This window comes from Pimelobacter simplex (assembly GCF_900114845.1).
Lineage (GTDB): Bacteria > Actinomycetota > Actinomycetes > Propionibacteriales > Nocardioidaceae > Nocardioides > Nocardioides simplex.
The window spans coordinates 1-55198 of record NZ_FOUK01000005.1 but is presented as its reverse complement, the minus strand read 5'-3'; the positions used below and the strand labels follow the sequence as shown (position 1 = coordinate 55198).

Annotated in this window: 60 protein-coding genes (1 of these 60 cut by a window edge); 21 read left to right on the top strand and 39 right to left on the bottom strand. The window is 72.7% G+C overall.

The features are described from left to right. From BM223_RS20425 to BM223_RS20390, 8 genes are all read right to left on the bottom strand, one after another. Positions 1 to 58 carry the 5' portion of an MFS transporter gene (locus BM223_RS20425; protein ID WP_038676344.1) on the bottom strand. Its footprint begins 1157 nt before the window's first position, so 58 of the gene's 1215 nt are visible here — the first part of the coding sequence; its start codon is at positions 56 to 58; its stop codon lies off the left edge, out of view. A 70-nt stretch (positions 59 to 128) separates the two neighbouring features. Beyond that, positions 129 to 1427, bottom strand: coding sequence for an MmgE/PrpD family protein (locus BM223_RS20420; protein ID WP_052138145.1), 1299 nt, complete (start codon positions 1425 to 1427; stop codon positions 129 to 131). Next, on the bottom strand, positions 1427 to 2446 hold the full coding sequence (locus BM223_RS20415) for an LLM class flavin-dependent oxidoreductase (protein WP_038676342.1): 1020 nt from the start codon (positions 2444 to 2446) through the stop codon (positions 1427 to 1429). Before BM223_RS20415 ends, BM223_RS20420 begins: the two co-directional genes overlap by 1 nt. Next, positions 2443 to 3300, bottom strand: a complete 858-nt coding sequence (locus BM223_RS20410) for an alpha/beta fold hydrolase (RefSeq protein WP_038676341.1) — start codon at positions 3298 to 3300, stop codon at positions 2443 to 2445. The genes BM223_RS20415 and BM223_RS20410 overlap by 4 nt, the downstream gene beginning before the upstream one ends. Continuing rightward, the gene (locus tag BM223_RS20405; protein ID WP_038676339.1) at positions 3297 to 4247 is read right to left on the bottom strand and encodes a DODA-type extradiol aromatic ring-opening family dioxygenase; all 951 of its coding nucleotides are present in this window, start codon (positions 4245 to 4247) and stop codon (positions 3297 to 3299) included. The genes BM223_RS20410 and BM223_RS20405 overlap by 4 nt, the downstream gene beginning before the upstream one ends. Before the next feature lie 75 nt (positions 4248 to 4322). After that, positions 4323 to 7700, bottom strand: a complete 3378-nt coding sequence (locus BM223_RS20400; RefSeq protein WP_038676337.1) for a molybdopterin cofactor-binding domain-containing protein — start codon at positions 7698 to 7700, stop codon at positions 4323 to 4325. Beyond that, complete coding sequence (locus BM223_RS20395) at positions 7697 to 8167, bottom strand: (2Fe-2S)-binding protein (protein ID WP_038676335.1); 471 nt, start codon at positions 8165 to 8167, stop codon at positions 7697 to 7699. Before BM223_RS20395 ends, BM223_RS20400 begins: the two co-directional genes overlap by 4 nt. Positions 8168 to 8253: 86 nt before the next feature. Beyond that, on the bottom strand, positions 8254 to 9045 hold the full coding sequence (locus BM223_RS20390) for an IclR family transcriptional regulator (RefSeq protein ID WP_200887055.1): 792 nt from the start codon (positions 9043 to 9045) through the stop codon (positions 8254 to 8256). A 221-nt stretch (positions 9046 to 9266) separates the two neighbouring features. On the opposite strand from BM223_RS20390, the gene BM223_RS20385 reads away from it, so the two are divergent. The 8 genes from BM223_RS20385 to BM223_RS20350 all read left to right on the top strand — a co-directional run bounded on the left by BM223_RS20385 (position 9267) and on the right by BM223_RS20350 (position 16281). After that, positions 9267 to 10124: an ABC transporter ATP-binding protein gene (locus BM223_RS20385; RefSeq protein WP_052138143.1), complete on the top strand. Its 858-nt coding sequence runs from the start codon at positions 9267 to 9269 to the stop codon at positions 10122 to 10124. 34 nt (positions 10125 to 10158) lie between these two features. After that, positions 10159 to 11154: an ABC transporter substrate-binding protein gene (locus BM223_RS20380; protein ID WP_038676334.1), complete on the top strand. Its 996-nt coding sequence runs from the start codon at positions 10159 to 10161 to the stop codon at positions 11152 to 11154. Between the two features lie 87 nt (positions 11155 to 11241). Then, positions 11242 to 12099 carry an ABC transporter permease gene (locus BM223_RS20375; protein WP_052138142.1) on the top strand — a complete coding sequence of 286 codons (858 nt, stop codon included), beginning with the start codon at positions 11242 to 11244 and terminating at the stop codon, positions 12097 to 12099. An 8-nt stretch (positions 12100 to 12107) separates the two neighbouring features. Beyond that, positions 12108 to 12854 (top strand): ABC transporter permease, encoded by a 747-nt coding sequence (locus BM223_RS20370; RefSeq protein WP_158510160.1) that lies wholly within the window; start codon positions 12108 to 12110, stop codon positions 12852 to 12854. Between the two features lie 106 nt (positions 12855 to 12960). Then, positions 12961 to 13677 carry a TetR/AcrR family transcriptional regulator gene (locus BM223_RS20365; RefSeq protein ID WP_052138141.1) on the top strand — a complete coding sequence of 239 codons (717 nt, stop codon included), beginning with the start codon at positions 12961 to 12963 and terminating at the stop codon, positions 13675 to 13677. A 60-nt stretch (positions 13678 to 13737) separates the two neighbouring features. Further along, positions 13738 to 14451 carry a maleate cis-trans isomerase family protein gene (locus tag BM223_RS20360; RefSeq protein WP_038683222.1) on the top strand — a complete coding sequence of 238 codons (714 nt, stop codon included), beginning with the start codon at positions 13738 to 13740 and terminating at the stop codon, positions 14449 to 14451. Positions 14452 to 14455: 4 nt separating this feature from the next. Beyond that, positions 14456 to 15295, top strand: coding sequence for an alpha/beta fold hydrolase (locus BM223_RS20355; RefSeq protein WP_052138140.1), 840 nt, complete (start codon positions 14456 to 14458; stop codon positions 15293 to 15295). Next, complete coding sequence (locus BM223_RS20350) at positions 15292 to 16281, top strand: asparaginase (RefSeq protein WP_052138139.1); 990 nt, start codon at positions 15292 to 15294, stop codon at positions 16279 to 16281. Before BM223_RS20355 ends, BM223_RS20350 begins: the two co-directional genes overlap by 4 nt. Before the next feature lie 3 nt (positions 16282 to 16284). On the opposite strand, the gene BM223_RS20345 is transcribed toward BM223_RS20350, so the two are convergent. Both BM223_RS20345 and BM223_RS20340 read right to left on the bottom strand, forming a co-directional pair. Next, on the bottom strand, positions 16285 to 17220 hold the full coding sequence (locus BM223_RS20345; RefSeq protein ID WP_038676330.1) for a hypothetical protein: 936 nt from the start codon (positions 17218 to 17220) through the stop codon (positions 16285 to 16287). 36 nt (positions 17221 to 17256) lie between these two features. Further along, complete coding sequence (locus BM223_RS20340; RefSeq protein WP_038683217.1) at positions 17257 to 18288, bottom strand: NADP-dependent oxidoreductase; 1032 nt, start codon at positions 18286 to 18288, stop codon at positions 17257 to 17259. 61 nt (positions 18289 to 18349) lie between these two features. On the opposite strand from BM223_RS20340, the gene BM223_RS20335 reads away from it, so the two are divergent. The 3 genes from BM223_RS20335 to BM223_RS20325 are packed head-to-tail and all read left to right on the top strand — an operon-like array spanning position 18350 to position 19969. Next, positions 18350 to 19339: a zinc-binding dehydrogenase gene (locus BM223_RS20335; protein WP_052138138.1), complete on the top strand. Its 990-nt coding sequence runs from the start codon at positions 18350 to 18352 to the stop codon at positions 19337 to 19339. After that, positions 19329 to 19706, top strand: coding sequence for a YidH family protein (locus BM223_RS20330; RefSeq protein ID WP_038676328.1), 378 nt, complete (start codon positions 19329 to 19331; stop codon positions 19704 to 19706). Before BM223_RS20335 ends, BM223_RS20330 begins: the two co-directional genes overlap by 11 nt. Next, positions 19703 to 19969, top strand: a complete 267-nt coding sequence (locus BM223_RS20325) for a DUF202 domain-containing protein (RefSeq protein ID WP_038676327.1) — start codon at positions 19703 to 19705, stop codon at positions 19967 to 19969. The genes BM223_RS20330 and BM223_RS20325 overlap by 4 nt, the downstream gene beginning before the upstream one ends. Here the strand turns inward: BM223_RS20325 and BM223_RS20320 are convergent. From BM223_RS20320 to BM223_RS20300, 5 genes are all read right to left on the bottom strand, one after another. Further along, on the bottom strand, positions 19959 to 21332 hold the full coding sequence (locus BM223_RS20320; protein ID WP_052138137.1) for a DUF1254 domain-containing protein: 1374 nt from the start codon (positions 21330 to 21332) through the stop codon (positions 19959 to 19961). The two genes, BM223_RS20325 and BM223_RS20320, sit on opposite strands and share 11 nt — an antisense overlap. Further along, positions 21329 to 22615 (bottom strand): DUF1254 domain-containing protein, encoded by a 1287-nt coding sequence (locus BM223_RS20315; protein WP_141267183.1) that lies wholly within the window; start codon positions 22613 to 22615, stop codon positions 21329 to 21331. The genes BM223_RS20320 and BM223_RS20315 overlap by 4 nt, the downstream gene beginning before the upstream one ends. A gap of 1 nt (position 22616) precedes the next feature. Next, complete coding sequence (locus tag BM223_RS20310) at positions 22617 to 23741, bottom strand: ABC transporter ATP-binding protein (protein ID WP_038676325.1); 1125 nt, start codon at positions 23739 to 23741, stop codon at positions 22617 to 22619. 57 nt (positions 23742 to 23798) lie between these two features. Next, a complete protein-coding gene (locus BM223_RS20305; RefSeq protein WP_170222496.1) occupies positions 23799 to 25493 on the bottom strand; it encodes an ABC transporter permease in 1695 nt (564 codons plus the stop codon). 90 nt (positions 25494 to 25583) lie between these two features. Beyond that, entirely contained in the window at positions 25584 to 26636 is a 1053-nt protein-coding gene (locus BM223_RS20300) for an ABC transporter substrate-binding protein (protein WP_038676323.1), read from the bottom strand. Positions 26637 to 26775: 139 nt separating this feature from the next. Here BM223_RS20300 and BM223_RS20295 point away from each other — a divergent pair, with 139 nt between their 5' ends. Beyond that, positions 26776 to 27240 carry a MaoC family dehydratase gene (locus BM223_RS20295; RefSeq protein WP_038676321.1) on the top strand — a complete coding sequence of 155 codons (465 nt, stop codon included), beginning with the start codon at positions 26776 to 26778 and terminating at the stop codon, positions 27238 to 27240. 58 nt (positions 27241 to 27298) lie between these two features. Then, on the top strand, positions 27299 to 28048 hold the full coding sequence (locus tag BM223_RS20290) for an SDR family NAD(P)-dependent oxidoreductase (RefSeq protein WP_038676320.1): 750 nt from the start codon (positions 27299 to 27301) through the stop codon (positions 28046 to 28048). A gap of 82 nt (positions 28049 to 28130) precedes the next feature. Here BM223_RS20290 and BM223_RS20285 read toward each other — a convergent pair whose 3' ends face one another. From BM223_RS20285 to BM223_RS20215, 15 genes are all read right to left on the bottom strand, one after another. Beyond that, complete coding sequence (locus tag BM223_RS20285) at positions 28131 to 28457, bottom strand: EthD domain-containing protein (protein WP_038676318.1); 327 nt, start codon at positions 28455 to 28457, stop codon at positions 28131 to 28133. An 81-nt stretch (positions 28458 to 28538) separates the two neighbouring features. Beyond that, positions 28539 to 29159: a TetR/AcrR family transcriptional regulator gene (locus BM223_RS20280; protein WP_038676317.1), complete on the bottom strand. Its 621-nt coding sequence runs from the start codon at positions 29157 to 29159 to the stop codon at positions 28539 to 28541. A gap of 32 nt (positions 29160 to 29191) precedes the next feature. Continuing rightward, the gene (locus BM223_RS20275) at positions 29192 to 30730 is read right to left on the bottom strand and encodes a class I adenylate-forming enzyme family protein (protein ID WP_052138135.1); all 1539 of its coding nucleotides are present in this window, start codon (positions 30728 to 30730) and stop codon (positions 29192 to 29194) included. 28 nt (positions 30731 to 30758) lie between these two features. Continuing rightward, positions 30759 to 31811: an NAD(P)-dependent alcohol dehydrogenase gene (locus BM223_RS20270; protein ID WP_235319098.1), complete on the bottom strand. Its 1053-nt coding sequence runs from the start codon at positions 31809 to 31811 to the stop codon at positions 30759 to 30761. Beyond that, positions 31808 to 32575, bottom strand: a complete 768-nt coding sequence (locus BM223_RS20265) for an SDR family NAD(P)-dependent oxidoreductase (protein WP_038676314.1) — start codon at positions 32573 to 32575, stop codon at positions 31808 to 31810. Before BM223_RS20265 ends, BM223_RS20270 begins: the two co-directional genes overlap by 4 nt. Next, complete coding sequence (locus BM223_RS20260) at positions 32575 to 33330, bottom strand: SDR family NAD(P)-dependent oxidoreductase (protein ID WP_038676312.1); 756 nt, start codon at positions 33328 to 33330, stop codon at positions 32575 to 32577. The genes BM223_RS20265 and BM223_RS20260 overlap by 1 nt, the downstream gene beginning before the upstream one ends. After that, entirely contained in the window at positions 33327 to 34550 is a 1224-nt protein-coding gene (locus BM223_RS20255; RefSeq protein ID WP_038676310.1) for an acyl-CoA dehydrogenase family protein, read from the bottom strand. The genes BM223_RS20260 and BM223_RS20255 overlap by 4 nt, the downstream gene beginning before the upstream one ends. A 38-nt stretch (positions 34551 to 34588) precedes the next feature. After that, positions 34589 to 35548: a phosphotransferase family protein gene (locus tag BM223_RS20250; RefSeq protein ID WP_038676308.1), complete on the bottom strand. Its 960-nt coding sequence runs from the start codon at positions 35546 to 35548 to the stop codon at positions 34589 to 34591. Further along, positions 35548 to 36741, bottom strand: a complete 1194-nt coding sequence (locus tag BM223_RS20245) for an acyl-CoA dehydrogenase family protein (RefSeq protein WP_038676305.1) — start codon at positions 36739 to 36741, stop codon at positions 35548 to 35550. Before BM223_RS20245 ends, BM223_RS20250 begins: the two co-directional genes overlap by 1 nt. Before the next feature lies 1 nt (position 36742). After that, a complete protein-coding gene (locus BM223_RS20240; protein WP_038676302.1) occupies positions 36743 to 37897 on the bottom strand; it encodes a thiolase family protein in 1155 nt (384 codons plus the stop codon). Then, positions 37894 to 38286 carry a Zn-ribbon domain-containing OB-fold protein gene (locus BM223_RS20235; protein WP_038676300.1) on the bottom strand — a complete coding sequence of 131 codons (393 nt, stop codon included), beginning with the start codon at positions 38284 to 38286 and terminating at the stop codon, positions 37894 to 37896. Before BM223_RS20235 ends, BM223_RS20240 begins: the two co-directional genes overlap by 4 nt. Before the next feature lie 46 nt (positions 38287 to 38332). Next, positions 38333 to 39121, bottom strand: a complete 789-nt coding sequence (locus tag BM223_RS20230; RefSeq protein WP_038676298.1) for an enoyl-CoA hydratase/isomerase family protein — start codon at positions 39119 to 39121, stop codon at positions 38333 to 38335. Between the two features lie 74 nt (positions 39122 to 39195). After that, the gene (locus tag BM223_RS20225; protein ID WP_038676296.1) at positions 39196 to 41151 is read right to left on the bottom strand and encodes an oxidoreductase; all 1956 of its coding nucleotides are present in this window, start codon (positions 41149 to 41151) and stop codon (positions 39196 to 39198) included. After that, positions 41148 to 41948, bottom strand: coding sequence for an SDR family NAD(P)-dependent oxidoreductase (locus tag BM223_RS20220; protein ID WP_038676294.1), 801 nt, complete (start codon positions 41946 to 41948; stop codon positions 41148 to 41150). The genes BM223_RS20225 and BM223_RS20220 overlap by 4 nt, the downstream gene beginning before the upstream one ends. Further along, positions 41945 to 43588: an MFS transporter gene (locus BM223_RS20215; RefSeq protein ID WP_038676292.1), complete on the bottom strand. Its 1644-nt coding sequence runs from the start codon at positions 43586 to 43588 to the stop codon at positions 41945 to 41947. The genes BM223_RS20220 and BM223_RS20215 overlap by 4 nt, the downstream gene beginning before the upstream one ends. Positions 43589 to 43670: 82 nt before the next feature. Here BM223_RS20215 and BM223_RS20210 point away from each other — a divergent pair, with 82 nt between their 5' ends. Next, positions 43671 to 45008 carry an FAD-dependent oxidoreductase gene (locus BM223_RS20210; protein WP_038676290.1) on the top strand — a complete coding sequence of 446 codons (1338 nt, stop codon included), beginning with the start codon at positions 43671 to 43673 and terminating at the stop codon, positions 45006 to 45008. On the opposite strand, the gene BM223_RS20205 is transcribed toward BM223_RS20210, so the two are convergent. Continuing rightward, positions 44998 to 46134, bottom strand: coding sequence for an acyl-CoA dehydrogenase family protein (locus BM223_RS20205; RefSeq protein WP_200887054.1), 1137 nt, complete (start codon positions 46132 to 46134; stop codon positions 44998 to 45000). The two genes, BM223_RS20210 and BM223_RS20205, sit on opposite strands and share 11 nt — an antisense overlap. Before the next feature lie 110 nt (positions 46135 to 46244). Between BM223_RS20205 and BM223_RS20200 the strand changes: the two genes are divergently transcribed. The 4 genes from BM223_RS20200 to BM223_RS20180 all read left to right on the top strand — a co-directional run bounded on the left by BM223_RS20200 (position 46245) and on the right by BM223_RS20180 (position 48541). After that, positions 46245 to 46607: a nuclear transport factor 2 family protein gene (locus BM223_RS20200; protein ID WP_038676288.1), complete on the top strand. Its 363-nt coding sequence runs from the start codon at positions 46245 to 46247 to the stop codon at positions 46605 to 46607. Positions 46608 to 46639: 32 nt separating this feature from the next. After that, positions 46640 to 47008 (top strand): hypothetical protein, encoded by a 369-nt coding sequence (locus tag BM223_RS20195; RefSeq protein WP_141267184.1) that lies wholly within the window; start codon positions 46640 to 46642, stop codon positions 47006 to 47008. A 201-nt stretch (positions 47009 to 47209) separates the two neighbouring features. After that, positions 47210 to 48013: an NAD(P)H-binding protein gene (locus BM223_RS20190; RefSeq protein WP_038676284.1), complete on the top strand. Its 804-nt coding sequence runs from the start codon at positions 47210 to 47212 to the stop codon at positions 48011 to 48013. A 258-nt stretch (positions 48014 to 48271) separates the two neighbouring features. Continuing rightward, positions 48272 to 48541, top strand: coding sequence for a DUF3263 domain-containing protein (locus tag BM223_RS20180; RefSeq protein ID WP_052138134.1), 270 nt, complete (start codon positions 48272 to 48274; stop codon positions 48539 to 48541). Here BM223_RS20180 and BM223_RS29235 read toward each other — a convergent pair. Then, the gene (locus tag BM223_RS29235; protein ID WP_158510159.1) at positions 48538 to 48693 is read right to left on the bottom strand and encodes a hypothetical protein; all 156 of its coding nucleotides are present in this window, start codon (positions 48691 to 48693) and stop codon (positions 48538 to 48540) included. The genes BM223_RS20180 and BM223_RS29235 overlap by 4 nt on opposite strands. Before the next feature lie 38 nt (positions 48694 to 48731). On the opposite strand from BM223_RS29235, the gene BM223_RS20175 reads away from it, so the two are divergent. The 3 genes from BM223_RS20175 (at position 48732) to BM223_RS20170 (ending at position 50532) form a co-directional block, all read left to right on the top strand. After that, positions 48732 to 48953, top strand: a complete 222-nt coding sequence (locus BM223_RS20175) for a hypothetical protein (protein WP_141267185.1) — start codon at positions 48732 to 48734, stop codon at positions 48951 to 48953. A gap of 133 nt (positions 48954 to 49086) precedes the next feature. After that, complete coding sequence (locus BM223_RS29230) at positions 49087 to 49239, top strand: hypothetical protein (RefSeq protein ID WP_158510158.1); 153 nt, start codon at positions 49087 to 49089, stop codon at positions 49237 to 49239. A gap of 840 nt (positions 49240 to 50079) precedes the next feature. After that, the gene (locus BM223_RS20170) at positions 50080 to 50532 is read left to right on the top strand and encodes a DUF5994 family protein (RefSeq protein WP_038676281.1); all 453 of its coding nucleotides are present in this window, start codon (positions 50080 to 50082) and stop codon (positions 50530 to 50532) included. A gap of 85 nt (positions 50533 to 50617) precedes the next feature. On the opposite strand, the gene BM223_RS20165 is transcribed toward BM223_RS20170, so the two are convergent. From BM223_RS20165 to BM223_RS29225, 7 genes are all read right to left on the bottom strand, one after another. Beyond that, positions 50618 to 51280, bottom strand: a complete 663-nt coding sequence (locus BM223_RS20165; protein WP_038676279.1) for a LuxR C-terminal-related transcriptional regulator — start codon at positions 51278 to 51280, stop codon at positions 50618 to 50620. A 278-nt stretch (positions 51281 to 51558) separates the two neighbouring features. Beyond that, positions 51559 to 51765 (bottom strand): hypothetical protein, encoded by a 207-nt coding sequence (locus BM223_RS20160; protein ID WP_038676277.1) that lies wholly within the window; start codon positions 51763 to 51765, stop codon positions 51559 to 51561. 26 nt (positions 51766 to 51791) lie between these two features. Next, entirely contained in the window at positions 51792 to 52004 is a 213-nt protein-coding gene (locus BM223_RS20155; protein ID WP_038676275.1) for a holin, read from the bottom strand. Next, entirely contained in the window at positions 52001 to 52708 is a 708-nt protein-coding gene (locus tag BM223_RS20150; RefSeq protein ID WP_038676272.1) for a hypothetical protein, read from the bottom strand. Before BM223_RS20150 ends, BM223_RS20155 begins: the two co-directional genes overlap by 4 nt. Next, positions 52705 to 53238: a M15 family metallopeptidase gene (locus tag BM223_RS20145; protein WP_052138133.1), complete on the bottom strand. Its 534-nt coding sequence runs from the start codon at positions 53236 to 53238 to the stop codon at positions 52705 to 52707. The genes BM223_RS20150 and BM223_RS20145 overlap by 4 nt, the downstream gene beginning before the upstream one ends. After that, positions 53235 to 53699 (bottom strand): hypothetical protein, encoded by a 465-nt coding sequence (locus tag BM223_RS20140; RefSeq protein ID WP_038676271.1) that lies wholly within the window; start codon positions 53697 to 53699, stop codon positions 53235 to 53237. The genes BM223_RS20145 and BM223_RS20140 overlap by 4 nt, the downstream gene beginning before the upstream one ends. Next, the coding region (locus BM223_RS29225; protein WP_177235806.1) for a hypothetical protein at positions 53699 to 55198 on the bottom strand (1500 nt) is incomplete at its 5' end. The genes BM223_RS29225 and BM223_RS20140, both read right to left, overlap by 1 nt.

Genomic DNA, 55198 nt, shown 5'->3' with positions numbered 1-55198 from the left:
TCACCCCGGCGACGGCGCGGACGCCGACCGTCGTGGACGGTGTGATCGTGCTGGTCATCGGCCGGGCTCCTTTCGCCGTACGCTGTACCGTACAGGAGACAGTGGTGCAGGGGAAGGCCTTCCCCGCTTCACGTCCGAGCGGCGAGGAGACCGGCCAGCGCCCGGGCGCCGAGGCCGGCGACGAGCTCGTCCGGCAGCGCGCTCCAGCGGGGCGCGTCGGCGAGCAGGACGCCGAGCTTGCGGGTGACCAGCTCGGCCGGGTCGGCGGCGAGCCGGAGCGGCTCGCGGTGCCGGACCAGGTCACCTGCGGCCGTGGTCACGGCGAGCTCGACCGCGTCGGACGTCGTGACCGGCACCAGGGTGAGCGCGCCGGCGAAGGCGGTCGCCGGGTCGGCGGCCCGGAAGTGGCCGACCTCCCGCTCGCGCCCCCGGGCGACCGCACCTACCGAGTAGGCGAGGCTCGCGGCGGCCTCGGGTGGGCCGTCCACCACGCGGTCGGTGGAGAGGTAGGCAACCATCGCGGCCGGCAGCGCGACCTCGACGGCGGACGCCGTGCCGATCGTCGCGCGACCGGCCCGCTCCGCCACGGCCAGCAGGCCGCGGATGACCGCCTGCAGCGGGGTCGAGCAGGGGAACTCCTTGTGCATCCCCTCGCCGATGCGCGGAGGTCCGTCCGCGAGTCCGGGACCCTCGGCCGCGAAGGCCCGGCGGGCCGGGCCGTCGAGGAGCGTCGCCGAGGCACGCAGCCCGGCCGCGGCGCGCACCGCGGCCTGCAGGCCGGCGGCGGCCGCGTCCCCGAGGAGCACGTAGTGCCCGTCGGCGAAGACGTCCTCGGTCAGCAGCCCGCCGACCGAGGTGGCGGCGAGCGCGAGCGCCTGGCGGGTGCGCTCCTCGTTCAGCCCGAGCAGGCAGGACGCCGTCATCGCGGCGCCGAGCCGGCCGGCCACCGCCCCCGGCCACCAGGACGACGCGTAGAGCCGCGGGCCGCCGAGCACGCCGGCCGCGAGCGCGGTGACCTCGTAGCCGGCCGCGACGGCGGCCAGCAGGTCCGGGCCGGCGGCGTCCACCTGGGCACCGAGGTGCACCGCCAGAGGTACGACGACCGCGCCGGGCACGGTGCCCGAGCCCGGGTGGACCGCGTCCAGCTCGTCGGCGTGCGCCGCGGTGACGTCGGCGACGAGGGCGTCCGCCCGGCTCCGGTGCGCGCCGGGCGCCGCGAGCGGCGTCCAGCCGTGCCCAGCCGGGAGCGGGTCCTGCGCGTCGAGCAGCCGGCCCACCGTCGGGTGACCGGCTCCGACGACGAGGCAGGCCAGGGTGTCGACGCTCAGCAGCGCGGCCGCACGGGCCACGCCGTCCTCGCCCGCGCGCGCCAGGGCGGCGACCGCCGTACCGCGGCGGGCGAGGGTGGCGAGCGTCGAGCCGGCCATCAGCGCGCGGGCGTCCCGAGCACCTCGGCGCCGACCTCCTCGACGAGGTCGCGGGGCAGGTCGTAGGACCCGACGTGCTGGATGAACACCGACGTCGCCCCCGCCTGCTCGACCAGGTCGAGCTTGGCCGCGATCTCGGCGGCGGTGCCGAACAGGCAGAACTCCTGCGCGAAGCGGACGGCGTCGGCATCGCTGACCCACCGGCCGCATACGTCGACCGCGAGGTCCCAGTCCTCGGCGTGCACGAGGTCCGGGTAGACCTCGGGCACGTCGGCCGGCACCTCGATCTCGATGCCGGCCGCACGGAGCGCCGCCTGCCCGCCGTGCTGGGCGATGCCCGCGCAGATGGGCTTGAGGACCCGCGCGTCGCGCTCGATGTCGTCGCTGACCCGGGCGTGCGCGGACACGATGATCCGCACGTCCTCGGGCGCCTTGCCCGCATCGCGCGCGCCGGCCTCGACGAGACCGCGCGAGCGCGCGATCGCCTCGGCGGAGACGCCGCTCAGCAGGATCGCGCCGTCGGCGATCTCACCGGCGAGCCGCAGGTTGCGCGGGCCGGACGCGGCGAGCAGGACCGGCACTCCCGGGTGCGGGTCGCGCATCCGGGAGCGGACCGGTCCGTAGTCGACGGTCTCGCCGGCCAGGCTGGAGCGGATCACGCTCACGCCGGCGCGCAGGTCGTCCTGACGGCTGGGCCGGAGCCCGACCGGCTCGACCGAGCTGTTGCCGACCCCGAGGCCGAGGTCGAAGCGGCCGGCGGCGACCTCGCCGACGGTCCGGGTCAGGCCGGCCACGACGCTGGGGTGCCGGGTGACGACATTGCTGACCGCGGTGCCGATCCGGATCGACTCCGTCGCGAGCGCCACGGCGTACGCCGTGAGGAAGGCGTCGCGCCACAGGACCTGCGAGTCCGGCAGGAACACCTGCGCGAACCCGAGCTCCTCGGCCCGGCGGGCGACCTGGGCGACCTCGTCGGCCCGGGTGCAGGGCGGCAGCCGGATGCCGATCGGCAGGCTCATCCGAGCGCGCCGATGCGGCCGAAGAACTCGCGGGCCTCCTTGTTGAAGCGGTCCGCGTGCTCGTGCTGGGGCCAGTGGCCGCACTCGCCGTAGATCTCCAGCTCGGAGCCGGGGATCGAGGCGTGCATCCGCTCGGCCTCGGGGACGTCGCCGAACGGGTTCTCCGCGCCCCACACGATGCGGGTCGGCGCGGTGATCCGGGCCATCTGCTCGGGCGAGAGCAGGTCCTCGACCCGGTTCTCCATGGTCTGCAGGCAGAGCAGCCGCTCGATCCGGGCGACGAACTCGGGCCGGTGGTAGATCGCGTGCCGCACGTCGACGAGCTCGTCGGAGACGTTGGCCGAGTCGAACATGAGGAGCTCGAGGCGCTGGCGGGTGAGCGCGACGTCGTCGTTCTCGACGGCGGCCCGGGTGCTGGCGCGGATCCGCTCCATGACGGGCGGGTTCGCGACCGTGCCGCCGGGGGCGACCAGGATCAGGCTGCCGACGCGCTCGGGGTGGTCGGCGGCGAGCCGGCCGGCGACCCAGCCGCCCAGCGACTCCCCGACGAAGTGCGCCTTGGCGATGCCCTGGGCGTCCATGTAGGCGAGCACGTGCTCGACGTACCGCGGGATCCGGTAGTCGGCGTCCGGGCCCTCGGTGTAGCCGTGGCCGACCATGTCGACGGCGTGGCAGTCGTACTCGTCGGCGAGGACGGTGAGGTTGCGGACGAAGGCCTCCAGGTGGCCGCTCGTCCCGTGCAGCATGATGACGGGGTCACCGGCGCCGGCCCGCACGTAGCGGGTGCGGAGGCCGCCCGCGTCGATGAAGCCGTGGTGGTAGTCGGTCGTGCTCAGCTGGGTCCACAGGGTCATGCTCGGTCTCCTTCGTCGGTCGGCTCGAACAGAGCCACTGCCATTCCGGTCAGCCATTCGTCCACGGGGGCGTAGGCCAGGGTGGTGCCGCGGCCGGCGCCGACGGCGGCCGTCATGGCGATCCAGGAGCGGACCTCCTGGGCGCCGTTGCCGGCCTCCTTCTCGATCTCGTCGCTCGACTTGGCGATGGTCCGCGACAGGTCGCCCGCGGTGAGCTGCTCGAGGAAGTCCCGGTCGAACGCCGGGTTGATCTGGGCCGGGGCGGCCCGGATGATCTGGCGGCGCCGGACCTCGAACTCCTTCCACTGCTCGCGGCCGTTGAGCCAGGCCTCGACGAGGAAGCGGTCGTCGTCCGAGAGGGTCTGCGACCAGTCCGGCCAGGGCAGCCGGTGCGAGAGCCCGCCGGACGCGATGACCACGACCCGCTTGTCCTGCCCGTCGGTCTCCAGCGCGGTGCGCAGCGTGCGGCCGATCGCCTCGGCCCGCGCGAGCGGGATCAGCGGCGGCGCGAACATGTTGAGCACGATCGGCACGATCGGGACGTCGAGCGCGGGCACCAGGTGCTGCAGCCCGTGGGTGATGCCGTGGTCCACGGTGAGCCGCAGCGAGAACGCGGGGTCGAACGAGCTGTCGACCAGCGTGTCCACGACGTGCTTGGCGAGGTCCCGGTCGACCGGGAGCGGCCCGGCCGGGGTGTCGGCCTCGCCGGCCCCGATCACCTCGGCGACGCCGACGGTGATCGACGGCATCAGGTCGAGGAAGAGCCCCCGGAAGTGGTTGCTGCCGATGACCACGACGGCGTCCGGTCGGGCGGCGGCGATGGCGTCCGCGGCCCGGCCCAGGCCGTCGCGGAACTCGTGGGCGGCCGGCAGGTGGTCGACCTCGGCCCAGTGCGTGTTCATCAGCGTGCTGTGGGAAGCCCCCACGCCCAGCACGATCCGGCTCATGGCACCACTCCTTCACTTGTTCCGTACATCGTACGGTACGAAGGATGCCGCCGTCGACAGCCGACCGCAGAACGTTCAGTCCGCCGCGCTCACGGCCTCCAGCACGTGCTCGGCGAGACCCGCGACGGCGTCGAGCTTCCAGCCGTTGCCGGGCAGCGGGTGCGCCGCGCGGTCGAGCTCGCGGTCGAGCACCTTCCGCAGCTGGGCGGCGGTCGGCCCGGTCCGGCCGCGCAGCCAGCGCTCGGCCTCGGTCGCGCGCCACGGCACCGGGGCGACCGCGCCGAGGACCAGCCGGGCCTCGGTCCAGGTGCCGGAGGCGTCGACGTCGCCCGAGATCACTGCCGAGGCCGTCGCGAAGTCGCCCGTGTAGAGGTTGAGCTTGCGGAAGGCGCTGCGCCGCCGGACCGCGGCGGCGGGGACGACGATCTCGACGACCACCTCGCCCGGCCGGAGCGCCGTCTCGCCAGGGCCGACGAAGAACTCCTCGATCGCCAGCGTCCGGCGGCCGTCCTCGGCGGCCAGCTCGACCTGCGCGTCGAGCGCGGTCAGCACCGTCGCCAGGTCGGACGGCGTCACCGCCTGGCAGCGGTGCCCGTCGATCACCGCGTGCTGGAACCGGTGGTCGCCCATGACCGCGTAGCAGGGGCTGGACGCGCCATTGCGCTTGTAGCAGGAGAAACCGTTGCGGAAGAACCAGCAGCGCTTCTCCTGCACGAGGTTGCCGGCCACGGTCGCGACGTTGCGGATCTGGGCCGAGGCGATCGAGCCGACCGCGTCGGCGAGAACCGGGACCGTCGTCCGGGTGGCGTCGGCGAGCTCGGCCAGGGTGACCGCGGCGCCGATGCGCAGCGCGCCGTCGTCGGCCTGGCGGACGCCGCGCAGGGCGAGCACGCTGCGGGTCGAGATCAGCACGCTGGCGGGCTCGGCCTCGCGACGTCGCTCGACCATCGCGTCGCTGCCGCCGCCGATCACCTGGGCCCCGGAGGCCGCCCCGCGCAGCACGGTCGGCAGGTCGTCCGGCGCGGTCAGCGACGTCACCGAGCCCGGGTCGGCGACCCCGGAGCCGACCCCACGGCCGAACCGGGTGCCCCAGTGGTGGAGCACGTGGTGCAGACCGAGGGGGTAGAGCGCGCGCATCAGCGCGATCCACCAGCGGCCGGGGCGCCGCCAGATCCGGTGGTGGCGCCGCCGGCCCTCCTTCTCCGCGAGGGCGGTGAGGACCTTGTCGGGGGTCAGCGGCAGCTCGCGGATGCGGACGCCGACCGCGTCGTGCACCGCATTGGCCATCGCGGCGCCCGGCGGGATGATCGACATCTCGCCCACGCTCTTGGCGCCGTAGGGGCCGGCCGGGTCGTGAGCGTTGACGATGACCGGGCGCACCGACGGCACGTCGGCCGAGCGCGGCACCGCGTAGTGCAGGTAGCTGGTGTTGACGATCCTCCCGCCCTCGCGGACCAGCTCCTCGCCGAGCGCGGCGCCGATCCCCATCACCGCGCCGCCGACGATCTGGCCCTCGACCGCGGTCGGGTTGATCGCCCGGCCGACGTCGTGCGCCGCCACGTAGTCGAGCAGCTCGACGGCGCCGGTGCGCCGGTCCACCTCGACGTAGGCGCCGTGCGCCGCGTAGGCGTACGTCGGCGAGAGGTTGGCCGTCGACCTCCCCGGCGCGAGCGGCTCGGTGCTCTCGAGCAGGTAGATCGTCTCGTGGGAGAGCACGCCGTCGACGGTCTCGTCACTGAGCCGGACCAGGTCGCCGAGCGCGACGGCGTCGTCGGCCCCGACCGCCTGCCCGTCGCGCAGGACGACGTCCTGCGTGCCGAGCTTCGCGCGGGCCAGGTCGCGCAGCCGCTCGGCCAGCTCGGAGGCGGCCTTGCCGACGGACGACCCGGTCATGTGGGTACCCCGCGACGACCAGGCACCGAGCTCGAAGGGCGTCCGCTCGCTGTCCATCGACAGCACCTCGACATCGGCGAGGTCGACGCCGAGCTCGTCGGCGGCGATCTGCGCCAGGATCGTGCTCTGGCCGGTGCCCGCGTCGGAGCCGCCGTACCGGACCCGGACCCGGCCGTCGTCGAAGACGTCGATCGCGGCGTCGCTGCGGTTGGCCAGCTCGTAGGCGTAGGCGCCGCTGCCGTGGCTGCCCGCGGCGACCCCCACCCCCCGGTCGGCGCGACGCTCGACCCGGCGCCGGTCCCAGTCGAGCTCGGTGCGCACCGCGTCGAGGCAGTCGGCGAGACGCGCGGTGGTGACGGCGTACCCGCACAGGGTGGTGGTGTGCTCGCGGTTGACGTTGCGCAGCCGCATCTCGAGCGGGTCCAGGCCGAGCCGCTCGGCGATCTCGTCCATCTGCGACTCGGCGGCGAGCGAGACCTGGGGCGTGCCGTAGCCACGGAACTGGCCGCCGGGCTGGGTGGCGGTGTCGATGAGCCGGGCCTCGAGGACCGCGCCGTCGGGGCGGTACATCGAGCCGAGCGTGATGGCGCCGACCCGCATCACCGACGGCCCCATGTGGTTGTACGAGCCGTTGTCGACGCGGATGTCGCTCTCGTACAGCCGGACCAGGCCGTCGTCGTCGGCCGACGTGCGCAGCCAGGTCTCGAAGCGGTGCCGCGGCTTGTTGGCACCGAGCTCCTCCTCGCGGGTCAGGCTGAGCAGCACCGGGCGGTTCGCCTTGCGGGCCAGGGCCGCGGCGAGCACCTCGTGCTCGGAGGCCTTGGACTTCGAGCCGAAGCCGCCGCCGGTGGCGATCTCGCGGAAGATCACCTGGTCGTGCTCGAGCCCGAGCAGCTGGGAGACCTCCTTGCCGATGAACCACGGCGCCTGGGTCGACGTCCACAGCTCGACGGTGCCGGCGTCGTCGTCCCACCGGGCCAGCGTCGTGTTCGTCTCCATGCACGCGTGCGAGACGCTCGGGTAGACGAAGCGGCCCTCGACGGCGGTGCGCGCGTGCGCCCGCCCGGCCGCCGCGTCGCCCCACTCCGTCGCGAAGAGCACCGAGACGTTGGGCTCGCCGGTGGTGCGCTCGTGCAGCCGGCGCGCCCCCGGTGCCGTCGCCTCGGCGACGGTCAGCGGCGCCTTGCGCGGGCGGTAGCGGACCCGGATCGCCGCGAGCGCGGCGACCGCCTGGACGTAGGTCTCGGCCGCGACGGCGGCGACCTCCTGGCCGACGTGGCGGACCGTCCCGCGGGCCAGGGGCGGCCGGTCGGAGAGAGGCGCGCCTCGGTGCACGTAGACCGCGTCGGGCGCGAAGTCGCGGGAGGTGATCACCGCGACCACGCCGGGCATCCGCTCGGCCCGCGTGGTGTCGAGCGCGACGATGTCGGCGTACGGATGGGGCGAGCGGAGCACCGCGGCGTGCAGGGCGGGCACGCGCAGGTCGGCGGCGAAGAGCGTGCTGCCGTCGGTCCGGGCCGCCCAGTCGTGCGGGCGCTGGGAGGTGCCGACGTAGCTCATGCGTCCGCTCCCGCCCGGCGCTCGGCGACGTCCACGACCGCGGCGACGATGGCCTGGTAGCCCGTGCAGCGGCAGATGTTGCCGGACATCTGGTGCCGGACGACGTCAGGGTCGAGCCCGGCCCGGGCCGCCTCCTCGCGCAGCAGCGCCGCCGCCCGGACCAGCTGGCCGGGCGTGCAGAAGCCGCACTGGAACGCGCCCCGGTCGGCGAACTCCTCGCGCAGGTCGCGGATCTCGTCGGCGAGCCCCTCGATCGTCTCGACCTCGCCGGCGACCAGGGCGGCCGGCTGGATGCAGGACATCGTCGGGCGGCCCTCGACGAGCACCGTGCAGGCACCGCACTCGCCCCGCTCGCAGGCGATCTTCGTGCCCGTCAGCCCGACCCGGTCGCGCAGCACCGCGGCCAGCGACTCGGCACCCCGGACCTCGACCGCGACCTGCTCGCCGTTGATCCTCAAGCGCTGCATCCGATCCTCCTCATCGCGACGGTGCATCGCGTCGGAGCGACTCTACCGCGCGTTTCCGTACGTTGTACCGGACAGCGTGGACAAACTCAGCCGAACATCTCCCCGCCCGGCGGACGGCGGTGCTCGCGACCGGTGCGCAGCTGCCGGGCCAGGCCCAGCGCCGACGTCTTCACGGCCGCGGCGAGCTGCGGCATCCGGTAGGCCGAGACCGGCACCGAGATCGACATCGCCGCGACGGCGACGCCCTGCACCAGCACCGGTGCCGCGACGCACTCGCGGCCGACGGTGGCCTCCTCGCGCTCGAAGGCCAGGCCGGTCGCGCGGATCTCGGCGAGCTCCCGCTCCAGCCGCGCCGGGTCGACGATCGAGTGCGGCGTGATCGCGCGCAGCGGCCGCTCGAGGTACTCCGTGCGCACCTCGTTGCTGCTGAAGGCGAGCAGCGCCTTGCCGATCCCGGTGCAGCCCAGCGGCAGCCGGCCGCCCACCCGCGAGGGCAGGCCGAGGTCGGAGTGCCCGTGGATCTTCTCGACGTACACGACGTCGGCGCCCTCGCGGACCCCCAGGTGGACCGTCTCGTGGGTGGCCATGAAGAGGTCCTGGAGGAACGGGCGCGCGGCGACGCGCAGCTCCTGCTCCACCGGGACCAGGCCGCTGAGCTCGAACAGCCCGATGCCCAGCTGGTACCCGCCGTCGTCCTGCGCCAGCAGCCGGTGCTCGACCAGGCCGCCGACCAGGCGGTGCACGGTCGACAGCGGCAGCGCGGTCCGCCGGGCCAGGTCCGAGAGCCGGAGCTGCTGGTCCCCGCCGTCGAAGGCCCGCAGGATGCGCAGGCACTTGTCCAGCATGTTCGGCTGGTCGCGCCCTTCCTTCCGCTCCACGGAAGTTCCCTTCTCTGCGACCACTCGGGCTGACCGTGGCGCCGCCGCGCGGGGCCGTGGGTCCTACCGGCCACCGGAAATGTTTCGTCCAGGAAAAGTTTCCCGGACGGGCTCCCATTCCGTCGCCTGGAACTGTACCGTACGGCGTACGCAAGTGCTCGCCGTCACATGCGGCGACCTCCGCGACCACGACGCGGACGCGACCCGAAGGGACAGGACAGATGACGACTTCGCTCGAGCCCACGCAGGTCGAGGACCGCGTTCCCGCGCGCACGATCCTCGACGTCAGCGAGCTCCGCAAGAGGTACGCGCCGGACCGGCCCCTGGTCTGCGACGGCCTCACCTTCCAGGTTCGCGAGGGCGAGTTCGTCGCCATCATCGGCCCGTCCGGCTGCGGCAAGTCGACGCTGCTGCGGATGATGTCCGGCATCCTCAAGCCGACCTCCGGCACGGTGAGCCTGCACGGGCGCACGATCACCAAGCCCCCGCCGGAGATGGCCCTGGTCTTCCAGGACTACACCCGCTCGCTCTACCCGTGGCTGACGGTCGAGCGCAACGTGCGCTTCCCCCTGGCCCGCGACAAGTCCCTCTCCAAGGCCGAGAAGGCGGAGCGCGTGGCGCGTGCGCTCGACAACGTCGGGCTCACCGGCTTCGAGTCCTACCACCCCGGCGCCCTCTCCGGCGGCATGCAGCAGCGCGTCTCGATCGCCCGGGCACTCGCCTTCCAGCCGCAGATCCTGCTGCTCGACGAGCCGTTCGCCTCGGTCGACGCGCTCACCAAGGAGGGCCTCGAGGACACCCTCCTCGACGTCCGCGACCGGATGCAGGACGCCGGCAACACCATGCTGATGGTCACCCACGACATCGACGAGGCCATCTACCTGGCCGACCGCATCGTCGTGCTGAGCAAGCCGCCGTGCTGGGTCGCCGAGGAGCTGGTCATCGACCTGCCGAAGCCGCGCAACCAGATCGAGACGCGCAGCCACCCGGAGTTCCTCCGGATCCGCGCGCACATCCACGACGTCATGGGACTCACCGACCAGCGCCGCGGCGCCGGTGACTCCCGGACCACCCACTGAGAAGTCCTTGAAGAACAGGAAAGCAGGTCACACCATGCGCAACCACAAGATGATGGGCGGACTGGTCGCACTCGCCATCGCGGCCTCCACCGTCCTGAGTGCCTGCGGAGGAGACTCGGGCGGCTCCGAGGTGAAGACCAATGCGGACGGCACGGCGAGCGTCACCATCGCCACCGTGGGCTCGGACTCGGGCTCACAGGCGTTCATCGCCGAGAAGGAGGGCTTCTTCGAGGACCACGGCCTCGACGTCAAGGTGAAGATCGTCGCCAACGTCCCGGAGCTCGCGGCCGCCGTCGAGTCCGGCGACGCCCAGTTCGCCCTCACCTCGCCGACGTCGATCGCGTCGGCGAAGTCGGCCGGCGTCGACTTCACGATCGTCGCCGGTGGCGCCGTCTACACCGCCGACAACCCCGGCGTGTGGATCATGGTCCCCGAGGGCAGCGGCATCAAGTCGCCTGCCGACCTCAAGGGCAAGACCATCGCGGTCAACGCCCTCAACACCATGCCGCACCTCTCCACGCTGGCCACCCTCGAGGACGCCGGCGTCGACGTGAAGTCGATCGACGTCGTCACCCTCGACTTCACCCAGGTCGGCCAGGCCTTCGAGAGCGGCCAGGTCGACGCCGCCACGGTGACCGCGCCGTTCAACTACCAGATCGAGGGCGACAACCTGGGCCACGCGATCGTGGCGCCGTACGACGCCGTCAACGACCGCAAGGACTTCTACAACACCATCTGGTTCGGCCAGAGCTCGCTCGCCGAGAAGCAGCCCGACGTGGTGAGGAAGTTCCAGGACGCGCTGCGCGACACCAACGCGTGGGCGAACGACCCGGCCAACGAGGCGGCCCGCAAGCAGATCCTCCAGGACTACACCGACCTGGCGGACAAGACCCTCGAGGGCCTGCAGCTGCTGCAGTTCGGCGACGACGTGACGCCCGAGCTGGTCCAGCCCGTCGTCGACATCATGGAGCACTTCAAGGTGCTCCCCCGGCCGATCAAGGCCGACGACATCATCGCCGACGTCAAGTGATGCGGCGGCCGGTGGCGGCCCGTGCGGGTCGCCGCCGGCACCGGTCCTGAACGACAGGAGCTGGCCGATGGCCGGAGGGGAAGAACGATGAGTGCCACCACCGCGGAGCGGGTCGACGCACCCGGCGCCGACCGACCGGCGCCGACCGACCGCCGCAGACGACCGAGCCGGCGGTGGCGCTCCGCCGTCAACCTGCGCGGCCTGGTCTTCGCGATCGGGCTGGTGCTGCTCCTCGAGCTGCTGACCGCGACGGTCGTGACCTCGGTCTACGTCCCGCGGCCCTCGGAGATCGGCAGCGCCCTGCTCTCGGAGCTGCAGCGCGGCGACCTGATGAGCGGCATCGGCATCACCCTGGGCGCCTACCTGCAGGGACTCGCCATCGCGGCCGTGGCGGGCGTCGTCCTCGGCGCCGCGCTGGGCGCCTCCGAGCTGGCATACCAGACCTTCCGGATCCTCATCGAGTTCCTCCGGCCGCTGCCGTCGGTGGCGCTGATCCCCTTCTCGATCCTGCTCCTCGGCGTCGGCACCACCACGACCGTCGCCATGATCGTGTTCGCGTCGTTCTGGCCGATCCTGTTCAACACCTACTACGGCGTGCGCGCGGTCAACCCGGTCGCGATCGAGTCGGCCCGGATCTTCGGGCTCAACCGCCGCCAGGTCTTCTTCCGCGTGCAGATCCCGAGCGCGGCGGTCAACATCGCCGCCGGCATCCGGGTCAGCTCGGCGATCGCCCTGATCCTCGTGATCACCGTCGAGATCCTCACCCGCAGCGGCGGGCTGGGCTACTACATCGTCCGCATGCAGGTGGCGATCCGCACCGAGGACATGTACGCCGGCATCTTCGTGGTCGGCGTCATCGGCTACGTGGTCGCGCTGGCGGTGGCCGGGCTGGAGCGCCGCATCATCTTCTGGAACTCCGACATCCGAGAGGGCGGTGACCGGTGATGCGATCGGTGCTCACGACTCGCCTGCTGCCCTGGGTGGCCCCGCTGCTGGTGCTCGCCGTCTGGGAGTACGCCGGCCGGCACACCACCAGCATCTACCTGCCGCCCGCCAGCGAGGTCGCCAAGGCGCTGCGCGAGGACTGGATGTGGGAGCACACCACCCAGGACCTGCTGCCCAGCCTCAAGCGGTTCGCGATCGGCTACCTGGTCGGGAGCGGGCTCGGCATCGCCGTCGGCCTGGCGATCGGCTCGTCGCGCCGCGTCGCGCAGTACACCGGCCCGACCCTGGAGTTCCTGCGGGCGCTGCCGGCGGTCGCGGTGATGCCGGTCGCGATCCTGCTCTTCGGGCTCGGCGACGGCATGCGGATCTCGATCATCGCCTTCGGCGTGCTGTTCCCCGTGCTGGTCAACACCGCCACCGGCGCGCGCAGCTGCCGCCAGGAGCGGATCGACGTCGCCGAGATGTTCGGCCTCAGCCGGCTCCAGGTGATCCGCCGGGTGATCCTGCCCTCCGCCGTCCCGATGATCTCGGCCGGGCTCCGCGTCGGCCTGCCGATCGCGCTGATCATGATGGTCGTCTCCGAGCTCGTGGGCGGCAAGAACGGCATCGGCTTCTACCTCACCCAGGCCCAGTCGCTCTTCGACATCGCCGGGATGTTCTCGGCGCTCGTCATCCTCGGCGTGCTCGGCAACCTCATCAACTGGCTCTACGTCCGGGTCGAGACCAAGCAGCTGCACTGGGGCGCGCACCTCTGACCCGGCACTCCGCCAAGGCGGGCCCGCGCCGGTGCTCCGTGTCGTACTGTGTACGACGGCACCGGCGCGGGTGCCGTGCGGCCGCCAGCAGAGGAGACATGGGAACGTGACCACGACAGCCAAGGGCGGAGCCAAGGGGCGGCGCAGCGCGAGCCGCGGCAAGATCAGCCGTGAGGCGATCGTGGCCGCGGCGCTCGAGGTCTCCGACTCCAGCGCCGGTCTCGACGCCGTGACCGTGCGCAGCCTGGCCACCAAGCTCGGCACCGGCACGATGACGCTCTACGGCTACTTCCGCAGCAAGGACGAGATCCTCGACGCGATGGCCGACCACGTGATGAGCGGGATCGAGCTGCCGCCGGTCGAGGACGAGACGCCCGAGCAGGCCCTGCGGGCCGTGGCCCAGGCCTTCGTCAAGCTGATGACCGAGCACCCCAGCGTCTCGTGGCTCCTCTCGTCCCGGGTCACCCGCTCCCACGCGTCGCTCAAGGCCGCGATGGAGGACATCCTCCAGCGCTTCGTCAACACCGGCATCCCGCCCGAGACCGCCGTGCGCTGCTACGGCCTGCTCATCCAGTTCGCGCTGGGCTTCGCCGCCTACCAGGCGCCCCGCCAGTGGGGCGCGGCCAGCGGTGAGGACGGCGCCGAGCTGCGCCGCCAGCAGCAGCACTACTGGGCCGGCCTGCCCGCCACCGAGTTCCCGCTTGTCGTGGCCCTGGCACCCCAGCTCGTCCTGCTGCCCACCGAGGACCAGTTCGACTGGGGCGTCGACCTCCTCGTCGAGGTGCTCACCCGCGCGCTCGAGCGGGAGACCCAGCGCTCCTGACCCGTTGCTCGTTTCGTACATCATCCCGTACACTGTACGAAACTAGTGAAGGGGGGCGGCGTGAGCATCGGCTTCGGCACCACCGCGCGGATCGGCCACCTGTACCCCTCCGGCGGCCTGTGCGACTACGAGGTGCAGCTGATGGCGCCCGCGGGCGTCCAGTTCCTCACCACCCGGATGCCGTTCCGGCGGACCGGCCTGGCCGACGACCTCGCTCTCGCCGAGGGCCTGGAGCTCCACGCCGGCCTGCTCGCCGACGCCGAGGTCGACCTGATCGCGTTCAACTGCACGGCGGCGAGCATGCTGCTGGGCCCCGCGACGGTCAACGCGCGGATCACCGCCGCCACCGGCATCCCCAGCGTCACCACGATCGAAGCCGTCCTCGAGGCGCTGGCGCACCTCGACGCGCGCCGCGTCGTCCTCCTCGACCCCTACCCGCGCGAGGTCGAGGACGCCGAGGTCGCCCACCTGGCCGCCGCCGGCCACGAGGTCGTCGCCCGCGGCGGCCCGGAGTGCGCGACCCCGGTGGCACAGGGCAGCCTGCCGCCCGAGGAGTGGCGCCGGATCGCCCGCGAGGTCGGCGCGGCCGGCGCGGACGCCGTCCTGGTCAGCTGCGCGGGAGCCCAGGTGGCGACCAGCATCGCGGCGATCGAGGACGCGCTGGGCATCCCCGTGGTGGCCAGCAACCAGGCGCTGCTGTGGAAGGTCCTGCACCTGCTCGACCTCCCGGCACCGGGTCCCGGCTACGGCCGGCTGCTGAACGAGGAGTTCTGAGCGCATGTCCACTGAGCCGAGGTCCACGACCGCGACCGCGACCCTGACGATCACGAAGGGCTACGCCGACTCGCGGTTCGGCCAGCTCCACTACGCCGAGAGCGGCGCGGGTGCGCCCGTGCTGCTGCTGCACCAGACGCCCCGCTCGTGGGACGAGTACCGCGACGTCCTCCCCCTCCTCGGCGCGCGCCGGCGCGCCATCGCCCTCGACACCCTCGGCTTCGGCGCCTCGGCCCGCACGCCCGAGCCCTTCCGCATCGAGCTGTTCGCGGACGCCGTCGAGGACCTCATCGACACCCTCGGGCTCACCGGCGTCAGCCTGGTCGGCCACCACACCGGCGGCGTCGTCGCGATCGAGGTCGCCGCCCGCCGCGGCCTGGCGATCGAGAACCTCGTCCTGTCCGGCGTCCCCTATGTCGACGCGGCACGCCGCGCCCGCGTCGCCGGTGCCCCGCCGATCGACCACGTCACGCCCGCGCCCGACGGCAGCCACCTCACCGAGCTCTGGAACAAGCGCCGCGCCTTCTACCCGGACGACCGGCCCGACCTGCTGGCCCGCCTCGTCGCCGACGGCCTGCGCGTCGTCGACCGCGTCGAGGAGGGCCACCGGGCGGTCAACGCCTACCGGATGGAGGAGCGGATCCGCCTCGTGCGGAGCCGGACCCTCGTCCTGTGCGGCGAGGACGACAGCTACTCGCTGCCCGACGTCCCCCAGCTCTGCGCCGCCGTCCCCGGCGCCACCGCCGCCGTGCTACCCGGCACCGGCGTCGCCTCCGTCGACCACCGCCCCGACCTCTTCGCCGCCGCCGTCGCCACCTTCCTCGACGACGGAGCCGCGGGGTGAGCAGCCCCGACGACCTGCTCCCGGTGCACTGGCTGAGCCTCGGCGGCACCCTCCAGTCCCGCGGCCACGACCCGCTCGACACCGACCGCTACTGGCAGACCGGCCAGTCCCTCACCCCTGACGAGGTGCTCGCCCCGGTTCGCTCCCTCGTCGCCCCGGTCACCGTCGAGGCCGTCGACGCCCGCCCCAGCCACGACCTCTCCCCCGACGCCCTGCTCGCCCTGGTCGCGCGCCTGCGCGAGCTCGACCCCGCCACGACCGCCGGCGCCGTCGTCTCGCTCGGCTCCAACGGGCTCGAGGAGGTCGCCTTCCTGATCTGGCTGCTCGGCGCCCGCGTCCCGGTCGCGCTGACCGCCTCGATGCGTCCGCCGACCGCGATCGGCAGCGACGCCCTCCCCAACCTCGTCGACGCCCTCACCGTCGCCCGCTCCCCCGGCCTCCGCGACCACCACGTGGTCGTCGTCTCCGACGGCGCGATCCTGCACCCGGCCGAGGCGATGAAGAGCCACAGCTCCCGCGTCGACTCCTTCCGCGCCAGCGCCACCCCCCTCGGCGAGGTCCACGCCGGCGTCCCGCGGTGGCAGCGGTACCCGCTGCCCGGCCCGCTGCGCGACCTTCCCCTGCCGGCCACCCTCGCCCCGGTCGAGATCGTCACCTCCTACGTCGGCTCCGACGGTGCCGCGATCCGCTCGGCCGCCGACCGCGGCGTCCGCGGGATCGTCTCCGCGGGCACCGGCGCCGGCTTCCCCACCACCGCCGAGCGCCGCGCCCTCGACGACGCCGCCGCAGCGGGGGTCGTCGTGTGCCAGGCCCAGCGGACGCCGTACGGGCGGGTGGCGGGGACGGCGCTGCCCGTGCTGTGCGCCCGGGGGCTGACGCCGCAGAAGGCGCGCCTTCTGCTGGCCGTCGTGCTCGGCGGGGACGAGGTCGGCGGTGAGGCCGACCTGGTGGGGCTGCAGCGGGTGCTCGACGTCGCGGGCGGCTGACGCTCAGCGAGGGTCGGCGAACCGCAGACCCGTGTAGGTGCGCAGCGCCTCCTGGAGCACGGGGAGGTTGGCGATCCCGGACTCCATCACCTTCGCGCGCTGCCGGCGGTGCCGGCCCCGCACCACCACGTGGGTCCAGTTGTTCTCGCCGTCGTGCTCGTAGCCCACCGAGTCGATCTCGTCCCACCTGATCGGCTCGCCCTCGAGCACCAGTACCGACCGCTCGAGCGTCACCGCCCCCAGGTCGACCGACTCCCCGGCCCGCAGCCGCGCGTCGAAGGTGGCGAGCCCCGCCGCGACGGCCCGCTCGCGGATGCGCGTCTCGACCTCGCCGTCGACCCCCGCCCGGTCCGGCATGCCCTCGATCCCGACCTGCCCGTTCTCGAAGGACAGCACCCGGGACCACGGCGCCACGCTGAGCCGGCCCCCGCGGAGCATCCGGAGCTCCTCGGCGTGGACGCCGACGTACTCGTTGCCGCGCCACCGCACGAACGCCACGAGGCTGACGGCCACCAGGCCCAGCCCGACCGGGGTGGCCCAGCCCCACGCGGCGCCGTCGGCGGCGGAGGGCACCACCACGACGCCGAGCACCGCGACGACCAGCCCGACCAGGACGAGCCGCCACGAGACATAGCCCTCGTAGAACATCGCCGGCCCGCCGCTCGCGCACTCGGGGCGGTCACCGGCGACCAGCGACACCGACCGCAGGTCCCGCCGCCACGCCAGGACGAGCCCGGCCAGGTACCTCAGCGCCACGAGCACCAGACCCGCACCGACCACGAGACCGACCAGCCGCACCTGCTGCCGGTCGCTCGTGCCGAGCGTGGCCGCGTAGCCGAGCCCGCTGACACCCACCAGGGCGAGCCACACCGCGGAGCCGGTCGAGAACCGCGTGAAGTCGCGCAGCGCCTCGGCGTGGGAGTCGGCCCCGGCATCCATGACGGCACCCTAGTCGCCAGCGGACGGCGGGCGCGCTCAGGCGAGCCGCACCAGCGTCTTGCCGGTCGTGCGGCCGGCGAGCATGTCGGCCATCGCCCGCGGTGCGCTCGCGAGCCCGTCGTAGACCGTCTCGCGGTAGACGAGGGCGCCGTCGCGCAGCCAGGCGCCGACGCGCTGCTGCATCTCGTCGAGCAGGTCGAGGTGCAGGCTGCCGCGGAAGCCCGCGAGGGTCAGGTGCTTGGCGGTGGTGAGGAAGATGTTGCGGGGGCCGCGGGGCTCCGACTCGTAGTCGGAGACGGTGCCGCACAGGGCGATCCGGCCGTGCATCCGCAAGGCTTCGAGGGCCGCCTCGAGGTGGTCGCCGCCGACGTTGTCGAAGTAGATGTCGATGCCGTCGGGCGCGAGGCGGCGTAGGCCGTCGCGCAGGGACTCGTGGCGGTAGCTGAAGGCGTCGACGCCCGCCTCGTCCCGCAGCCAGTCGACCTTGGCCGGGGAGCCGGCGGTCGCGATGACACGGTGGCCGACGTTGCGGGCGATCTGGGCGGCAAGGGAGCCGACCGCGCCGGCGCCGGCCGACACCCAGACGACGCCGCCGCCGTCGAGGCCGTCGACCACGGCGAGGCCGCTGTAGGCGGTGAGGCCCATCGGGCCGAGGGCGCCGAGGAACCACTGCGGCTCCCGGTCCCGGACGTCGAGCCGGCGCAGGGTGCCGACACCGTTCATGGCGACGTCCTCCGCACGGACGACGGCGTGCTCGCGCCAGCCGAGGGAGTGCCAGACGGTGTCGCCGGGCGCGAAGCCCGGGGCGCGCGAGGCGAGCACCTCGCCGACCGAGAGGACGCCGTCGAGCGGCTGGTGCAGCGGGAACGAGGTGAAGTAGCCCTCGGGTGCGGCGGCGCGCAGGCGCAGCCGCATCCCGGGGTCGACGGAGGTCCAGGTGTTGCGGACGAGCACCTCGCCATCCGCGAGCCGGTCGGGATCGGGCAGCTCGACCGGTACGACGGCGAAGTGCTCCGCGCCGACCTCGCCCTCGGGGTACGCGATCACGTGCAGGGCGTGGCTCTCCATGCCGATCTCCTCGGGTCCGGGGTGGTGGACACCGGCCACCATACTGAACTAAATTCAGTTTATGAACCCTCCGCCCCTGATGCAGGCCTGGCAGTGGACCGGGACCGGTCGGCCCCTCACGCAGCACGACGTTCCCGTGCCGACGCCGGGCGCCGACGAGGTGCTCCTGCGCGTGCGCGCCGCGGGCATGTGCCACTCCGACGTGGGCGAGCTCGACGAGCCGTCATGGGCCGCGAGCATCACCCGCAACCCGATCACCCTCGGGCACGAGATCGCCGGCGAGATCCTCGCCGTGGGAGCCGACGTCCGCGACTGGCGGCCCGGGCAGCGGGTCGGCGTCCATCCGCTGGGCCGGACCGTGCCCGGCTACAGCCGCGACGGGGGCTACGCGAGCCACCACCTCGCACCGGCGAGCGACCTGGTGGCAGTGCCCGACGGTCTCTCCGACGAGAGGGCCGCCGTCGGGACCGACGCCGGCATGACGTCGTACCACGCGGTCGCGACGGTCGCCGGCGTCGCGCCCGGGATGCGCGTCGGCGTCATCGGCCTCGGCGGGCTCGGCCAGCTCGGCGCCCAGCTCGCGGTCCACCTCGACGCCGAGGTCCACGCGGCCGACACCGACGCCGGCGCGCTCGCCCTGGCCGAGGGCTGGGGGATGGCCGGGACCTACCCCGACGCCGACGCCCTGCGCGGCCTCGGACTCGACGCGGTCGTCGACTTCGCTGGCTTCGGGACGACGACCGAGGCAGCGGTGCACGCGATCAAGGTGGGCGGCACGGTCGTCATGGTCGGCCTCGGCGCCGAGCACACCACGCTGACCACCGCCGACGTCATCCACCAGAAGGCGCGCATCCTCGGGACCACCGGCGGCACCCGCGAGGACGTCGCGGCGTGCTACGCCCTGCTGGAGAAGGGGGTGCTGGTGCCGGTCGTGGAGCGGCTGCGGTTCGCCGACGTCCCCGAGGGCATCGACAGGCTGCGCGAGGGCCGCGTCCGCGGCCGGCTGGTCGTCGTCCCGGACGAGGACGCCGAGGACGCCGATGACCGCTGAGCCGCCGCCCCGGACGCGGTGGCCGGCCCACGTCTACGGCACCGGCACGGAGCCGGACTACCGCTTCACCCTGGCCAACGAGCGGACCTTCCTCGCCTGGCTCCGCACGTCGCTGGCCCTCGTGGCGGGCGCGGTCGCGCTCGACGCCCTCGCCACCGGCCACTCGCGGGCGGTGGTCCAGGTCGTGGCCGGGACCCTCGTCTCGCTGGGCGCGGCCGGCACCGTGCTGGCCTGGCTGCGCTGGAGCGCCAACGAGCGGGCGATCCGGAGGGGCGACCCGCTCCCCGGCTTCGGCGCCGGTGCCGTGGCCTGCGTGGCACTGCTGGTCGTCGCGGGTGCGGCCGCGGCGCTCGTCCTGCTCCCGTGAGCGACCCCGGTCTGCAGGCCGAGCGGACCCGCCTCGCCGGCACCAGGACGGCGCTCAGCATGGCCGCCGCGGCACTCGCCCTCGCCCACGTGGTGCGGATCCCGGGGCTCGCTAGCGCCGTGCTGCTCGTCGCGTCCGTGCTCGGTGTCGTCGTGACGACGGCCCCGCATCTGCGGGAGGCACGCGGTCTCCGGTTGGCCGCGCTGACCCAGCTCGCGCTCGTGATCGCCGCCTGCGCCCTGACGGCGATCGCTACGAGCTGACGGGTGCGACCGGACAGACCGGGCCCGGGAGCCACGCGCCGCTCAGCGCCTCCGGCCCCGGCTGGTAGATGCGCAGGACCAGGAAGAATCGGCCGCGCGGGCAGGGCAGCCAGTTGGGGTCGCCGCGCTCGTCGTCGGCTCCGATCGCGATGGTGACCGAGCCGTCCGGGTCGACGACGAGCCCCGGCAGCGCACTGCCGACGGCGTACCGGTCGATCGGGTTGTCGACGAGCAAGCCCTCCCCGTCGTACAGGGTCACGCTCCAGAACGCGCCGGCCGGCGGCGGCGTCTCCAGCCGGACCTCGTAGCGGGTGGTCGCACCGTCCAGCGGCCGGCCGTCCCCGTCGGCGTAGGTGTTGTAGGAGGTGTTCTCCTCGACCACGTTCGCGGCGAGGCCGACGTGGTTCATCACCGCGCGGTTGAGGTGGTTGGCACCGTGGGCGCCCTTGTCGCAGACCTTCGTCCAGCCGCTCGCCACCGGCTCGCCCAGCTGCGGGCGGCACGCGTCGAGCAGCCGGATCGCGTCGGCGAACCCGGCCGCCGCTCCGGCGCGCACCTCGGGGCCGAGCCGCTCGGGCGCGAAGTCCTCGGCCCCGGTCAGCCCCAGCAGCGCGAACCGCCGGACCAGGACGACGTCCTCGGCGGGGATGCCGGCCAGCCGCAGGGCACCGTCGAGCGCCTGGAAGAAGGCGACCCAGTCGGTCGCCAGGTCGTCCGGATCGATCGGTACGACGGCCCGCTCGGGCCCCACCCTGCCTGCCACGCCGCCAGGGGCGTCCGGGCGGCGGAGGACCACGGCATCCTGGAGCCGGTGCACCTCGGCCTCGTCGCCCTGACCGCGCACCTGGACCCGCATCAGGACCCACATCAGCTCGGAGCCCACCCGCAGGCCGGCCGCGGTCGCGGGCACCTCCCACGTCCCTGTCGGCGGCACCAGCCAGACCTGCCGTGCGTCACCGACGGTCCGCCGGCTGATGTTGCTCGCGTTGCCGAAGGCGTCGAGGAGGTTGAGCGTGAAGTAGCGGTCGCCGAAGTCGGGCAGGTCCACGACCACCGGTCCGCCCCGCAGGTCGAGCCAGGCGTTCGAGTAGAGCGTGTCGACGTTCGGCACCCGGAACGCCGCGAAGCCCGACCGGGCCAGGTGGCGCTCGTGGACGAGCTGCCCCGGCTCCTGTCCGGAATCCCTGTCCTGGCGGCACATCTGCGCGTACTGGTACGCCGCCGGCAGACCGTAGACCACGGCGTCGAAGGCGACGACCCGGGCGAGCTCGCGTCGCGCGTCCGGGTCGGCGGGCACCAGGTCGGGCCGGGACGAGACCTGGCGCTGGTCGACCCCGGTGAGGTCGAGCGCGACGTAGCTCATGCCGCCACCACCCGGACCACGGGCGGCGGCGACCAGCGTGCGGCGTCCTCGGGCCAGTAGAGCCGCAGCATCAGCCGGAACCTGCCCTCGGGGGCCGGCAGCCAGTTGCCGTGACCCGCGCCGGGCTCGGTCACCGACAGGTGGATGCGCAGTGCGCCGTCGGGGTCCCGGGTCAGACCCGGGGTGCGGTCACCGATCGCGTAGCGCCGGATCGGGTTCTCCACCAGCAGCCCCTCTCCGTGGTACATCGTGAGCGACCAGAAGGCCCGGGCCGGAGGCAGCCCGCCGGGTGGGAACTCCAGCAGGTACGGGCCGGCGCTCCCCTCGAGGGGGTTCCCGTCGGCGTCGGTCTCGCACACGGGGTAGAGCGCCTCGGCCGCGGGGTTCACGTAGATCTGCGCATGGGCGACCGCGGCCCGCAGGAGGAGGTCGTCGCCGAAGTCCGCACCGCGGTCGTTGACCGACCAGCCGTGCATCGTGCGCCCGAGGTGCCGCACCCGGCTGCGGACGGCGTCGTAGCCCGCGCGCAGCCCGGCCGCGACAGCGTCGAGGGTCGGCTCGTCGGCCGCCGGGCCGAGCTCGTCGATGGTCCGCGCCACCTCGTCCGGCACCTGCCCGGGGCCGAGGTCGGCGACGACGGCGGCGAGCGAGACCAGAAACGTCGCGGGGTCCAGGATCTCGTCCTGGCGCATCAGCCGTGCGAGCCGGCGATCGATGTCGCGAGGTGCCCCGCCCACGGCGCCGGGGGTGACCAGTGTGATCGCGTCCTGCAGGGCGTGGGCGGCGGCGACGTCGGTGGCATCGTGCGGGTCGACGCCGGTGCGGCCGACCACCATGACCCACCGCTCCGGCGTGCTCAGCCGCAGCACGCCGCCGTCCTCGGACACCGACCGCGGGCCGCGCCGGAGCCGGACCTCCGGCAGCTCCCGGCCGTGCGTCCGCCCGCTCACCACGAGGGGACTGCTCGTGTCGGCGCAGCCCACCTGGAGGCTGAGGTAGCGGTCGCCCGGGTCCGGCAGCGTCAGCGCGTACGCCCCTTCGTCGAGGTCCAGCCACGCCAGCGAGTAGAGCGTGTCGACGTTCGGGGCCACGCCCACTGCGAGGCTCGGATCGGCCAGGGCTCGCTGGTGGCCGAGCACCCCCGCCGGGGCACCGGCGGACGTCGCCGGCCGCCGTCCCTGCGGGTCGAGCGGCTGCGTGAGGTTGAGCCGCATCCGCTGCGCGAAGACGAGGGGATACGCCCAGGTCTGGAGCGCCGCGACGCGGTCGGCGAGGTCGGGCACGTCAGCCGGCGGAGCCCGGGGAGGCCAGCGCGCGCTCGCCACCCTCGGAGTAGACGTGGAGCGCCTCGGCGCGGAAGCTGATCAGCACCGGGCAGCCCTCGGTCGCGGTCCGCAGCCAGGAGCCATGCGTCGCCGAGTCAGCCTGGAGCCGGAACTCCTCGCCGTTGGCGCCGACGGTCACGTGGTACTGCCGCCCGCCGAACTCGGCCGCCAGCAGCTCGGCCTTGATCGCGACCGCGCCGGTCGGCACGGATTCGCTGTCGCGGTGCAGGCTGACGTCGTCCGGCCACAGCCGCGCGACCAGGGCCGGCGCGTCCGGCACGTCGCGCGCCACCAGGACGTCGACCCCGCCCTTGGTCTGCCAGCCGGCACCGGTCCGGCGCAGCTCGAGCCGGTTCGCCATGCCGATGAAGCCCGCGACGTAGTCGGTGGCCGGGCGCTGGAAGACGTCCTGCGGTGTGCCGAGCTGCTCGATGCGCCCCTCGCGCATGATCGCGAGCTTGTCGCCGAGCGCGAAGGCCTCGGACTGGTCGTGGGTGACGAAGACCGCGCCGAAGCCGAGGCTCTCGTGGAGGCGGTGGATCTCGGTGCGGACCTGGTCGCGCAGCCGGGCGTCGAGGTTGCTGAGCGGCTCGTCGAAGAGGACGAGGTCAGGGCGCGCGGCCAGGCCGCGGGCGACCGCGATCCGCTGCTGCTGGCCGCCGCTGAGCTGGGAGGGATACCGGTCGAGCAGGTGCTCGCAGTGGACCATCGCCGCCGCCTCCTCGACCCGTCCGGCCGCCAGCGCCTCCTTCATCCTGCGCACCTTCAGCGGGTACGCGATGTTCTTGCGCACCGTCATGTTCGGCCACAGCGCGTACGACTGGAAGACCATGCCGATGCGGCGCTTGTGCGCCGGCACGTTCACCCGGGCGGACGAGTCGAAAACCGGGTCGCCCTTGAACTCGATCCGGCCACGCTCCGGCGTCTCGAGCCCGGCCAGGCAGCGGAGCGTGGTCGTCTTGCCGCAGCCGCTGGGCCCGAGCAGGACGAGGAACTCGCCCTCCTCGATCTCGAGGTCGAGATCGTCGACGATGACGTTCGACCCGTAGGACTTGGTAAGGCCGGAGATTCGGAAACTGGCCATCGGTCGTGCACCTCGTTGGTTTCGGTGGGTGCGGTCGCGGCGCGACCGCGGAGTCGGTCAGAGGTTGTCGAGGACGTTGCGGCCGCCGATGATCATCGCCACGGCGACGCCGGCCGCCGTCACGGCCGACATCAGGATGGCCATGGCCGCGACCAGCGGGTACGAGCCGTTGCTCCACTGGTCGTACAGCAGCGTGCCCATCACCTGCGTGGTCGCGGAGCGCACCATCAGCGAGGCCGCGAACTCGTGGGTGAGCAGGATGAACATGAGCGCGACCGCCGAGAGGACGGTGGGCTTGAGCATCGGGAGGGTCACCCGCAGGCTCGTGGTCAGGGGGCTCGCGCCGCTCACCGCCGAGGCCTCGTCGTACGTGTTGCCCATCGAGATCAGCGCCGTCATCTGCATCCGCGTCGCGAACGGGATCATCAGGACGATGTAGACCAGGATGATCACCCACTTCGTCCCGTAGAGGATGAACGGCGGCTGCGTGTAGGTGAGCAGGAAGCCGACGCCGAAGATGACGGCCGGGATGCCGAGCGGCAGCGCGCTGATCACGTCGGCCAGCAGACGCACCAGCTTGAGGTGGCGGTGCCGCACCACGAGGGTCGCCGTGGCCAGGCCCACGGGGACGCAGACGGCGACGGCGGCGAGCGAGGTGACGACGCTCGTCGTCACCGACTCGACGACGCCGGGGGTGTCGAAGAGCTTCTGGTAGTTGTCGAGCGTGAGGAAGTCCCAGCTCAGGTTCTCGGACCAGAACGGGCTCAGCGAGACGATGACGACGCCCGCCAGCGGCAGCACCAGGGCGAAGAGCCCGTAGAGGGCGACCACGAAGGCGGCCCAGTAGGAGCGGCCACCCGTCGGTGCGAACGACTTGCCGCCGTGGGTCACGAACCGGGCCTGGTTGCCGAGCGCGAGGCGCTGGGCCAGGATCACCACGAGGCCGAGGATCACCAGCGGCGACGCCGCCGCGGCCGCCGCGGCGTAGTTCACCGGGGACTCCGCCGTGCGCCGGTACATCTCGGTGGTCAGCACCTTCATGCCCTCGTTCTGGCCGAGGAGCAGCGGGCCGGTGAACTGGCCCAGGCCGAGCAGCAGCGCGACGCCGCCGCCGTACACGAGCGAGGGGCGCAGCAGCGGCAGGACGACCTTGAAGAAGACGCCGATCTGGGAGGACCCGCTGGCCTGGGCGGCCTCGAGGTGCTCCGAGCCGATGTTCTGCATGCCCGCGCTGACGAAGAGGTAGACGAACGAGGTCAGGCCGAACCCGGTGATGATGATGATCCAGGTCGAGCTGTAGACGTTCACCGGCCCGGTGTCGAGGTGGTCCCACCACGGGAGCTGGCGCATCAGGGCGTTGAGGTAGCCCGGCCCGGGCGAGAGCAGGAAGGCCCAGCCGACGACGGTGGCCACGGAGGGCATCACGATCGGCAGCACGGGCACGATGCGCAGGAAGCCGACGCGGCGCGGCAGCCGGCTCGTCGCGAAGGCCAGCACGGTGCCCAGCACCATGGCGATCACGAGCGACGACAGCGCGAGCACGGTCGTCGTCCGCAGCGTCTCGCCGATGTCCGAGCGGCCGAACTGCGCGGAGTAGCCGGCCGCGCCGTTGTCGAAGGCGAGGGACTGCAGCCGCCACACAGGCAGCACGATCAGGTAGCCCAGGCCGAGGACGAGGGCGGCGTAGAGAGCGCGGGTCCGCCAGAGCTTCGCGTCGCCGCCGATGCGGGGAACTGCCCGGGTCATGGCCATGGGGATCACCTTCCGTGATCGTGGAGGGGCCCGCGGCGACGGGCGACGGGTGCGCCCGTCACCGCGGTGCTGTCTCGGTGGAGCCGTGGGTCAGCCGAGGAAGAGCTTCTCCCACTCCTTCTGGTACGACGCGACGGAGTCCGACGACAGCTCGTCGGGATCACCGAGCGGCACGTCCTGCGCGAGCAGGTCCGAGCCCGCGACCCCGGTGCCATCGACGTTCGGCAGGCAGGGGATGAAGTCGTGCGAGATCGCGGCCTGGCCCTCGGGCGTCACCAGGAAGTCGGCGAGGACCTGCGCGGCGTTGGGGTGCGGCGACGAGGAGAGGACGTGGCTGTACCACGGGACGCCGAAGGGCTTCTCCGGGACGATGAACTCGACCGGCGCGCCGTTCGCCTTCTCGGTCAGGATCGTGGTCCCGATGGTGGGCGACGCCCAGATCTCACCGGACGCGATGGCCTGGCCGATGGCGACCGCGCTGTCGTAGACCCGCGGCTTGCTCGAAGCGAGACGGTCGACGAAGTTCTCGCCGAAGTCGACGTTGATCTTGCGGTACATGTCGACGTACGTCGGGATGCCCGCCGGGTTGGTGACCCCGATCTTGCCGCCCTTGAGGTTGCTCGCAAGGAGGTCCTCGGGGGTCTTCAGCCCGTCCGGCAGCTTGGCGGTGTTCCAGGCCATGCCGAACACGGTGGCACTCGTGAGGAACCACTGGTCGTCGATGACGCTGTTCTCGCGGTCGTAGTCGGCGTTGTCGAACGACGGGCCGACGATCTTGGCGGAGTAGTCCGCGTCGAGGCTGCGGTCGATCCACCCGGCGTCCGTGGTCATGTGGACGTCGGCCGTGCCCCGCCCGGTCTGGTTCTCGATCTCGACCTTGGGGAGCAGGTCCGCGTCCGTGCCGCGGACATAGGTCAGCTTGATCTCCGGGTACTTCTTCTCGAACGCCTTCTTGAGGCGCTCCAGGTTGTCGGGAGCGACCGTGCCGTAGATGACGACTTCGCCCTCCTTGTCGGCCGCCTTCAGGATCTCGTCCCAGCTGCCCGCCACTTCTCCACCGCCCGAGTCGCTGCCGCAGCCGGCCAGCGCAGCAACGGAGAAGAGACCGCCAGCCAGCAGGGCGGCAAGTCGCTTCGTCTTCATGAACGTCTCCTAAGTCAGAGAACTGCTAAATTGAAGTTGGTTCAGTTGAACTCTATGACGGGGGTCACGCCCCGGCAAGAGCTTCGACCGGAAAATTTGAACTGACTTCAGTCGTCACGACGAGACAAGGAGATGCGACGTGGTGCACACCTTCCGGAGCCCGGGCGAGTTCGCACAGGCAGCGGGCCGCGAGCTGGGCACGGGCCCCTGGTTCCCCCTCGCGCAGCAGCGCATCGACGACTTCGCCGACGTCACCGAGGACTGGCAGTGGATCCACGTGGACGCCGAGCGGGCGGCGGCCAGCGACCTCGGGAGCACCATCGCCCACGGCTACCTCACACTGAGCCTGGTCCCGCGGCTCAGCGCGGGGATCTTCACGTTCGACGGCGTCGGGCGCGCGGTCAACTACGGCCTCGAGAAGGTGCGCTTCCCGGCGCCGGTCCGGCCCGGCGACCGGATCCGGGCCCATGCCACCCTGGTCGAGACCCGGCCCGCAGGCCCCGGCGGCACGGGCGTCCTCGGCCGGGTCCGCTACACGATCGAGATCGACGGCGGCCCGCGGCCGGCCTGCGTCCTCGACGCCCTCATGCTCGTCCTGCCCTGACCGCAGCGCACCCGCGAACCTAGTTGAACTCACTTCAGTTTCCTGGGATGGTGGGCCTATGGATCGCTACTCCGACTCCCGCGTCCTCGTCACTGGCGCCACCGGCGGCCTCGGCGCCGAGATCTGCCGCCGACTCGCCGCCGAGGGCGCCCGGCTCGTGGTCGCCGACCTGCCCGGCACCGACCTGGGCGCCGTCCTCGGCGGCCTGCCCGGCACCGGGCACCTCCCCGTCGACCTCGACGTCAGCGACGAGGACGACTGGCGCACCGTCGTCGCCCGGGTCGAGGACGAGCTGGGCGGCCTCGAGGTCCTGGTCAACAACGCCGGCATCGGCAGCCTCAAGACGGTCGAGGACGAGGAGCGCGAGCACTGGGACCGGGTCCTCTCGGTCGACGCCACCGGCGTCTGGCTCGGCATGAAGCACGCCGGCCCGCTCATCGAGCGCTCCGGCGGCGGCGCCGTCGTCAACGTCGCCTCGATCCTCGGGAGCACCGGCGGACTGGGCAACAGCGTCGCCTACCACGCCGCGAAGGGCGCGGTGCGCACGATCACCAAGAACGCGGCCCTGCACTGGGCCACGCGCGGCGTGCGGGTCAACTCGCTCCACCCCGGGTTCATCGAGACCCCGCAGCTCCTCGAGCGCTACGCCGGCACGGAGCGGCACCAGGCCATGCTGGCCAACACCCCGATGGGACGTCTCGGCCGGCCCGAGGAGATCGCCGGCGTCGTGGCCTTCCTGGGCAGCGCGGACGCCGGGTACCTCACCGGCACCGAGGTCTACGCCGACGGGGGCTGGACGGCTCGCTGACGCCGTCCGGGCGCCTCGGGCGCCCGGGCGCCCGGCAGTTTCACCGCCTAGGCCGTGAAACTGCCGCCGACCGCGACCAGCCTCAGCCCTCGGCGACCATCACCCGTTCGTCCCCACCCACAATGATGCTGCGCCCGCCCATCGCGCCCACGTGCGCGACGGCGCGCTTCCACTCGTCGCTGGCGAGGGCCGCGTCAAGGGCCTCCTTGCTGTCGAAGCTGAGCACGGACATGCCGTCCCAGCCGGCGGAGCGGTGCTCGTCCATGGCCTCCAGCACCTCGGTGTGCAGCCACCGGCGCAGGCCCGGGAGGGGGTAGGTGACGTCGGCGTGCTCGCCGCGCCACCAGGTGATGAACTGCTCGTGGGTCCAGCCGGAGGGCTTGGACGCGAGGACGATGAGGTTGTACATCGTTGCTCCTGATCTGAATTCGGTTCTAGAGACGGACGCGCGACGAGCCGGCGCGAGCGGTGCCCGCGCCGGTCGCAGGTCTCAGTGGGCCAGGCGCACGCAGGCCGCGACGACCTGCTCGGAGATCTCGGCGAGGGTGTGGGCGCCCTTGGGGCGGTACCAGCGCCAGACGCTGTTGATCATGCCCAGCATCAGGCGGGCGAGGACGACCTCGTCGTGGCGGGCGAACACCTCGGCGTCCATGCCCGCCTTGAGCAGGGCGGCCCACTCGTGCTCGATCTCGCGGACCAGCTCGCGGGCCCGCTCGCGCTCGGCCTCCTCGCGCTTCGAGGAGCGCTCGCCGACGAGGAGGTCCTGGTGGCTCATCAGGATCCGCTCCTGGAGCGCCTCGCGGGGCGTGACGTCGAAGGCCGCGGCGACCGCGACCCGGATCTGCTCGTCGGGGTCGCTCACCTCGGCAGTGACGGCGCGGGTGCGCTCGAGCGAGCGCTCGAGCTCGTTGCTCATGATGGTGAGCAGGCAGTGCACCTTGGACTCGAAGTAGTGGTAGAGCGCGGTCTGCCCGATCCCGACCTCGTCGGCGATGGTGGCCCACTTGGTGTGCTCGAAGCCCACGCCGCCGAAGTTGTCGATGGCCGCGTCGAGGATCATCCGGCGCTTCGAGCGCGGGCCCTCGGTCCGGGTCTGCTCGTCAACTGTCATGGAAGCCGTCCTAGTCGCCAAGTGAATTCAGATCAGGGTACCGCCGGACCGGCCGTTGTCCCGGCTGGCGCGGCGATCCCGGCGGCGGCGAGGGACGAGGCGAGGGAGATCGCGCCGGAGCGGTCCAGCTTGCCCACCCGGTTCTGCGGGAGGTGCGCGACGTCGTAGACGAACTCCGGCCACTTGAACTTGGGGAAGTCCGCCGCGGCCAGCTCCCGCCGCACGCCGTCGAGGTCGAGCGGCTCCCCGGACCAGACGACGAGGGCCGCCGCACGCTCGCCGAGCAGGTCGTCCGGCACCGGGACGATGCACACCTGGGCCACGCCCGGGATCGCGGCCACCGCCGCCTCGACCTCGTTGATGTCGAGGTTGCGGCCACCGCGGATGATGACCTGCTTCTCCCGGCCCAGGATGTTGATCGTGCCGTCGTCGTTGATCCGGGCCCGGTCGCCGGTCGGGAAGAACCCGTCGGCGGTCACCTCGGGCGGGACCGGGACGCCGTCGCGGGCGTAACCGACGAAGAGCGAGGGACCGCGGACCTGGGCGTTGCCGACCTCGCCGTCGGGCAGCGGAGCGCCGTCCGCGCCGACGATCCTGACCAGCGTGCCGGGGAAGGGGCGGCCGTCGCGCCCGAGCCGCACGTCGGCGTCCTCGGCCGGCAGCGGCGTCGTGTGACCGAGGCACTCGGACATGCCGAACACCCGGAGGAAGCGGGTGCCCAGGTGCCGCTCGGCCCGCTCGAGGGCGGTCGCGTTCATCGGTCCACCGCCGACGGTCATCGCGCGGAGCGAGGTGAGCGCCCCGTCCGAGCCCGGCACCAGGGAGAGCTGCAGGGCCATCGTCGGCACGAGCATGGTCCAGGCGACCTTCTCGTCGCGGAGCAGCGCGACCGCGTCCTCGGGGCTCCAGCGGTCGAGGCAGACCATCGGGCTGCCGAGCATCGCCGGGAGGTGCAGGCCGAAGCAGAAGGCCGCGACGCTCGACAGCGGCACGAGCGCGCCGACCGGGTCGCCCGGCTCCAGGCCGACCGCGTCGATCGTGGCCTGCCCGGCGTAGCGCAGCGCCTCCTCGGACTGGACGACGCACTTGGGCCGGCCGGTCGAGCCCGACGTCATCGCGATCGCCACGCCTCCGCGCCACCGCTCGACGCCTCGCGTGCGGCGCGAGGCCGCCGCGCGGACCGACCAGCCGGGGAAGGCCTCCCCCACCACCGGCAGCTCGCCGTCGTCGACCTGCCAGGTGGCGATCGCCTGGGGCGAGGCGATGACGGCGTCGGGCTGGATGTCCTCGAGCGCGAGGTCGTACTCCGACTTGGCCGCATGACCGCTGATCACCGCGATCAGCCCGCCGCGCAGGCCCACCGCGATCGCCGCCGCGAGCGTGCGCCAGGTGTTGTCGGCCTGCACGAGCACGGTGGGTGCTCCGGTGAGCGAGCGGTCGAGCAGGTCGGCGATCTCCCCGGCCTGCGCGACGACCCGGCCCAGCGTGTGGACGCCGTCGGCGTCGATCACCGCCACGTCGTCCGCGTGGTGCTCGGCCCGCTCGACCAGCTCCTGTGCCAGCTGCCTCATGCGATGGTCTCCTCCAGCTCGATGGTGCTCATGCCCGCGACGAGACGACGGCCCGGCCCTGGACCAGCCCCTGCCGGAGCCGGTCGTAGGCGGTCATCGCCTCCGCGAGGGTGTAGGTCTCGGTGCGGGCGTGGACGCCGCCCGTGCGGGCCAGCGCGACGACGTCGGCGAGGTCCTGGTGGGGACCCCAGAACGGCGCCACGAACCCCCACCCGCGGGGGAGGTCGCCGCCCTTCGCCACCGTGAGGCGTCCTCCGGCCGACCCGACGACGCTGACCCGGCCGCCCGGCGCGAGGATCCGCGCGGCAGCGTCGATCGTCTCCTGCGCACCGACGAAGTCGAGGACCACGTCGGCACCGGAGCCGTGATGGCCCCCTTCGAGCCACTCCGCGGCGTCGGCGGTGGACGCGACCACCGCGTCGGCGCCGAGCCGCAGCCCAAGGGCGCGGGCCTCGGCACGCGGGTCGACGCCCACGACGCAGACCGGCTCCTGACGGGCGAGCAGCTGCAGCGCGAGGTGGCCCAGGCCGCCGATCCCGATCACCACGACGGTCGCGCCGCGCAGGTCGGTCCCGGCGGCGCGCAGCGCGTGCTGCGCCGTCAGGCCGGCGTCGGTGAGCGGTGCGAGCGCGACCGGGTCGGCGTCGTCCGCCGGCACGAGGTGGCGGGCGGCGGGGACCAGCAGGTAGTCGGCCAGCCCGCCGTCGTACCCGATGCCGTTGCCGATCGGACCGGTCAGCTCGGAGCAGTAGTTGTCGCGCCCGCGCCGGCACTGCCGGCACCGGCCGCAGGACCAGACGCCGTGCACGGCGACCCGTCGTCCGAGCCACGGCTGGCGGACGGCGTCGCCGGCCGCGACGACGGTGCCGACCACCTCGTGGCCGAGCGTGAACGGAAGCTCGTAGGGCAGCTGACCCGGTGCAGCGTCCATGATGTGCAGGTCCGAGTGGCACAGCCCGGCCGCCTCGACGCGGAGCAGCAGCTGCTCGCCCGAGGGGACCGGTACCGGCACCTCGACGAGCTCGGGCGCCTCACCCCAGGTGTGCAGGCGCCAGGCTCGCATGGTGTCAGGCAGGGTCATCGGGCCGTCCACCCTCCATCGACGGCGACGACCTGTCCGGTGACATAGCTCGCCGCGTCCGAGGCGAGGAAGAGCAGAGCACCGTCGACCTCACCGGCCCGGCCGCCGCGGCCCAGCATGGTGTTGCGCCGCACCCAGCCGGCCGACTTCTCGTTGCTGAAGAGGCCGTCGGTCATCTCGGTGTCGAACCAGCCGGGCACGAGCGCGTTGACCCGGATCCCACGCCGGCCCCACTGGCCGGCGAGCTCGCGGGTCACACCGATGACCGCGGCCTTCGACGCGGCGTACCCGGCGCCCCCGATGGGAGCTGTCGACACCAGGCCGACCACGGAGGAGATGTTGATGATCGACGCGCCGCGGTCCTCGGGCAGCGTGCGGGCCACCTCGACGGCGAGGCGCACGCCGGCCGCGAGGTTCAGGGTGAGGATCGCGTCGAACTCCTCCGGCGTCTCGGTGAGCGCGTCGGGCGGACCGGGCATGCCCGCATTGTTCACCAGCACGTCGACCCCGCCGTTGATGGCCGTGGCGGTGGCCACGAGCCGGGCCCGGTCGTCGGGGTCGGTCACGTCGCACTCCACCGGCACCAGGCCGGGGATCTCGGCAGCCAGGGCCTCGAGCCGATCGACCCGTCGCGCGGCGGCGACGACCGTCGCCCCGGCGGCACCGAGGGTCCGGGCGAAGCCGTCGCCCAGACCGGACGACGCGCCGGTCACGATCGCGACCCGGCCGGTCAGGTCGAACAGCGCGGGCCCGGATCCGGCCATCAGTAGACCGCCGTCCGGCCGCCGTCCACCGGGATGAGCGCGCCGGTCGTGTAGCCCGCGACGTCGGAGGCGAGGTGCACGACCATCCCGGCGAGCTCCTTCGGGTCGCCGAGGCGCTCGGCGGGCAGCCGGTCGGTGACGAGCTCGAGGAACTCGTCGTCCCAGTCACCGGCCATGTCGGTGGCGAAGGCGCCGGGCATCACGCAGTTGACGCGCACGTGCGGGGCGTACTCCTGGGCGAAGGCCCGGGTGAGCGCGTTCAAGCCGTTCTTGGACGCGGCGTACGTCGCCTCCGGAGGGCTCGGCCGCTCGGCGCCGATGCTCGAGATGTTGATGATCGAGCCCCCGCCGGCGGCGACCATGTGGGCACCGGCCACCGCCATCAGCCGGAAGGGCCCCTTGAGGTTGACGTCGATCGTCTTGTCGAAGAGCGACTCGGTGACGTCCTTCGCCGAGGGTGCGAGCGGCGCGATGCCGGCGTTGTTGACCAGGACGTCGATCCGCCCGTGCTCCGCGACGATCGCGTCGACCGCGGGCTCGATCGCGTCCCAGTCGCCGACGTGGAGCGGCAGGGGGTGGGCCTTCACGCCAGCGCTCGCGGTGATCTCGGCCGCGACCCGCTCACAGGCATCGGCCTTGCGGCTGGACACGACCACGGTCGCCCCCTCCGCGGCCATGGCTTCGGCGATCGCGCGGCCCAGGCCGCGGGTGGCCCCGGTGACGAGCGCGACCTTCCCGTCGAGGACGCCGGTCACGAGCGCGCCTCCTTCGGTGCCGCGTGCTTCTTGAGCTCGCGCAACGCGATGCTCCGCAGGTGGACCTCGGTGGGGCCGTCGGCGACCTGCAACGCGCGGGTCAGCGCGTAGAGGCGGGCGAGGACGGTGTCGTCGCTGACGCCGGCCGCACCCCAGGTCTGGACAGCGCGGTCGACGACGTTGTGGGCGACCTCCATCGCGGCGACCTTGATGGCGGCGACCTCCGTCCGCGCGGACGCGTTGCCGGTCGTGTCCATCAGCCAGGCTGCCTTGAACGTATAGAGGCGGATCTGGTCGATCTCCATCCGGCTCCGGCCGATCCACTCGCGGACGACACCCTGGTCGGCGAGCGGTCCGCCGAAGGCCTCGCGGCTCGCGGCCCGCTGGCACATCAGGTCGAGGGCCCGCTCGGCCATCCCGATCGCGCGCATGGCGTAGTGCATGCGGCCCGGTCCGAGCCGGCCCTGGGCGATGGCGAAGCCGTCGCCCTCCTCGCCGAGCATGTTCTCGACGGGCACCCGGACGTCGGTGAAGGTGACCTCGCCGTGGCCGAGCCGGTCGTGGTAGCCGAACATCGGGAGGTCGCGGACCACCTCGACGCCCGCGGCATCGGCCGGGACCAGGATCATGCTCTGCTGCCGGTAGGTCGAGGCCTCGGGGTCGGACTTGCCCATGAAGATGATCAGCTTGCAGTCCGGGTCGAGGACGCCGGAGGTGTACCACTTGCGGCCGTTGACGACGTAGTGGTCGCCGTCGCGGCGGATCGTCGAAGTGATGTTGCGCGCGTCGGAGCTCGCGACCGCGGGCTCGGTCATCGCGAAGGCGGAGCGGATCTCGCAGGCCAGCAGCGGGTCCAGCCACTCCTTCTGCTGCTGCTCGGTGCCGTACATGGCGAGGATCTCCATGTTGCCGGTGTCGGGCGCCGAGCAGTTGATCGCCTCGTTGCCGATGATCGAGCGGCCGACGATCTCGGCGAGCGGCGCGTACTCCAGGTTGGTGAGTCCGGCACCGCGGTCGCCGTGCGTCATGAAGAGGTTCCACAGCCCCTGCTCGCGGGCGATCCGCTGCAGGTCGCGCATCACCTGCGGCTGCTCGTGCGGGTTGTCGTTCGCGGCGACCTGCGCGTCGTAGACCGGCTCGGCGGGATACACGTGCTCGGTCATGAACGACTCGAGCCGGGCGGCCAGGTCGGCGGTACGGGCGGTGGGTGCGAAGTCCACGGATTGCCTCTCGCGTCGTTGCGGTGGGATGGGACGGCTCAGCCGAGCCGGTCGGTGCCGGTCTCGATGAGCCGCTGGATGGTGGCGGGCAGCTTCTCCTGGTCCGGGTCGTGGTGCCGGCCCTCGCGGTGACGACGCAGGTTGTGGCCCATGATCGCCGCCATCTTGAAGCGGCCCAGGGCGTCGAACCAGGTCAGGTCGCGCGGGACCGGCCCGTCCCCGGCGTACCGGGCGACGAGCTCGTCGGCGTCCGGCAGACCGGGGACCTCACGGCCCACGCCCGGGAAGTTCGCCCCGTCGGCGAAGACGAGGAACCAGCCGAGCTCGACCCGCGGGTCGCCCGGGCTCCAGATCTCCCAGTCGATGAGCGCTGCGGGCTCGGTGCCGACCGACAGGATGTTGCCCAGCCGGTAGTCGCCGTGGACCAGCACCGGCGCCACGGCCTCGGGGACCGCACCCCGCAGCAGTGCCTCGAGACGGGCCGCGCCCGGCACGAGCTCCGGCGGGACGGCGCCCATCGTGCACGACCAGCGTGCGAGCTCGTCGGCGGGTGAGAGCGGGTCGCCGTCGACCGGCAGCCGGTCGAGCGGGACGCCGTGCAGGCGCGGCAGGATCTCGGCCGCTCGCAGCATCCGGGCGGCGGCGAGCACCGGCTCCAGGGCAGGGTCGTCGAGCACGGGCTCGAGCGACTCCCCCGCGACCAGCTCCATGGCGAACCAGCCCGGCTCCACCGCGTCGGTCGCGCGGATCCGTGGCACCGGGACGTCGGTGCCCGCCAGCGCGGCCATGATCCGTGCCTGGCGCAGCATGTCGTGGCGACCGATCGCGCGCTGGCCGGGCGGGACCGCCTTGACGACGAACCACTGCTCGCCGAGGGCGATCTTGTAGGTCAGCCCGGAGTGTCCGCCGAGCATCGGCTCGAGGGTCGTCGGCTCGCCGTCGACACCGTTGGCCCGGAGCCCGGCGACGACGCGTTCCTGGAGGTCCACGGTGGTCATCAGCGCGGCTCCCGGGGCAGGCCGAGCACCCGCTCGGCGAGGATGTTGTGCTGGATCTCGTCGGTCCCGCCGGCGATCCGGTAGCCCGGTGCGCCGAGGACGTGCTCGGTCCAGGCCCAGGTGCCCCAGCGCTCGCCCTGCACGGTGAGCTCGGGACCGAGCAGCAGCCGGGCGACCTCGGAGGTGCGCGCCATCGTGTCGGTGGCGAGCAGCTTGCCCACCGACGCCTCCGGGCCGGGGTCCGCGCCCGCGACGACGGCGGCGGCGACGCGCATGCCGGTCAGCCGCTGGACGTAGCTGCGGGTGACGAGGTCGGCGACCGCGTCCCGCTCGATCTCGGTGAGCGGCCGGCCCAGGTTGCGGGCGAGCTCGACGGCCTGGTCGGCGTTCTCGAGCCCGAGGTTGCCCGAGTCCAGGCGCTCGGAGGCGAGCACCGTCAGCGCGACCTTCCAGCCCTGGCCCTCGGGGCCGAGCCGGTGGGCGTCGTCGAGGTGGACGTCGTCGAGGTAGACCTCGTTGAACGAGCTGCCGCCGGTCATCTGCCGGATGGGGCGCACCGAGACGCCCGGCGCGTCCATCGGCACGATGAAGGCGGTCAGGCCGGCGTGCTTCGCGCTCGCCGGGTCGGTGCGCGTGATGGCGACGCCGTAGTCGGCGACGCGCGCACCCGAGGTCCACACCTTGTGCCCGTCGAGCCGCCAGCCGTCGCCGTCGCGCGCGGCGCGGGTGCGCACCGCTGCGAGGTCGGAGCCGGCCTCGGTCTCGGAGAACAACTGGCACGCGATCACGTCGGTCCGCAGCATCGCCCGGACGTACGTCGACCGCTGCTCGTCGGTCCCCCACTGCGCGATCGTCGGCGCGATCAGCTGCTGGGTCACCGGGAACATCTCGGTGCGCCGCGGGACGTCGTACCCGGCCTCGGCACGCCGGAACGCCAGCAGGTACGACGCGGGGAGGTTCCGCCCGCCGTACTCGGGGGCCCAGGTGATCGCGCCGAACCCGGCGTCGTACTTGGCCTGCTCGTAGGCGCGGATGCGGTCGGTCTCGGCGCGCTCCTCGTCGGCGGTCCAGTTCTCGAAGACGGCGACGGCGTCGCTCCCCTCGCCCCAGGCGCGCTGGGTGCTGGGCGCGGCCACCGACGACAGCCAGGCGTGGGCGTCGGCGACGAAGGCGTCGAGGTCGGGGGTGCTCATCTCAGGCCTCCAGGACCGCGCACGCGCTGATGCCGGGTGCGCCGTACACGTGGGTGAAACCGAGGCGCGGGTTGCCGGGCACCTGGCGGGCGCCCGCCTCGCCCCGGAGCTGGGTCACGATCTCGTGGACCTGGCGCAGGCCCGAGGCGCCGATGGGCTCGCCGTTGGCGATGCAGCCGCCGTCGGTGTTGACCGGGAGCCGGCCGCCGATCTCGGTGGCGCCCTCGGCGATCCACTTCTCCTGCTCGCCGTGCGCGCAGAAGCCGGTCTCGGCCAGGTGCATGAGCTCGGCACCGCTCTCGGTGTCCTGCAGCTGGGCGACGTCGATGTCGGCGGGCGCGACGCCCGCCATCTCGAACGCGGCCCGGGCCGCGACCGTGCTGACGCTCGTCGGCGTGCCCTCGCCCTGGATCGCGGGGCTGAACACCTCGAAGGTGCCGAAGGCCCGGGTGCGCGGGGCGACCGCGAGCAGCTTGACCGCTCGGGCGCCAAGCCGCTTCGCCACGGCCGGCGTCGCGACGACGACGGCCGCGCCGCCCTCGCCCGGCGAGCAGAACATGTACTGGGTGAGGGGGTCGTTGACCATCGCGGCCCCGGCGACCTGCTCCTCGGTCATCGGCTCGCGGCGCCAGGCGTTGGGGTTGAGCGCGCCGTTGCGGTAGGCCTTCGCGGCGATCGTGGCGAGCAGACTCGCGGGCAGGTCGTGCTCGCGCAGGTAGCGGGCGATCTTCACCGCGAAGAACTGCGTGGTCACCATCAGGCCGGCCTCGCCGTAGCCGACAGGCAGGCCCCAGTCCTCGGGCCGCGGGTCGAAGGCGCCGCGCGGGTGCTTGTCGAATCCGACGGCGAGCGCGATCTCCGCAGCGCCGGAGCGGATCGCGTTGACGGCCGCGACCAGGGCGCTGCCGCCCGTGGCACAGCCGTTCTTGACGTTGGTGAACGGGATGCCGGTCAGGCCCAGCTCGGCGACGAGGGTGTCGGCGAGCCCGGCGCCGTCGCTGCCGCCGAAGGCGACCTGGACGTCGGGCCAGGTGAGGCCCGCATCCGCCAGCGCGGCGTGGATCGCCTGGACGGCCATCTCCCTGCCGGAGACCCCGGGCTGGCGGCCGAACCGCGACAGCCCCGCACCGATGATCGAGACGTCGCCGCCGCTCATCGGCCCGCCTCCTGGTGCTGCCGGGTGGCGAACCGCGGCACCGGCTCGGTCGCCACCAGGGTGACCACCGCGCCGGTCAGCTCGGCCGGGTCGTCGATGTCGATCGCGTCGAGGACGGCCTCGACGCGCACGCCGTCGGGGAGCTCGACGTACCCCACGGCGAAGGGCGCGAAGCCCCCCGCCGGGGGGACGTACGGAGGAGACTTGGGCGCGAACCGCTGGACCGTGTGGGCCCAGACGGTGCCGCGCCGCGCCAGGTCGAGGGGGGACAGCGCCGTCCCCCCGCACCGCTGGCAGCCCGCCGCCTCGGGGAAGGCGACGTTGCCGCAGTCCGCACAGCGGCTGCCCCTCAGCACGGGTGCCTCGGGCACGGTCGTCTCGACGGTCATGGCTCAGCTCTCCTCGTAGATTCCAGCGCGGCGGGCGGGTGTCAGGTCAGCGACCGACCCACTTGGGCTCGCGCTTCTGGAGGAAGGCCTGGACACCCTCCTTGCCGTCCTCGGACTGCAGCGCGTTGCCGACGGCGAGGTGCTCCATGATCATGAGCGACTTCACGTCGGCGTCGAGGCCCTGGTTGATGGCCATCTTCGTCAGCTTCATCATGAAGGGGGACTTGTCGGTGAGGGTGCCGATGAAGTCCTCGACGCGCTGGTCGAGCTCGTCGGCGGGCGCCGAGTCGTTGATCAGGTCGAAGTCCTTGGCCTCCTGGCCCGACAGGAGCTTGCCGGTGAGCATGAGCTCCTTGGTCTTGCGCAGGCCGATCATCCGCGGCAGGCGGTAGATCGGGCCGGCGCCCCCGAAGAGCGCGCGCCGGATGTGGAAGTCGCCGATCTTGGCGTCGTCCGAGGCGATCGCGAAGTCGCACGAGATCATCAGCTCGAAGCCACCGGCGGTGACGTAGCCCTCGAGGACCGCGATCGACGGGGTGTTCATCGAATAGAGCCGGTCGCAGACCTGGGCGCTGAGCACCGCGACGTCCATGGCGGTGGTGGTGCCGATGAAGTCGGAGAGCAGCTCGTCGAGGTCGAAGCCGGAGCAGAACTGGTTCTGCACGCCCCGCAGGACGAGCACCTTCAGGTCGGGGTCGGCGTCGACCTCCTTGATGATCTCGTCGAGCCGGTGCAGCAGCTCCACCGTGACGGCGTTCATCTTGTGGGGTCGGTTGAGCCACACCCGCGCGACGTCGCCGTCCTTCTCGAGAAGAACGTGGTCCGTGTCCACCATCGTGGTAGTCCTTTCAGAGCCGAACTGGATTCAGTTTAGTTTGAACTGAGTTCAGTGCGGTGTCAAGGGAGTCCTCAGATCTCCGCACCGAGCCGGTAGCCCTCGGCGATCGCGTGGCTGATCCGGCGCGGCGTGAGGCAGTCGCCGATCACGCTGAGCGGGGCCTGGCCGGGGCCTGCGTCCACCGCGTCGCGGACGCCGTCGAGCAGGACCGGGACCCGCGGCGCGTGCCACACGACCAGTGCGGGCGCGAGCTCGTGGCCGGCGCCGCCGAAGGCGCTGCGCAGGGTCGGCGGCGCGTCCGGCGCCAGCACCACCCGGTGCCCGACGACGAGCTCGACGCCGGCGGCGGCGAGGCGGCCGAGCAGCGGCCCGGCACTCTCGGCCGGCACCCGTGGCGCCAGCGCGGTCAGCGCCGTCACGAGCTGGACGGACCAGCCGCTCCGGGCGAGCGCCTCGGCGGCGCTGTACGCCGGCCAGAAGCCGTCGGCCTCGTCGTAGACGACGGCCTGCCGCCCGACACCCTCCGGCACCCGGCCCAGCAGCACGTCGTCGACGCCGACCATCGAGGATCCCGGCGGCGCCGCCGGCAGCGCGGGCGGCCGCGAGCCCGTCGCCACCACGACGTTGTCGGCCAGTGAGCGGATCTCGGCGAGGTCGTCGGCGTCGATCGCAGCACCCAGGTTGACCTCGACGGGGAGCCGCCGCAGCTCGCGCCCGAGGTAGTCGACGGCGTCGATGAGGGTGGCCCGGTGCGGCGACGCCGCCGCGACCCGGACGGTGCCACCCAGCTGCGGCTCGGCCTCGAAGAGAGTGACCGCGTGGCCGCGGCCCGCGGCCACCCGGGCGGTCTCCAGGCCGGCCGGACCACCGCCGATCACGTAGACCTGCTTCGGGCGCGCGACCGCGACGCCGTACCCGGGGTGCCGGCCGCGGCCGATCTCGGCGTTGACCGCGCAGTGCAGGTGGGGGTCGAAGGCGCGGCAGTCCTGGTTGATGCCGAGGCAGCCGCGGATCTCGTCGAGCCGGCCGGTCGCCGACTTCACCGGCAGCTCGGGATCGGCGATCAGGGCGCGGGCCATGCCGACCAGGTCGGCGTGACCCGACCGGACGATGTGGTCCGCCGTTCCGACGTCGCGGATCCGCTGCCCGACGAGCGTCGGCAGCCCCGTGGCCGCGCGCACCCGCGCTGCCGACGGGACGGCGACCGCGTCGGGGTTGCTCGCGTCCTTGACGTACTTGCCGCGGGTGCCGTGGGTGATGCTGAAGTAGTCGACCCCTCGCCCGGCGAGGTCCTCGGCGATCCGCACGCAGTCGTCGATCCCCATCCCGCCGGGGACCTCCTCCTCGCCGCTGAGCCGGACGCCGAGCACGAAGTCGTCGGGCGCGACCGACCGCATCGCCTCGATGACCAGGTGCGCGAAGTGCATCCGGCGGTCGAAGGATCCGCCGAAGGCGTCGGTGCGGCGGTTGGTCTGCGGCGAGAGGAACTGCGCCACCAGGTAGCCGTGGGCGGCATGGATCTCCACGCCGTCGAGGCCGGCCTTGACCAGGTTCTCGGTCGAGACCCGCCATCCCTCGACGATGTCGTCGATCTCGCGGACCGTCAGCTCGTGGGGCGGATAGGCGTCGCGCGGCGTCTTGAGGGGCGAGGGCGCCATCGGTGGCTGGTCGGACTCACCCCCGATGAACTCGCGGCCGAGGTGGACGAGCTGCCCGATGAACTTCGCGCCGTGGCGGTGGATGACCTCGACCTTGTCGCGCAGCGCGGGCACCACGTCGTCCTGGTAGGCCTCGACCAGCTTGCGCGAGCGCAGCGTCGTCGTCGGATGGACGACGATCGCGCCGCCGACGATCATCCCGACGCCGCCTGCGGCGAGTCGCTCGAAGTGCTCGACGTCCCCGTGGGTCGGGATGCCCTGCTCGACCATGCTCGTGCCCGCCGGCAGCGCGACGAGCCGGTTGCGCACCGTCATCGACCCGATCGTGAACGGCGAGAAGGCGTGCGGGAAGGCGTCGTGGCCGCTCACGAGACCGTGAACCTTCCGCCGTTGCTCAGCAGCACCGCACCGACGACATTGCCGGCGCCGGGCGAGGCGAGGTAGCAGATGTTGTCGGCGAGCTCCTCCGCGCTGGCGTAGCCGACGGCGCCCGTCGCCTCCATCGCCGCCCGCACCGAGGACGGCGTGCGCCCGGCCATGGGGGTGTCGACCGGGCCGGGCGCCACCGTGTTGACACGGACGCCGAAGGCGATCGCCTCCTTGGCCACCGACTGCGACAGCGCGTGCACCGCCGCCTTGGACGCCGCGTAGTGCGGATAGCCGACCAGGGTGTCGAACGACGCCGACGACCCGACGGTGACGATCGCGCCGCCGCCCTGCTCCCGCATCGCCCGGACCGCGGCCCGCAGCACGTGGAAGGTGCCGTCGAGGTTGATCGCCAGGACCCGGCGCCAGCCCTCGTCGGTGAGCCGCGAGATCACGTCGACCGGCTCGCCCGACTCGCGCGCCTCCTGGATCCAGCCCTTCGCGACCGGGTCGTCGACGCCGGCCGTGTGCACGACGACGTCGATGCTGCCGGACTCCGCGACGACCGCCGCCACGAGCGCGTCCACCGCGGCCGCATCGGTGACGTCGACCGCGTGCGCCCTCCCGCCGACCGACGCGGCGACCTGCTCGGCGTTGGGCGCGACCACGTCGGCGACGTGAACGTGCGCGCCCTCGGCCGCCAGGCGCCGGACGACAGCCGCACCGATGCCTGAGCCGCCTCCCGTCACGAGCGCGGTGCGCCCGGCGAACCGGCGCATCCCGTCGGTCTGGTCGTTCATGTGTGCCTCCTCCGCCGGCGTGGTGCCGGCCTGTCGTGGGACTCCTCGGGCCGCGCCAGGATCAGCGTCGGACCGGTGGACCTGGTGGTGGTGGAACGGACGGCGTCCCGTAGGCGGGACTCGGGGACGGTGAGCCGCGACGTCTCCTGCTCGAGCAGGAGGACCCGGTCGCGGACGACGTACGTCTCGACCCAGGTGCCGGGGTGCTGGGGGTGTGGCGCGAGCGTCCAGGAGCGGGCGCCGGTGCGCAGGCGCGAGAGCCGGAGGGCGTCCATCGCACGCCGGAAGGACTCTGCGGCGGTGGCGCTGACGACGTACTCGTAGCGGACGAGCAGGGCGCCCTCACCGGCGTCGCGTACGAGCGCGGCCACGGCGGGGTCGGGCGTCGTCGGCAGGGGTTCGATGCCGGCGCTGGAGCGCATCCCCACGACGAGCAGCCCGACGGAGTAGCCCGCGAGCACCCCGGCCGCGACCACGAGGGCGGGGCCGACCCCGAGGAGGTCGGCGACGGCGCCCCAGAGCAGGGCGCCGAGGGCCTGGGTCCCCTGGAAGAGCATGAGCAGCAGCGCGACGACCCGCGGCCGCACCCAGTCCGGGAGCGCCTGGTGGGCGAGCATCATCCAGGTGCTCTGCACGGCGACCCAACCCACGCCGCCGAGCACGAGGAACGGCACGAGCACCCCGATCTCGCCGACCAGGCCGAGCGCCGCGAGCGTCAGGGCATAGCCACCGGAGAGCACGGCGACGAACAGGTGCACGCTGACCCGGGCCCGGATCCGCCCGAGCGTGAGCGCGGCCGCGACCGAGCCCCCGCCGATCACGGCCATGGTCGCGCCGAAGCCGGCGGAGCCCAGGCCCAGCCGGTCGTGCACGGCCAGCGACACGAGCGCCCACAACGCGCTGGCGGGCAGGCCGAACAGGATCATCCGCACGAGGAGCCCCCGCGTCCACGGGGAGTGCCGGACGAACCAGAGGGCGCCGCACACCGCTGCCAGGACCGACTCGGTCCGCCCCGGCCGCGCGGTCGTCGGGGTGCCGGCGAGGAGGAGCAGTCCGACGCACACGATGAAGGTCACGGAGATCCCGGCGAAGAGCTGCAGCGGACCGGAGAGACCGAGCGCGATGCCCGCGACCAGGGGCCCGACAGCGCGCGCCAGGTTGAACACCGCCCCGTCGAGCAGCACGGCCGCCGGGACGAGTGGCCGCTCGACCAGCTCCGGCAGCATCGACTGCCAGGCGACGCCCACCACGACGAGCGCGGCTCCGACGACGAGCACCGTGAGCAGCAGCGGCACGGCACCATCGGCATCGGTCGCGATCAGGCCGGCCGCCGTCGCCGCGGCGAGAGCCGAGGCGAGCGCGGCGCGTACCAGGAGCCGCTCGCGCGCGGCATGGCTGACCACGACGCCGACCGGCAGGGCGAGCAGCAGGAAGGGCACCGCCATCGCGGCGGGCGCCAGCGCGACGACCGTCGCCGACTCCCCGCGCTCGGTCAGCAGCCACTGGACGCCGACCACGTGGACCCAGACCGCGACCGCGTTCATCAGCTGCACGGCCAGCAGCAGACGGAAGGCCCGCACCCGGAGGGCGGCACCGACACCGCCCGCCTGGTCCGCCTCGTCCGCCGTACCGGTCCGCATCCGGGTACCACCCTTTGAACTGAAGTGAGTTTGGTTTAGGGTAACTCACATCACATCCGGAGCGAGAGGCGGACAGAGCGAGATGGTCGAGACGGTCGAGACGGACCTGCTGGTGATCGGCGGAGGGATGGCCGGCCTGACCGCGGCCGCGCGCGCGGCGCACGACGGCCTGCGGGTGGTCGTCGTCGAGGTCGGCGCCGACGTCGGCGGCTCGGCCCGCTTCGCCGGCTACGCCTGGACCGCTCCCTCGCACGAGGTGATGGACGCCGTGAACCCCCGCGGTGACGCGGCCCTGCGGCACGCGCTCGTCGACCGCTTCAGCGACGGCATCGACTGGATCCGCTCGGTCGGCGTCGAGGCGCAGGAGCCGGTGACGCTGCTCGGGTTCGGGCGCGGCCACCAGTTCGACACCAACCAGTACGTCGACCGGTGCCGCCAGCTCGTCCTCGCCGCCGGCGGCGAGGTCCGCCTGCGCACCGAGACCTCACGGCTGCTGACCGAGGACGGCCGGGTCGTCGGCGCGGCCGTCACCGGCCCGGACGGATCAGCGGAGGTCCGGGCCCGGTCGACCCTGCTCGCCACCGGCGGCCTCCAGGGCGACCCGGAGCTGCTCCGCACCCACGTCCACCCGCTCGCCGGCGACCTGCAGCTGCGGGCCAACCCGCACAGCGCGGGCACCGGGTACCGGCTGGCGACCGAGGTGGGCGCCGCGACCGGACCGGACGACGCCGGGTTCTACGGCCACCTCGTCCCGAGCGGCGTCGCGTTCGCCGACCCGTCCGACTTCGTCGACCTGTCGCTCTACTACAGCGAGCACGCCCTCCTCTTCAACCTCGCCAACGAGCGGTTCACCGACGAGACGCTCGGCGACCACCTCACGACGATGGCGCTGCTCGAGCAGCCGGAGGCCCGCGGCCTCCTCATCGCCGATGCGCGCGTGCACCGCGACTGGATCGTCGCGTCGTACGTCGAGGGCGCCGTCGCGCTCGACAAGTTCGCCATCGCGAACCGCCGCGGCGGCCGGGTCGGGCTCGCTGAGACGCTCGACGAGCTGGCCTACCTGCCCGAGGAGTGGGGCTACGACGGCGCTGCGATCAAGGCCGCCATCGACGCCTACCACCGGACGATCGCGGCCGGCGGGACGCCCGAGCCCGGCCGTCGCAACGACCCGTCACCGATCGACGAAGGACCTTGGTATGTCGTCGAGTGCGTGCCCGCGGTGACGTTCACCTTCCACGGCATCCGCATCGACGACCAGGCGCGGGTGCTCGGCACCGACGGCCGCCCGGTCCCCGGACTGCTCTGCGCCGGTTCCGACAGCGGCGGCCTCTACCACCGCGCCTACGCGGGCGGTCTCGCCCCGGCCCTGGTCTTCGGGCTCGCCGCCGCGGCGACGGCGGCATCCGCGCTCACCCGCTGACGGCGCCGGCAGCGGGGAGTCCGACGAGGTCGGCGATCCGCGCACGCTGGGTGCGGCTGGCGCCGAGCAGGCCCTCGTCGCCCAGCGCCCGGCGCAGGTAGTAGTGCGCGCGGTGCTCCCAGGTGAAGCCGATGCCACCGTGCAGCTGAACCGCCTCGTGCGCCGTCCGCACGACCGCGTCGGCTGCGACGGCCGCGGCGACCGCCACCGCGAGGACCGCGTCGGGCCCGCCCTCGTCGAGCGCGGCCAGCGCGTAGCGCGACGCGGAGCGGGCCCGCTCCCGGTCGACCAGCACGTCGGCGAGCCGGTGCTTGATCGCCTGGAAGGAGCCGATCGCGCGTCCGAACTGCTCACGCTGCGCGACGTAGGCAACCACCTGGTCGAGCAGCTCGCCGACGATGCCGCTGTGCTCGGCGGCCACCGCGGCGTCGGCGATCAGGCCGAGCCGGGCGACGACGTCGGCGCACCGCTCGGGGCCGACGACGACCCGCGCTGGCGCGCTGGCGAGCCGGAGGTCCGCCTGGCGCCGGGTCGGGTCGACCGTCGTGCGGTCGGTGATCTCGAGGTCCGCGGCCCGCACGGCGAGGAGCAACCGCCCCTCGGCGGTGGTCACATCGAGGACGACGACGTCCGCCGCCGCCCCCTGCAGCACCCGGGACCGCGCGCCGGACACCGTCCAGCCGCCGTCGGGCGCCTGCTCGGCCGTCAGCTCGTCGCCACCGGTGGACGTGACCACGACGAGCTCACCGGAGAGTGCGTCGGCCAGCAGGTCCGCGACCGCCGTGGGGTCGTCGGCCGCGGCGAGCGCCTGGCAGCCGAGCACCGCTGAGGCGAGCACCGGCTCGGGGAGCAGCGCGGCCCCGCACTCCTCCAGCACCACCCCCAGGTCGGCGAGCCCGTAGCCGTGCCCGCCCCGCTCCTCCGGGACGGCGAGCCGGCCGATCTCGAGCTCGGCGTTCAGCCGCCGCCACAGCTCCGCGGAGTAGCCAGCCGGGGTGTCCGCGGCCGCGCGGACGGTCTCGTGGTCGGCGTACTTCTCGAGGAGCCCGCGGACGACCTGGCGCAGCTCCTCCCGCTCGGTGACGGGAGCCATCAGGGCGGGGTCGAGCTCGGGCCAGGGGTTCACGACAGCGTCCTCCACGGATGCGAGATTGAAGTGAGTTCAGTTTAAGCAGGCGGCCCCCGGGCAGCAAGACCCTCTGGACACGGCGCCGCTAACTGAACTAAGTTCAAATCATGAGCAGCGTCACCCTCACCCGCTACTACGCCGCCGTCGATTCCGGCGACCTCGACGGGGCCATGGCCCTCCTCGCCCCCGACGTCCGGTCGGCGATCCTGGTGCCCGGCCGCACCGTGCGCGGCACGGACCGCCAGGCGCTCCGCGACTACCTGACCGGCCGCGGCGCCGTCGTACGGCGTCACGTGCCGCTGCGCGAAACCGTCGAGGGCGACCTCGAGTTCGTCTACGGCAAGGTCGTCGAGGACGAGCGCACCACCACCGGCTACTTCCTCGCCTCCGTGCGGATCGACGAGGCCGGGCTCATCGCGGCCTACCAGGTCGCCTTCGACCCCGAGCTGTCCCTGCTCCCCGACGCATGAGCGCGCCCACCCACCCCCAGGAGACCCCGCAGATGACCGCGACCCCCCTGCTGCACGCCTGGTTCGAGATCATGGACTCCACCACGCCCGAGCGCGTGCTCGACATGATCACCGACGACTTCCGCCTCTCGATCCTGTTCTCCACCGGCGACAGCGCCGCGGAGTTCGAGGGCGACCGCGCCGGCCTCGAGGTCTACCTCGCCCAGCGCGAGGTCAGCGTCCTGACCCACCACCTCCTCCAGGGCGCCCGGATCGGGGACGCCGAGCTCGTGCTCGGTGAGACCCGACGCGACGGCGTCTTCGAGGCCTCGTTCAACGCGAGCGCCCAGCTCACCGCCGACGGCCGCCAGGTGCGGCGTCTCCTCATCTGCCGCAGCCCGAAGGTGCGCTTCACCGACTGACGAATCGGGTCGCCCGCGCCCCCTCACTGCGCCTACGATCAGCCGGACATGCTTCTGACACGGCTCTGACGCACCCGCACCGTCGCCCCCGCCGGCGAGCGCTTCCGATGCGCTCGCCCTCTCCTGCCTGCCCGTCGCGAGGGCACCGGCCCCCTGCCCCGCCGGTTCGACCCGCGACCCCCTCAGACAGGAGCAACCACCGTGACCACCTACCTCATCACCGGCGCCACCGGCACTCTCGGCCACCTGGCCACCCAGGCCCTCCGGGCGCTCGAGCCGACCGCCGACATCACCGTCCTGGCCCGCCCGGGCGCCGACACCGACCGGCTGCGCGAGTCCGGCGCCGCCGTCCGCCGGGGCGACTACGACGACCCGCCCAGCCTCCGCGCGGCCTGTGCCGGCATCGAGCGCGCCCTGCTCGTGTCGAGCCCCGTGCTCGACCCGACCGTCCGCGCCCGCCAGCACCTCGCCTTCCTCGACGCCGCCGCGGCGGCCGGCGTCGCGCACCTGACCTACACCAGCGCGCTCGGCGCCGAGCACGACCCCGGCCACCACCGGACCGAGCAGGCGCTGGCGCAGGGCTCGACCAGCCACACGATCCTGCGCAACGGCCTCTACACCGAGCCGTTCGTCGAGCGGGCCTGGCAGGAGGCGCTCACCACCGGCGTCGTCCGCTCCGCCACCCAGGGGCACGCGCTGCGCACGGCGTCCGTCCACGACCTCGCCCGGGCCGCCGCCCACACCCTCGCGACACCCCTCCCGGGCGCGACGCTCGAGCTCAACGGCCCCGAGTGGACGTACGACGACCTCGCCGACGCCATCACCACCCGCCTCGGCCGCCCGGTCCGCCACGAGAGCGTCGACGACGCCCAGCTCGGCCCGTTCGGCGCGGTGCACGCGCTGTTTCGTGCGGGACTGCTCGCGCAGTCGCCCGCGGACCTGACCCGCCTGATCGGGCAGGCGCCGCGGACGGCCGCCGAGGTGCTGGCGGTGGTCGCCGGCTAGCCGCGCAGCGCCCGCCCCGCAACGACGACAGCCCCCGACCGCGACTGCGCGGATCGGGGGCTGTTCGTCGGAGCCGCCTGTCGGAATCGAACCGACGACCTAATCATTACGAGTGATTCGCGAATCACGCTCAGAATCCGGGAGAACTGGTCTCAGGGCAGCAATCTAGGCAGCAATCTGCCCACTGCGCAACCCGTCCGCACCCACTCCCCCGCCACTTGCCGGGGTTGTGTCGGACCCTCCCGGCACCATGACTCCATGCCCGAGCTCACCGACACCGAGACCGAGATGCTGACCTTCGAGCGCCAGTGGTGGAAGTACGCCGGCGCGAAGGAGTCGAAGGTGCTCGAGGACTTCGGGGTGTCGATGACGCGCTACTACCAGCGGCTGAACGCGCTGATCGACCGGCCGGAGGCGCTGGCGTTCGACCCGCTGCTCGTGAAGCGGCTCCGGCGGCTGCGGTCGGACCGGCAGCGGCAGAGGTCGGCGAGGCGGCTCGGCTTCCAGCTCGACGCCCAGATGGACTAGTGGTCGACGTCGATCCAGAGCAGGATGTGACCCTCGGGCAGCGCGGCCCGCAGCTCGGCAAGGCCGGCGTCGTAGTCCTCGGTCTCGACGGAGCGCTCGGTGATCTCGGAGTCGGGATCGCTGCGGAGGCGGTGGGCGATGCGGATCTTCACCGCAGGACTCTATCGAACGGGTGTTCTATCATCGATGGATGGGACAGCGACACGTGTGGGTGCGGGAGCAGTTCGGGCCGCGGCACCTGCCCGGGCTGATCCTCGCCTGGCGGCAGAACGAGCACGGCGAGTGGGAGGCGTTCGTGACCTGGGACAACCAGGCCACCGCGGTCGACCAGATCCAGACCGACTGGGTGCCCGCAGAGCGCCTGAGGCCGGTCAGCGCCGGTCGGCCACACGGAGGCACGGCCTACGGGTGAACATCTGGCTCCGCCGATGTAGTTGGCGGCCCCCGGTCGTCCGAGGTGGGCTCCGGCTGCGACTCGGGGGCCTGAGCCCACCATGCCACCGCTGCACCTGGTGGTCCAGGGGCCTCGGTGGGAGGATGGCGTGGTGGATGAGCAGGTCTCCGGGCGCGTCTTCTGCCACGTCTGCGAGCAGGTCACCGACCACGTCGACAAGGGCGACGAGACGGTCGCGGCCGACGGCGACATCGTGATCCCGTGGATGACCTGCGCTGAGTGCGGCGCGGACAACCTCGCCTAACCTCCCAAGAGGCGACCCCGGCCGGTCGGCCCACCACCCGAACCGGGGTCTAACCGGAACACCCGAGCGCTCCGGCTCTACTCCCACTACCCCTCCCGGGCACCGCCAGTCTCGACCCGCCTTGACTCTCTCGACGATTTCCAGGGTCTCAAGAAGCCGTCACGCAAGACAGCGACCGGACCCAGTGAGTCCGGCCGCCGTTGCTGTGACATCTGGACGTGCGCCTGATACCCAGCGAAACCGAAGACCAAGAACGAAGAGATGCGGTCCGATGAGCCGGACCCGAGGTGGCGAGTGGTGCGTGACTGCCCGCTTGCTCCTACAACTCCTTGACCGTAGCACCGATCTGAGTTCGGTGCAGTCGAGGCCGATGTGGCCGCACACTGCGGGGTACCGTCGAAGACACCTGAAGCATCACGCGGATCGCCGCGTCGGCAGACAGGTGGTTCGGAGCGGATCATGACAGCGCCAAAGACCGCGCCAGGTCTGAAGCAAGCTGGGGTCGAAGGACTGTGGGAGCAGCGTCGTGGGCGTGCACTGTTGGGCGCCTGCCAAGCCGAGCTCGTATCGGCGCGCGCCCTGCTCCTAGATGCTCGTCACCGAGGTGGGCGGGTAGACGTCGAGCTGTTTCGGGACGATCTCGTTGCTGCGCTGGAACAGTACGCGGCAACGATCGAACTGTCTGGAGCACCTATGCCGCAAAGGGTGCGAGCCGAGCTCCGGCTCTACCGCAGTCTCGGGCGTCGTCGCTGACCGTGACCGGGGTAGTGTTGTAAGCAATCAAGCCGCTGGATCTGGCCGAGCTCGGCCTCCAGGGCGGCACTGGAAGGTAGGCGTCTCATGACGTCGTCCCAGCAAGGTTCTTCACCCCTCGATCGGGTTCCCTTGCGGATCCGCATCGACGGCATCGCATCAGACAGCCCCCTCGACGGTGCATGGTGGCCGCAGTCCAGCGACCTCCAGGCCGAGTGCGCGGACCTCATCGACCATCTACCTGAGCAGCATGGGCGGGTTGCAAGGTTGCTGTTCTCCCGTCCCGATTGGGAGGCCGGCCAACTGACTTGGCCTCGCGCGATCAACGCCGCCCGAGGTCGGGTGAAGATCGGGTCCTTCCCCGGCGACGACACGCACCTGATGACACTCGTCCTCAACTCGCGAGCACGGCTGCACCTACTGGTCATCCCGAGCGAAACCAAGCGCGGCGTCGCGTTGACATTGATGAGCCAGGCAGCCGACAGCCGGAACCGTCGCTCCGCCTCCGACCTCCTCGACAAGGTGGCTGCACCAGCCTGATCGGCCTGTTCCGGCCAAGGGCCGGCTAGCTTAGATCGCGCAACGCCGGCGGCGCCACGGGCGCGCGTCGGCGCCGTCGAAGAGGTCACGCTGCAGGCGGGTACCAGGCTGCCCGGTAGGCGGCGCCGACGGCGGCGATCTGCGATCTCAGTTCGAGTTTGCACAGGATGGACTTCACCTGGCTGCGCACGGTGGCTTCAGACACAACGCCTGTGCGCGCGATCTCGTGGACGACTTCCCCGTTCATCAGTGCGGACAGGACCTGGGTCTCGCGGGGGGTGAGGCGTTCTAGGCGGAGGCGGATCGCTCGCACTTCGTGTTGGTCGGCAATGGCCGCCTCGATGAGGAGCGTGCGTCGCTCTCGGTTCATCAGCGGCCGGCCTTCGCGGGCTCGGTGCACGGTGTGGACCAGCTGGTCGAGGGAGCAGCTCTTGTGCAGGACCTCTTGGGCGCCGCACCGCACGGCCGCTCCCCACTGCGCCTGGTCGACGCTGTCAGTGAGTAGCACCACGGTCCCCCCGGCGGCCGTCAGCGGCGCGATCAAACGGAGGCCGTTGTCGATCGTGCCCAGGTCGTGCTCGAGAAGGACGAGCCGTCCCGCACTGCGCAGGGCGGCGCCGAGGACGGTGGCCAGAGAGGTGCGAGGGTGGTCCAACGGGAGGCTGGTCACGACGTAGCCTTCGCCCTCCAGAACGAGCGCTACGCAGTTCGCGAGCAGCGTGTGCCGGTCGATGATGGTGATCCGCATCGGCTGACCTCTGGTGCCACCGGTCGCCGTCAGTGCTGGCATGAGCGTCCTCCTGAAGCTGCTGACGAGGACTCGCGAGGGGCACCACGGGTCGATGGACTCATCTGTCTAGCACTCGCCCACGCGCGGCGCTATAGGGTCGCCGCGCCGATACGAATTGGTCACGAGACATCCCCAACGTTGGGGACGGCCAACGGACGCTATCTGCGTGGCCTACGGATGAACGCCGAAAGCCGCCCGCCTCCAGGTGGAGACGGGCGGCAGCGGGGTGTGCGAGCTCAGTGGCGGCAGGCGACGCGCTTGGTGAGGTGGGAGGCACCGTTGGTGGCCGCGACGACAGCCGGGATCAGGATCAAAGGGTTGAGGTGGCGGGCCTCGATGAGCCAGTAGGCCCCGACCGCGGAAATCAGCCCGACGACCAGCTGGAGAAGTCCTGCGAGATCGAGCTGGCGGTAGGAGTGGTGCTGGTGGCTAGTCGTCGTCATGCGCTCCCTTCCAGTGCGGTAGCGGGTCAGGTGGTCGTGTCTGGTCCGTCGCTCGAGGCCACGGACATCAGGATGGACACGACGCCGGCGAGCCCGGAGGCGGAGGCCACGCCGATCCAGTCGACGTCGAGGAGGCCGACGGCGCCGCTGGTGACGACGCCGACGGCGGTCTGGGCGCAGGTCTTGATCGCGCGGGTCGACGCGTCGCGCCAGAACGCGGCCTGCCAGATGGTGGTCATGGGTGCTCCTTCGGTGTGGGCCAGAGGGTGAGGTAGGTGGCGGGGTGGTCGCTGCCGACGTCGCGGTGGGTGAGGCCGTCGGCGGGGATCCAGGAGCGCAGGGCGAAGCCGTCGATGCCGTGCATGTGGATCCGGCGGGCGGGCATGGCGTCGGCGATCGCGAGGCGTCGGCGGTTCCAGTCGGCTCCGATGTCGTAGACGGCGAGGGTGCGGACCAGCCGCATCCAGGTCGACCACCACGGGGACCAGTTCCGCTTCGGCGGGGCGTGGCCGGCGGCGACCTTGTGGCGCCAGCGCCAGCGGGTGCCGGGGTCGATCTTGAGGACCGCGACCACGACGTGCCGGTCGTTCATCTGTCGGGCGCGGCGGCCGCGGAGCCAGGCGGCGACGCCGAGACGCAGGTGCCAGCGCTTGATGTAGCCGCGGGAGCGGCGGATCGCGACGGCGCATCCGGCCTTGGCCCAGGTCGAGGTGTCCTGGGCGACGTCCCAGCCGGGGCCTAGCACCTCGGCGACGTCGATGTTGGCGACCTCGCACATGGTGAGGACGTCGGCGTGCTCGGCGGCGGCGAGGACGATCCCCTTGGTCTTCTCGGCCGAGGCGGTGGCGCCTTGGCCGTTGACCTGGCCGCGGCGCAGGGGCCGGGGGCGGGAGAGGCCGCGAAGCCGGCGTCGGCGGAGCCAGCGGCGCCGGTCGCGGCTCACGAGAGGATGACCGCGCGCTGGGAGGGGTTGGCGGCGAGGATGCGCCGGCCGCGGGGCGTCTTCATCAGGCGCCGGGCCTCGCGCTCGCAGACGGTGATGTTCTGGACGATCTCGAAGTGCATCTCGTCCTTGCGGCCGTGGTAGTCGCCGCCCCAGCGGATGACGCCGCGCATCTTGCGGAGCTTCGCGTGCAGGGCATCGACGGCAGTGCGTCGGCGGAAGATGCCGGTGCGGACCTTGCCGAGCGGGTGGGCCATGGCGTTGAGGTCCATCGCTGTGGCGCTGTAGTGGTTCGACGGGGTGATCGCGTTGCGGATCGCCCGGACGGCGTGGCCCCAGTCGTCGAGGACCCGACCGAAGACGGGCTCGATCTTCTCGGCGTACCAGAGCGCGAGGTAGGCGAGCAGGAAGCCGGCGGACCCGTTGCGCAGGCGCAGTGTGAAGGTGCCGGTGCGCGCGGGAATGACCCACGTGTGGAGGCGCTGGTCGCCGTACTCGAGGAGGGGCCAACGGTTCTGCGAGGTGGTCATGACGGCGGCTCCTGGATCTCGGGGGCGGTGGGATCGGCCTGCTTGGCGATGGCCTCGACGCCCCGCCACATAGCGACCTGCTCGGCCTTGTTTGCGACGCGCTCGATGGTCTGGTCCTCGAGCTGCTTGAGCCGCGACTCGTGCCCGTCCACGCGCTGCTCGAGCCGCTGCTGGTGGACCTGCTGGTCGACGAGCTTGGTGACGGTGACGGTCAGGAGCTCCATCTGCTGCTCCTGGTGCGCCATCCGGGCGCCGACTCCAGGCAACGCGGGGTGGATCTCCTCGCCCGTGATGGAGTCACGGATCGCATCACGGCCGAGCAGCGCGTCGATCGCTGCCCTCCCGGTCGCGCGCGCCTTCTTGAGCCGCGGGTGGACCCAGCGCAGGTAACTGAGCAGGGCGCCGAGCAGCGCGAGCACCCCGAGGACGAGGCCGACGATGTCGTTGGTGCGGTCGAGCATCAGGCGGCTCCGAGGTAGGCGACGGACAGGTTGTTCATGTAGGTCTGGGAGACGTCGAGGCCGTAGTTCACGCCGGGGTTGCCGATGAGGCTGATGACCTGCCCGGCGGCGAGCTTGACGTTCGCGGAGACGCTCTGGCTGGTGATGTTGGCGGCGTCCTGTGCCCAGGCGTAGGCGCTGTCGGTGACGACCGTGGCGAAGGTGCCGGGGGTGTTGCCGATGCCGATGAACGCGAGGCGCCGAGCCGAGGAGACCGAGGAGGCCCAGGTGAGGTTGGCGTTGACCTGGTACCAGCCGCCGATGGGCACGGTGACCGTCCCCGCCTCGAGCTTCGCGCCGCCCGAGACGTCGGTCCCGTTGCGGATCGTGTCCATGGTGACGACGGTGGAGACGCCGGCAGTGAGGGTCTGGCCGCTGGTCTTGTAGACGCTGATCGCGGGGATGGGGTTACCGGGTGCGCCGGCGTTGGCGCGGGTGATCGCAGACGTGGCGAGCTCGGCCACGGAGTCGAGGGCGGACTGCTCGTCTTGGGCGGCCAGTCCCTTGGGGTTGGCCTGCAGGTCGCCGGCGGCCCAGTCGAACTCGACGTCGCCGAGCACGACGCTGGTGTTGCGCGAGAGGCCGCGAGGGTCGGGCACTGAGCGCAGGGCCATGCCCTGGCCGGCGCGGACGAAGGCGAGGTCGGCTTCGCGGCCGCCGAGGTTGGCGACCTGGCCGGCGGAGAGCTTGAGACCGTTGGTCCACCCGGCGCGGCCGGCGTTGGCCTCGGCCCACAGGCCGGTGGCGATCGCGACCGCCTCGGCCGGGAGGAGTGGGCCGCGGTCGAAGATCTCCTTGGGCTTCTCGACGGGCCGGGTCGGAGAGACGGCCGGGTAGGAGGCGGTGTCACGGCGGCCCGTGGTCTTGTTGGTGTAGCGGACGAAGACGACGTCGACCCGCTCGGTGCCGGATGCACCGAGGACCCCGGAGCCAGGGGTGACGAGCCAGCTGATCGCCGTCTCGACAGCGGGAATGATGATGAGCCGCCGTCGGGAGTCGACGTGCCAGGCCTGGCCGTTCTTGGTGGCCCAGGCGTCGAGGACGGACCGGACGGTGGTGAGACCGGAGCCGGGCTCGCCGACCTCGGTGTTGCCGAAGTCCCCGACGCGCTTCCAGGACAGGGCGCCACGGTTGATCGCGGCGTCGATAACCTCGTTGGGCTTGGTCGAGGCGTTGCCCAGGGCGTCGAGCGCCATCGCGTTCTCGGCGTCACGGGAGGCCCCGACGGCACCGATGGTGCCGGCGTCCCAATCCGGCTCGACCAGGGTGCCGGCCCACAGGCACGCCGGGCCGCGCATCAGCTCGACGGGCGCCTTGTCGCGCAGGGCCGGGTGGCGCCAGTCGTTCTTGAAGATGATCCGGGCCGAGAGGTCGACGTCGCCGTTGAGGTCGCCAGAGTGCTTGAGGCCGTCCCAGCGCACGATGCCGGACAGGCAGTAGCCGCCGACCCGCAGCTCGGG

Bases quoted from the DNA above. Each gene is read 5' to 3' on its own strand.
- BM223_RS20420 (WP_052138145.1), bottom strand. From the start codon at position 1,427: ATGGCCGGCTCGACGCTCGCCACCCTCGCCCGCCGCGGTACGGCGGTC.
- BM223_RS20415 (WP_038676342.1), bottom strand. From the start codon at position 2,446: ATGAGCCTGCCGATCGGCATCCGGCTGCCGCCCTGCACCCGGGCCGAC.
- BM223_RS20410 (WP_038676341.1), bottom strand. From the start codon at position 3,300: ATGACCCTGTGGACCCAGCTGAGCACGACCGACTACCACCACGGCTTC.
- BM223_RS20405 (WP_038676339.1), bottom strand. From the start codon at position 4,247: ATGAGCCGGATCGTGCTGGGCGTGGGGGCTTCCCACAGCACGCTGATG.
- BM223_RS20400 (WP_038676337.1), bottom strand. From the start codon at position 7,700: ATGAGCTACGTCGGCACCTCCCAGCGCCCGCACGACTGGGCGGCCCGG.
- BM223_RS20395 (WP_038676335.1), bottom strand. From the start codon at position 8,167: ATGCAGCGCTTGAGGATCAACGGCGAGCAGGTCGCGGTCGAGGTCCGG.
- BM223_RS20385 (WP_052138143.1), top strand. From the start codon at position 9,267: ATGACGACTTCGCTCGAGCCCACGCAGGTCGAGGACCGCGTTCCCGCG.
- BM223_RS20380 (WP_038676334.1), top strand. From the start codon at position 10,159: ATGCGCAACCACAAGATGATGGGCGGACTGGTCGCACTCGCCATCGCG.
- BM223_RS20375 (WP_052138142.1), top strand. From the start codon at position 11,242: ATGAGTGCCACCACCGCGGAGCGGGTCGACGCACCCGGCGCCGACCGA.
- BM223_RS20355 (WP_052138140.1), top strand. From the start codon at position 14,456: ATGTCCACTGAGCCGAGGTCCACGACCGCGACCGCGACCCTGACGATC.
- BM223_RS20345 (WP_038676330.1), bottom strand. From the start codon at position 17,220: ATGGATGCCGGGGCCGACTCCCACGCCGAGGCGCTGCGCGACTTCACG.
- BM223_RS20340 (WP_038683217.1), bottom strand. From the start codon at position 18,288: ATGGAGAGCCACGCCCTGCACGTGATCGCGTACCCCGAGGGCGAGGTC.
- BM223_RS20335 (WP_052138138.1), top strand. From the start codon at position 18,350: ATGAACCCTCCGCCCCTGATGCAGGCCTGGCAGTGGACCGGGACCGGT.
- BM223_RS20330 (WP_038676328.1), top strand. From the start codon at position 19,329: ATGACCGCTGAGCCGCCGCCCCGGACGCGGTGGCCGGCCCACGTCTAC.
- BM223_RS20320 (WP_052138137.1), bottom strand. From the start codon at position 21,332: ATGAGCTACGTCGCGCTCGACCTCACCGGGGTCGACCAGCGCCAGGTC.
- BM223_RS20310 (WP_038676325.1), bottom strand. From the start codon at position 23,741: ATGGCCAGTTTCCGAATCTCCGGCCTTACCAAGTCCTACGGGTCGAAC.
- BM223_RS20305 (WP_170222496.1), bottom strand. From the start codon at position 25,493: ATGGCCATGACCCGGGCAGTTCCCCGCATCGGCGGCGACGCGAAGCTC.
- BM223_RS20300 (WP_038676323.1), bottom strand. From the start codon at position 26,636: ATGAAGACGAAGCGACTTGCCGCCCTGCTGGCTGGCGGTCTCTTCTCC.
- BM223_RS20290 (WP_038676320.1), top strand. From the start codon at position 27,299: ATGGATCGCTACTCCGACTCCCGCGTCCTCGTCACTGGCGCCACCGGC.
- BM223_RS20285 (WP_038676318.1), bottom strand. From the start codon at position 28,457: ATGTACAACCTCATCGTCCTCGCGTCCAAGCCCTCCGGCTGGACCCAC.
- BM223_RS20280 (WP_038676317.1), bottom strand. From the start codon at position 29,159: ATGACAGTTGACGAGCAGACCCGGACCGAGGGCCCGCGCTCGAAGCGC.
- BM223_RS20275 (WP_052138135.1), bottom strand. From the start codon at position 30,730: ATGAGGCAGCTGGCACAGGAGCTGGTCGAGCGGGCCGAGCACCACGCG.
- BM223_RS20270 (WP_235319098.1), bottom strand. From the start codon at position 31,811: ATGACCCTGCCTGACACCATGCGAGCCTGGCGCCTGCACACCTGGGGT.
- BM223_RS20265 (WP_038676314.1), bottom strand. From the start codon at position 32,575: ATGGCCGGATCCGGGCCCGCGCTGTTCGACCTGACCGGCCGGGTCGCG.
- BM223_RS20250 (WP_038676308.1), bottom strand. From the start codon at position 35,548: ATGACCACCGTGGACCTCCAGGAACGCGTCGTCGCCGGGCTCCGGGCC.
- BM223_RS20245 (WP_038676305.1), bottom strand. From the start codon at position 36,741: ATGAGCACCCCCGACCTCGACGCCTTCGTCGCCGACGCCCACGCCTGG.
- BM223_RS20240 (WP_038676302.1), bottom strand. From the start codon at position 37,897: ATGAGCGGCGGCGACGTCTCGATCATCGGTGCGGGGCTGTCGCGGTTC.
- BM223_RS20235 (WP_038676300.1), bottom strand. From the start codon at position 38,286: ATGACCGTCGAGACGACCGTGCCCGAGGCACCCGTGCTGAGGGGCAGC.
- BM223_RS20230 (WP_038676298.1), bottom strand. From the start codon at position 39,121: ATGGTGGACACGGACCACGTTCTTCTCGAGAAGGACGGCGACGTCGCG.
- BM223_RS20220 (WP_038676294.1), bottom strand. From the start codon at position 41,948: ATGAACGACCAGACCGACGGGATGCGCCGGTTCGCCGGGCGCACCGCG.
- BM223_RS20215 (WP_038676292.1), bottom strand. From the start codon at position 43,588: ATGCGGACCGGTACGGCGGACGAGGCGGACCAGGCGGGCGGTGTCGGT.
- BM223_RS20210 (WP_038676290.1), top strand. From the start codon at position 43,671: ATGGTCGAGACGGTCGAGACGGACCTGCTGGTGATCGGCGGAGGGATG.
- BM223_RS20200 (WP_038676288.1), top strand. From the start codon at position 46,245: ATGAGCAGCGTCACCCTCACCCGCTACTACGCCGCCGTCGATTCCGGC.
- BM223_RS20195 (WP_141267184.1), top strand. From the start codon at position 46,640: ATGACCGCGACCCCCCTGCTGCACGCCTGGTTCGAGATCATGGACTCC.
- BM223_RS20180 (WP_052138134.1), top strand. From the start codon at position 48,272: ATGCCCGAGCTCACCGACACCGAGACCGAGATGCTGACCTTCGAGCGC.
- BM223_RS20175 (WP_141267185.1), top strand. From the start codon at position 48,732: ATGGGACAGCGACACGTGTGGGTGCGGGAGCAGTTCGGGCCGCGGCAC.
- BM223_RS20170 (WP_038676281.1), top strand. From the start codon at position 50,080: ATGACGTCGTCCCAGCAAGGTTCTTCACCCCTCGATCGGGTTCCCTTG.
- BM223_RS20165 (WP_038676279.1), bottom strand. From the start codon at position 51,280: ATGCGGATCACCATCATCGACCGGCACACGCTGCTCGCGAACTGCGTA.
- BM223_RS20160 (WP_038676277.1), bottom strand. From the start codon at position 51,765: ATGACGACGACTAGCCACCAGCACCACTCCTACCGCCAGCTCGATCTC.
- BM223_RS20155 (WP_038676275.1), bottom strand. From the start codon at position 52,004: ATGACCACCATCTGGCAGGCCGCGTTCTGGCGCGACGCGTCGACCCGC.
- BM223_RS20145 (WP_052138133.1), bottom strand. From the start codon at position 53,238: ATGACCACCTCGCAGAACCGTTGGCCCCTCCTCGAGTACGGCGACCAG.
- BM223_RS20140 (WP_038676271.1), bottom strand. From the start codon at position 53,699: ATGCTCGACCGCACCAACGACATCGTCGGCCTCGTCCTCGGGGTGCTC.